Annotated in this window: 47 protein-coding genes, 6 tRNA genes and 1 pseudogene; 37 read left to right on the forward strand and 17 right to left on the reverse strand. The window is 46.3% G+C overall.

Features of this window, described 5'->3' with window-relative positions; all coding sequences use genetic code 11:
* Nucleotides 1-28: 28 nt before the first annotated feature.
* A tRNA-Asp gene (locus CSW98_RS16340) sits at nt 29-105 on the forward strand.
* A gap of 195 nt (nt 106-300) precedes the next feature.
* Here CSW98_RS16340 and ubiK read toward each other — a convergent pair.
* Nucleotides 301-573, reverse strand: coding sequence for a ubiquinone biosynthesis accessory factor UbiK (gene ubiK, locus CSW98_RS16345; RefSeq protein ID WP_100801554.1), 273 nt, complete (start codon nt 571-573; stop codon nt 301-303).
* A 211-nt stretch (nt 574-784) separates the two neighbouring features.
* Here ubiK and rep point away from each other — a divergent pair, with 211 nt between their 5' ends.
* From rep to CSW98_RS16405, 12 genes are all read left to right on the forward strand, one after another.
* Nucleotides 785-2,800, forward strand: a complete 2,016-nt coding sequence (gene rep / locus CSW98_RS16350; RefSeq protein ID WP_100801555.1) for a DNA helicase Rep — start codon at nt 785-787, stop codon at nt 2,798-2,800.
* A 102-nt stretch (nt 2,801-2,902) separates the two neighbouring features.
* Nucleotides 2,903-2,979: transfer RNA gene (locus CSW98_RS16355), tRNA-Arg, on the forward strand.
* Between the two features lie 40 nt (nt 2,980-3,019).
* A tRNA-His gene (locus CSW98_RS16360) sits at nt 3,020-3,095 on the forward strand.
* Between the two features lie 3 nt (nt 3,096-3,098).
* A tRNA-Pro gene (locus CSW98_RS16365) sits at nt 3,099-3,175 on the forward strand.
* 43 nt (nt 3,176-3,218) lie between these two features.
* A tRNA-His gene (locus CSW98_RS16370) sits at nt 3,219-3,294 on the forward strand.
* A 19-nt stretch (nt 3,295-3,313) separates the two neighbouring features.
* Nucleotides 3,314-3,390: transfer RNA gene (locus CSW98_RS16375), tRNA-Pro, on the forward strand.
* Nucleotides 3,391-4,083: 693 nt separating this feature from the next.
* Entirely contained in the window at nt 4,084-5,793 is a 1,710-nt protein-coding gene (locus tag CSW98_RS16380) for a dipeptide ABC transporter ATP-binding protein (protein WP_100801556.1), read from the forward strand.
* 75 nt (nt 5,794-5,868) lie between these two features.
* On the forward strand, nt 5,869-7,422 hold the full coding sequence (locus tag CSW98_RS16385; RefSeq protein WP_100801557.1) for an ABC transporter substrate-binding protein: 1,554 nt from the start codon (nt 5,869-5,871) through the stop codon (nt 7,420-7,422).
* A gap of 210 nt (nt 7,423-7,632) precedes the next feature.
* Entirely contained in the window at nt 7,633-8,610 is a 978-nt protein-coding gene (locus tag CSW98_RS16390) for an ABC transporter permease (protein WP_100801558.1), read from the forward strand.
* Between the two features lie 2 nt (nt 8,611-8,612).
* A complete protein-coding gene (locus CSW98_RS16395) occupies nt 8,613-9,551 on the forward strand; it encodes an ABC transporter permease (protein ID WP_100801559.1) in 939 nt (312 codons plus the stop codon).
* Nucleotides 9,552-9,710: 159 nt separating this feature from the next.
* Nucleotides 9,711-10,685: an SPOR domain-containing protein gene (locus tag CSW98_RS16400; protein ID WP_100801560.1), complete on the forward strand. Its 975-nt coding sequence runs from the start codon at nt 9,711-9,713 to the stop codon at nt 10,683-10,685.
* Nucleotides 10,686-10,718: 33 nt separating this feature from the next.
* A complete protein-coding gene (locus CSW98_RS16405) occupies nt 10,719-11,444 on the forward strand; it encodes a glycerophosphodiester phosphodiesterase family protein (RefSeq protein ID WP_100801561.1) in 726 nt (241 codons plus the stop codon).
* A gap of 6 nt (nt 11,445-11,450) precedes the next feature.
* Here CSW98_RS16405 and add read toward each other — a convergent pair whose 3' ends face one another.
* The 4 genes from add to glnA form a co-directional block, all read right to left on the reverse strand.
* Nucleotides 11,451-12,455, reverse strand: a complete 1,005-nt coding sequence (add, locus tag CSW98_RS16410) for an adenosine deaminase (RefSeq protein WP_100801562.1) — start codon at nt 12,453-12,455, stop codon at nt 11,451-11,453.
* 136 nt (nt 12,456-12,591) lie between these two features.
* Complete coding sequence (gene glnG / locus CSW98_RS16415) at nt 12,592-14,001, reverse strand: nitrogen regulation protein NR(I) (RefSeq protein ID WP_100801563.1); 1,410 nt, start codon at nt 13,999-14,001, stop codon at nt 12,592-12,594.
* A 38-nt stretch (nt 14,002-14,039) separates the two neighbouring features.
* Nucleotides 14,040-15,089, reverse strand: a complete 1,050-nt coding sequence (gene glnL, locus CSW98_RS16420) for a nitrogen regulation protein NR(II) (protein WP_100801564.1) — start codon at nt 15,087-15,089, stop codon at nt 14,040-14,042.
* A 410-nt stretch (nt 15,090-15,499) separates the two neighbouring features.
* Nucleotides 15,500-16,909 (reverse strand): glutamate--ammonia ligase, encoded by a 1,410-nt coding sequence (glnA, locus tag CSW98_RS16425; RefSeq protein ID WP_100801565.1) that lies wholly within the window; start codon nt 16,907-16,909, stop codon nt 15,500-15,502.
* A 460-nt stretch (nt 16,910-17,369) separates the two neighbouring features.
* Between glnA and typA the strand changes: the two genes are divergently transcribed.
* From typA to dtd, 3 genes are all read left to right on the forward strand, one after another.
* A complete protein-coding gene (typA, locus tag CSW98_RS16430) occupies nt 17,370-19,199 on the forward strand; it encodes a translational GTPase TypA (RefSeq protein WP_100801566.1) in 1,830 nt (609 codons plus the stop codon).
* 111 nt (nt 19,200-19,310) lie between these two features.
* Nucleotides 19,311-20,219: a virulence factor BrkB family protein gene (locus CSW98_RS16435; protein ID WP_100801567.1), complete on the forward strand. Its 909-nt coding sequence runs from the start codon at nt 19,311-19,313 to the stop codon at nt 20,217-20,219.
* Entirely contained in the window at nt 20,191-20,625 is a 435-nt protein-coding gene (gene dtd, locus CSW98_RS16440; protein ID WP_100801568.1) for a D-aminoacyl-tRNA deacylase, read from the forward strand. Before CSW98_RS16435 ends, dtd begins: the two co-directional genes overlap by 29 nt.
* A 25-nt stretch (nt 20,626-20,650) precedes the next feature.
* On the opposite strand, the gene CSW98_RS16445 is transcribed toward dtd, so the two are convergent.
* The 4 genes from CSW98_RS16445 to hslR all read right to left on the reverse strand — a co-directional run bounded on the left by CSW98_RS16445 (nt 20,651) and on the right by hslR (nt 25,914).
* The gene (locus CSW98_RS16445; protein ID WP_100801569.1) at nt 20,651-22,582 is read right to left on the reverse strand and encodes an AsmA family protein; all 1,932 of its coding nucleotides are present in this window, start codon (nt 22,580-22,582) and stop codon (nt 20,651-20,653) included.
* Between the two features lie 98 nt (nt 22,583-22,680).
* Nucleotides 22,681-24,309, reverse strand: coding sequence for a phosphoenolpyruvate carboxykinase (ATP) (gene pckA, locus CSW98_RS16450; RefSeq protein ID WP_100801570.1), 1,629 nt, complete (start codon nt 24,307-24,309; stop codon nt 22,681-22,683).
* A 320-nt stretch (nt 24,310-24,629) separates the two neighbouring features.
* Complete coding sequence (gene hslO / locus CSW98_RS16455) at nt 24,630-25,505, reverse strand: Hsp33 family molecular chaperone HslO (RefSeq protein WP_100801571.1); 876 nt, start codon at nt 25,503-25,505, stop codon at nt 24,630-24,632.
* Nucleotides 25,506-25,521: 16 nt separating this feature from the next.
* Complete coding sequence (gene hslR / locus CSW98_RS16460; RefSeq protein ID WP_100801597.1) at nt 25,522-25,914, reverse strand: ribosome-associated heat shock protein Hsp15; 393 nt, start codon at nt 25,912-25,914, stop codon at nt 25,522-25,524.
* 182 nt (nt 25,915-26,096) lie between these two features.
* Between hslR and gspC the strand changes: the two genes are divergently transcribed.
* The 14 genes from gspC to cysQ all read left to right on the forward strand — a co-directional run bounded on the left by gspC (nt 26,097) and on the right by cysQ (nt 38,893).
* Nucleotides 26,097-27,014 carry a type II secretion system protein GspC gene (gspC, locus tag CSW98_RS16465; RefSeq protein ID WP_100801572.1) on the forward strand — a complete coding sequence of 306 codons (918 nt, stop codon included), beginning with the start codon at nt 26,097-26,099 and terminating at the stop codon, nt 27,012-27,014.
* A gap of 39 nt (nt 27,015-27,053) precedes the next feature.
* A complete protein-coding gene (gene gspD / locus CSW98_RS16470; protein WP_100801573.1) occupies nt 27,054-29,081 on the forward strand; it encodes a type II secretion system secretin GspD in 2,028 nt (675 codons plus the stop codon).
* Nucleotides 29,081-30,568 carry a type II secretion system ATPase GspE gene (gene gspE, locus CSW98_RS16475; protein WP_100801574.1) on the forward strand — a complete coding sequence of 496 codons (1,488 nt, stop codon included), beginning with the start codon at nt 29,081-29,083 and terminating at the stop codon, nt 30,566-30,568. The genes gspD and gspE overlap by 1 nt, the downstream gene beginning before the upstream one ends.
* 10 nt (nt 30,569-30,578) lie before the next feature.
* Nucleotides 30,579-31,799 (forward strand): type II secretion system inner membrane protein GspF, encoded by a 1,221-nt coding sequence (gspF, locus tag CSW98_RS16480; protein WP_100801575.1) that lies wholly within the window; start codon nt 30,579-30,581, stop codon nt 31,797-31,799.
* Between the two features lie 74 nt (nt 31,800-31,873).
* Nucleotides 31,874-32,320, forward strand: coding sequence for a type II secretion system major pseudopilin GspG (gene gspG, locus CSW98_RS16485; protein ID WP_100801598.1), 447 nt, complete (start codon nt 31,874-31,876; stop codon nt 32,318-32,320).
* 21 nt (nt 32,321-32,341) lie between these two features.
* Nucleotides 32,342-32,944 carry a type II secretion system minor pseudopilin GspH gene (gspH, locus tag CSW98_RS16490; RefSeq protein ID WP_100801576.1) on the forward strand — a complete coding sequence of 201 codons (603 nt, stop codon included), beginning with the start codon at nt 32,342-32,344 and terminating at the stop codon, nt 32,942-32,944.
* Nucleotides 32,941-33,300, forward strand: a complete 360-nt coding sequence (gene gspI, locus CSW98_RS16495; RefSeq protein WP_100801577.1) for a type II secretion system minor pseudopilin GspI — start codon at nt 32,941-32,943, stop codon at nt 33,298-33,300. Before gspH ends, gspI begins: the two co-directional genes overlap by 4 nt.
* Nucleotides 33,287-33,958 (forward strand): type II secretion system minor pseudopilin GspJ, encoded by a 672-nt coding sequence (gene gspJ, locus CSW98_RS16500; protein ID WP_100801578.1) that lies wholly within the window; start codon nt 33,287-33,289, stop codon nt 33,956-33,958. The genes gspI and gspJ overlap by 14 nt, the downstream gene beginning before the upstream one ends.
* Nucleotides 33,951-34,994 carry a type II secretion system minor pseudopilin GspK gene (gene gspK, locus CSW98_RS16505; RefSeq protein WP_100801579.1) on the forward strand — a complete coding sequence of 348 codons (1,044 nt, stop codon included), beginning with the start codon at nt 33,951-33,953 and terminating at the stop codon, nt 34,992-34,994. Before gspJ ends, gspK begins: the two co-directional genes overlap by 8 nt.
* Nucleotides 34,951-36,168: a type II secretion system protein GspL gene (gene gspL / locus CSW98_RS16510; protein WP_100801580.1), complete on the forward strand. Its 1,218-nt coding sequence runs from the start codon at nt 34,951-34,953 to the stop codon at nt 36,166-36,168. The genes gspK and gspL overlap by 44 nt, the downstream gene beginning before the upstream one ends.
* On the forward strand, nt 36,165-36,659 hold the full coding sequence (locus CSW98_RS16515; protein ID WP_100801581.1) for a type II secretion system protein M: 495 nt from the start codon (nt 36,165-36,167) through the stop codon (nt 36,657-36,659). The genes gspL and CSW98_RS16515 overlap by 4 nt, the downstream gene beginning before the upstream one ends.
* 10 nt (nt 36,660-36,669) lie before the next feature.
* A complete protein-coding gene (locus CSW98_RS16520; RefSeq protein ID WP_157810402.1) occupies nt 36,670-37,419 on the forward strand; it encodes a type II secretion system protein N in 750 nt (249 codons plus the stop codon).
* A gap of 66 nt (nt 37,420-37,485) precedes the next feature.
* Complete coding sequence (gene nudE / locus CSW98_RS16525; RefSeq protein WP_100801583.1) at nt 37,486-38,043, forward strand: ADP compounds hydrolase NudE; 558 nt, start codon at nt 37,486-37,488, stop codon at nt 38,041-38,043.
* Between the two features lie 16 nt (nt 38,044-38,059).
* The gene (gene cysQ / locus CSW98_RS16530) at nt 38,060-38,893 is read left to right on the forward strand and encodes a 3'(2'),5'-bisphosphate nucleotidase CysQ (protein ID WP_100801584.1); all 834 of its coding nucleotides are present in this window, start codon (nt 38,060-38,062) and stop codon (nt 38,891-38,893) included.
* Here cysQ and CSW98_RS16535 read toward each other — a convergent pair.
* The 3 genes from CSW98_RS16535 to CSW98_RS16545 form a co-directional block, all read right to left on the reverse strand.
* On the reverse strand, nt 38,886-40,721 hold the full coding sequence (locus CSW98_RS16535; protein WP_100801585.1) for an EAL domain-containing protein: 1,836 nt from the start codon (nt 40,719-40,721) through the stop codon (nt 38,886-38,888). The two genes, cysQ and CSW98_RS16535, sit on opposite strands and share 8 nt — an antisense overlap.
* Nucleotides 40,722-41,273: 552 nt before the next feature.
* Nucleotides 41,274-42,626 (reverse strand): glutathione-disulfide reductase, encoded by a 1,353-nt coding sequence (gorA, locus tag CSW98_RS16540; RefSeq protein ID WP_100801586.1) that lies wholly within the window; start codon nt 42,624-42,626, stop codon nt 41,274-41,276.
* A gap of 17 nt (nt 42,627-42,643) precedes the next feature.
* Entirely contained in the window at nt 42,644-43,498 is an 855-nt protein-coding gene (locus tag CSW98_RS16545) for a 23S rRNA (adenine(2030)-N(6))-methyltransferase RlmJ (protein WP_100801587.1), read from the reverse strand.
* A gap of 188 nt (nt 43,499-43,686) precedes the next feature.
* Between CSW98_RS16545 and prlC the strand changes: the two genes are divergently transcribed.
* Entirely contained in the window at nt 43,687-45,735 is a 2,049-nt protein-coding gene (prlC, locus tag CSW98_RS16550) for an oligopeptidase A (protein WP_100801588.1), read from the forward strand.
* A 59-nt stretch (nt 45,736-45,794) separates the two neighbouring features.
* On the opposite strand, the gene asnC is transcribed toward prlC, so the two are convergent.
* Nucleotides 45,795-46,256: a transcriptional regulator AsnC gene (gene asnC / locus CSW98_RS16555; RefSeq protein WP_100801589.1), complete on the reverse strand. Its 462-nt coding sequence runs from the start codon at nt 46,254-46,256 to the stop codon at nt 45,795-45,797.
* A 254-nt stretch (nt 46,257-46,510) separates the two neighbouring features.
* On the opposite strand from asnC, the pseudogene CSW98_RS16560 reads away from it, so the two are divergent.
* The 3 genes and pseudogenes from CSW98_RS16560 to CSW98_RS16570 form a co-directional block, all read left to right on the forward strand.
* Nucleotides 46,511-48,655 (forward strand): annotated as a pseudogene (locus CSW98_RS16560) (putative bifunctional diguanylate cyclase/phosphodiesterase); the annotation flags it as partial.
* 124 nt (nt 48,656-48,779) lie between these two features.
* Nucleotides 48,780-49,559: a class I SAM-dependent methyltransferase gene (locus CSW98_RS16565; RefSeq protein WP_100801591.1), complete on the forward strand. Its 780-nt coding sequence runs from the start codon at nt 48,780-48,782 to the stop codon at nt 49,557-49,559.
* A gap of 144 nt (nt 49,560-49,703) precedes the next feature.
* Nucleotides 49,704-50,114: a hypothetical protein gene (locus tag CSW98_RS16570; RefSeq protein ID WP_198517356.1), complete on the forward strand. Its 411-nt coding sequence runs from the start codon at nt 49,704-49,706 to the stop codon at nt 50,112-50,114.
* Nucleotides 50,115-50,167: 53 nt separating this feature from the next.
* Here CSW98_RS16570 and CSW98_RS16575 read toward each other — a convergent pair whose 3' ends face one another.
* Both CSW98_RS16575 and CSW98_RS16580 read right to left on the reverse strand, forming a co-directional pair.
* Complete coding sequence (locus tag CSW98_RS16575) at nt 50,168-51,043, reverse strand: carboxylate/amino acid/amine transporter (RefSeq protein WP_100801592.1); 876 nt, start codon at nt 51,041-51,043, stop codon at nt 50,168-50,170.
* Nucleotides 51,044-51,143: 100 nt separating this feature from the next.
* Nucleotides 51,144-51,572: a universal stress protein gene (locus tag CSW98_RS16580; RefSeq protein ID WP_100801593.1), complete on the reverse strand. Its 429-nt coding sequence runs from the start codon at nt 51,570-51,572 to the stop codon at nt 51,144-51,146.
* Nucleotides 51,573-51,768: 196 nt separating this feature from the next.
* Here CSW98_RS16580 and ftnA point away from each other — a divergent pair, with 196 nt between their 5' ends.
* From ftnA to CSW98_RS16595, 3 genes are all read left to right on the forward strand, one after another.
* Nucleotides 51,769-52,296 carry a non-heme ferritin gene (gene ftnA / locus CSW98_RS16585; RefSeq protein WP_100801594.1) on the forward strand — a complete coding sequence of 176 codons (528 nt, stop codon included), beginning with the start codon at nt 51,769-51,771 and terminating at the stop codon, nt 52,294-52,296.
* A gap of 82 nt (nt 52,297-52,378) precedes the next feature.
* Complete coding sequence (gene uspB / locus CSW98_RS16590) at nt 52,379-52,702, forward strand: universal stress protein UspB (RefSeq protein WP_100801595.1); 324 nt, start codon at nt 52,379-52,381, stop codon at nt 52,700-52,702.
* Between the two features lie 231 nt (nt 52,703-52,933).
* Nucleotides 52,934-54,121: a BaiN/RdsA family NAD(P)/FAD-dependent oxidoreductase gene (locus CSW98_RS16595; RefSeq protein WP_100801599.1), complete on the forward strand. Its 1,188-nt coding sequence runs from the start codon at nt 52,934-52,936 to the stop codon at nt 54,119-54,121.
* A gap of 46 nt (nt 54,122-54,167) precedes the next feature.
* On the opposite strand, the gene CSW98_RS16600 is transcribed toward CSW98_RS16595, so the two are convergent.
* On the reverse strand, nt 54,168-55,823 hold the full coding sequence (locus CSW98_RS16600; protein WP_100801596.1) for a hypothetical protein: 1,656 nt from the start codon (nt 55,821-55,823) through the stop codon (nt 54,168-54,170).
* 153 nt (nt 55,824-55,976) lie between these two features.
* Nucleotides 55,977-56,327: glucose PTS transporter subunit EIIB (locus CSW98_RS16605; protein ID WP_198517357.1), on the reverse strand; the 351-nt coding region annotated here is incomplete at its 5' end.

Raw genomic sequence — 56,327 nt, forward strand, 5'->3', positions numbered from 1 at the left:
TAAGACTTTATTTGGTAAAAAGTTTAGTGGAGCGGTAGTTCAGTTGGTTAGAATACCGGCCTGTCACGCCGGGGGTCGCGGGTTCGAGTCCCGTCCGCTCCGCCACTATTTGAAGCCTCGTCAGAAGTGACGGGGCTTTTTTACGTTTGGGGTAAAGTGGCCAATGCGGAGCGGTCGTTCAGTTGGTTGCTTTGGGTTTAAAGAAAGCTGGCCTGCTACGTCAAGCAAGGAGATAGATAGTTCTGTCCACTCTGCCTGTAGTAAAAAACAGGCTCATCGGTATAAGCCTGTAGCGTGTCTTTATTGCTCTTTCTTTTTTTCTGCATCAGCAGCTAATTTCTCTTCGAGAGCAGCCAGTTTCTGTTCTATTTCTGAAAGCTTCTGGCGGGTTCTGAGTAACACTTGAGTCTGTACTTCAAACTCTTCCCGGCTGACAACATCCAGCTTATTTAACTGCCCCTGAATTACCTGACGTACTTTCAGTTCGACATCAGCACCGAGTTCTTTTACCGGCTCTGGCATGGAATCATGGATCTGCTTGGCTATCTGTTCTAATTTCTTGGGATCAAACATCTGATTATACTCCTGAAAATTTGTACCTATTTTAGGTAATTTAGGTGGAAAAGTCGTTATAGTGCAGAGAAAAAGTATAGATTGATAGTCTGATACTGCTCAATTACCTTTATAGAAATTTATGTTGTCTGGTGGATAATCTGAATAGCAATCAGTGCAAGGGACGATTACTATATAGCCCCCTTTGATGTTTGCTTTAAGGTATCGGATCATGAAGTTAAATCCGCAACAGAATGAAGCCGTAAAATTTGTTTCTGGGCCATGTCTGGTTCTTGCCGGAGCTGGTTCTGGTAAGACTCGTGTAATTACCAATAAGATAGCCTATCTGGTTCAGGAGTGCGGATATAAAGCGAGAAATATTGCAGCAGTAACTTTTACTAATAAAGCAGCCCGGGAGATGAAAGAACGTGTAGGGCAGACGTTAGGAAAAAAAGAGTCCCGAGGGTTGATGATCTCTACATTTCACACGCTGGGATTAAATATTATCCGACGTGAATATAAGGCATTGGGGCTTAAAGCTGGCTTTTCTTTGTTTGATGATCAGGATCAGATGGCTCTGTTGAAAGAATTAACGGAAAAGCAACTGGATGGTGATAAGGATCTTCTCCGGCAACTGCTGAGTTCCATTTCTAACTGGAAAAATGACATGCTGTCACCTGATCAGGTGAGGGGATATGCACGATCAGAGCAGGAACAGTTGTTTTCTTTCTGTTTTGAGCTATATCAGGCACAGATGAAAGCATATAACGCTCTTGATTTTGATGACCTGATACTGATGCCTGTACAGTTACTTAAGAGTAACTCTGATGTCCGACTGTATTGGCAGAACCGTATACGTTATCTTTTGGTGGATGAATACCAGGATACGAATACCAGTCAGTACGAACTGGTAAAGCTATTAGTGGGAGAGAGAGGTCGTCTGACGGTTGTAGGAGATGATGATCAATCCATTTATTCATGGCGGGGAGCGAAACCGCAGAACCTTGTACTGTTGAGCCAGGATTATTCCAATCTTAGAGTTATTAAGCTGGAACAGAATTATCGTTCAACCAGCCGTATTTTACGTGCAGCAAATATTCTGATAGCCAATAATCCCCATGTGTTTGAGAAAAACCTGTTTTCAGAGATCCCTGATGGGGAGAAACTGAAAGTGCTGACGGCTAAAAATGAAGACCATGAAGCCGAGCGGGTGACAGGAGAACTGATTGCTCACCGTTTTCTGAACCGGACTCATTACAAAGACTATGCGATCTTGTACCGGGGAAATCATCAGTCCCGTCTGATCGAGAAGGCTTTAATGCAAAACAGGATCCCTTACCGAATTTCTGGAGGCACGTCTTTTTTTTCCCGTGCGGAGATAAAAGATATTATGGCTTATCTACGGGTATTGGTGAATCCGGATGATGATAATGCTTTCTTGCGTATCATAAATACCCCCCGGCGAGAAATTGGGCCGGTTACACTGGAAAAGCTGGGAACTTATGCCAATATGCGTGGAAAGAGCTTGTTTGAAGCAAGCTTCGAGCTGGGGTTGGAGCAGCATCTGAGTGGTAGGGGATTGGATAATTTGCGTAAATTTACCCAGTGGATTGTCGCAATCTCTGATAATGCTGAGCGCGGCCATACGGTCGATGCTGTGCGTGCTCTGGTTCGTGATATTAACTATGAAGACTGGTTATATGAAACATCATCCAGTGCTAAGGCAGCAGAGATGCGAATGAAGAATGTTTCTGATCTCTATAGCTGGATAGTGGCCGATTTGGAAGGCGATAACAGTGATCAGGAGGAAAAGAGCCTGAAAGAAGTTGTCCAGCGCCTGACTCTAAGGGATATGATGGAACGTGGAGAAGATGATGAGAATGCGGATCAGGTACAGTTGATGACTTTGCATGCTTCTAAGGGGCTGGAGTTTCCGTTTGTGTATCTTATGGGGGCAGAAGAAGGCATTCTGCCTCATCAAACCAGTATTGATGAAGATAATGTAGAAGAAGAACGGCGTCTGGCTTATGTGGGCATTACCCGGGCACAAAAAGAGTTAACGTTTACGTTATGCCGTGAACGCAGGCAGTTTGGTGAATTGATTAAACCTCAGCAGAGCCGTTTTCTGGAGGAGCTGCCTTATGAAGACATTGAATGGGAAATAGAGAAAAAACCTCAGTCTCAGGAGGAAAGAATGGCTAAAGGCCAGGCTCACATTGCTAATTTACGTTCGATGTTTAACAAATAGGGCTTAAACTGCTGAAAAAGACAACAATTGATAAAAAAACTGCAAAAAATGGTGGACTCATTCCAGCGATATACGTATTATTCCACTCCGCCGATAGGGCATGCGCCCGTAGCTCAGCTGGATAGAGCGTTGGCCTCCGGAGCCAAAGGTCGAAGGTTCGAATCCTTTCGGGCGCGCCATTTCGGAGGGCTCTGGACATTTATCGGCAGAAATTTAGTGGTGGCTATAGCTCAGTTGGTAGAGCCCCGGATTGTGATTCCGGTTGTCGCGAGTTCAAGTCTCGTTAGCCACCCCATCTCGGTGAATAGCGCAGTTTGGTAGCGCATCTGGTTTGGGACCAGAGGGTCGGGGGTTCGAATCCCTCTTCACCGACCATATTTCAAACCCATCATGATTTGATGGGTTTTTTATCTCAGCGGTGGCTATAGCTCAGTTGGTAGAGCCCCGGATTGTGATTCCGGTTGTCGCGAGTTCAAGTCTCGTTAGCCACCCCATTTTATATATAAAGAGTTTCGGTGAATAGCGCAGTTTGGTAGCGCATCTGGTTTGGGACCAGAGGGTCGGGGGTTCGAATCCCTCTTCACCGACCACTTTTAAGAAGCCTGTCCTTAGTGACAGGCTTTTTTGTATGTATTCCGTAAGTTTTACGCACTGGATGTCCTGAATGGGTTATGACACCATATTCATTCAATTCAAAGATTCTCCTCTTCTCTCCTCCTTGGTATTAATTGAAATATTTAAGCTTGCCTTTTCACTGGTGTGGTAGCACAAGAATTCTCTATATTCATCTTGATTCTCTGTATTCATTCTCTGGTTTGGTAAAAATGAATAATATAATATATTTATTAGTGTCTCATTTCTGGTGTTATTAACTAATGAATTCGATTTCATTTGGTTTTTGTTTCTCATATTCTGGGGCTGTAATGGCATAATCATTCATTATTGTGGGCGTGCATAAAAATATCATTTGTGTGACTTGAGTCGGATTTTTTGGTTTTTTATCCTTATTTTGGTGCGTTATGCACGATAATGGTGCGTTTTTTGTGAATTATAATTCTATGTAATATGCATAATTATTGTGGTTTAATGCTTTAAAATTGTTTTTTCACCGTCTTTTATCCTTTATTTGTTGCATTAAACTGAGTTTTTTGACAAATTTAGCAGCTACTTAATTATCAGAGCATTATTCTGTTAATAAATGGATTTTATTTATGCCATAAAGCGTGTATTAAGCATGGTTAATAAATGTTTCAGGCATATAAAGACAAGACAGAGGACTGAAAATGTCACTTCTTGAGGTTAAAAACCTTCGAATTGAATACCCATCTCGCCATGGTGTACATGCAGCTGTAAAGTCGCTTTCTTTTTCTATTGAACGTGGTGAAATTGTTGGTGTTGTGGGTGAATCTGGTGCCGGTAAATCTACGGTCGGTAATGGTGTGATTGATTTGCTGAGTCCTCCGGGGTTGATTGCCGGAGGGGATGTATACCTGGATGGTACAAAAATTTCCGGTCTTAAGCCGGAGGAAATGCGTAAGGTTCGTGGTTCAAAGATTGGATTTATTTTTCAGGATCCGATGACTTCACTCAACCCTTTATTTACTGTTGAGCAACAACTGAAAGAAACGATTCACGCGAATATGAAGGTTTCTGATCAGGAAGCCTACCAGCGAGCATTATCTTTAATGAATCAGGTCGGAATTCCACAACCGGAAAACCGTCTCAAGCAGTATCCGCATCAGTTTTCTGGAGGTATGCGCCAGCGAGTGGTTATTGCTATTGCTTTGGCGGGAGAGCCGGATCTGATTATTGCGGATGAACCGACAACCGCACTGGATGTGTCTATCCAGGATCAAATATTGAATCTTATTCGTGAATTGTGCGTTAAAAATAATGTCGGTTGTATGCTCGTCACCCATGATATGGGGGTCGTGTCAAATGTTACAGATAAAGTTGCGGTTATGTACCGTGGTGATTTAGTTGAGTTTGGTAAAACTGAGAAGGTTTTGGGTAACCCTGATCATCCGTATACCCGCAGCCTGATTTCTGCTGTACCTCGTTCCGATGTCAAACTGGATCGCTTCCCACTGGTTAGTTATATCGAAGAAGCGACGGAAATGAAATCGCTGGATATTAAGAATCATTGGTTGGGGCAGAGTCAGGATCAGCGCTCTTACACTGGTCCACTGCTCAATGTTGAAAATGTAAACTTGCGTTTTGTGACGAAAGATTCGCTGTTCGAAAGTCGTCGGGAATATGTGCAGGCATCAAATAACGTCAGCTTTGAGGTTTTTGAAGGTGAAACCTTTGGTCTTGTGGGTGAATCTGGTTCTGGTAAATCAACGATTGCCCGTGTCATTGCTGGCTTGTATGAGCCAAATTCCGGCAGAGTAACCTTTGAAGGTATTGACCTGACGGCAATGAAGTCGGAAAAAGAGCGTCGTCCGGTGCGCCGCCAGATGCAGATGGTGTTCCAGAACCCATACACATCGATGAACCCGCGGATGAAAATTTTCGACATTATTGCAGAGCCTATTCGTTTTCATAAGCTGACCCGCAATGAAAATGAAACCCGACAGATTGTATATGATCTGCTGGATCATGTCGGTTTGGGCCGAATGGCTGGAGTGAAATATCCGCATGAATTTTCAGGTGGTCAGCGTCAGCGCATTTCTATTGCCCGGGCATTGGCAACTCGTCCGCGGCTTCTGATCTGTGATGAGCCGACTTCAGCATTGGATGTTTCAGTCCAGGCTCAGATTCTTAATTTGTTGAAAGATCTGCAGGATGAGCTGAACCTGACTATGCTTTTCATCAGTCACGACCTGCCGGTTATCCGTCAGATGTGTGACCGTATTGGTGTCATGAAAATGGGAACGCTGCTGGAGGTTGCTCCGACAGAGCAGTTATTTAATGACCCGCAACATGAATATAGTAAGCAATTGATTTCTCTGATGCCGGAATTTACCGGATTAAGAGAAGATGTTGCGTAATTCAGAAGTACTGTCAAAACAGAAGCACACACAACAAACAAAAGGGATACGGATTCCCGCATAAGGAGTTATGCTATGAAAACCATTAAGACAAAACTGGCTGTTGCGTTGATGGCGGCAGGCCTGAGCCTGAGCGCAGCGGCGGCAGATATCACTGTTGCTTATGATGCAGATCCTGTGTCACTGGATCCGCATGAACAGCTTTCCGGTGGTACGCTGCAGATGTCACATATGGTGTTTGATCCTCTGGTTCGTTATACACAGACGTTGGATTTTGAAGCTCGTCTGGCTGAAAGCTGGGAACGTGTTGATGATACCCGGTTCCGTTTTAAGCTGCGTAAAGGAGTGAAGTTCCACTCTGGTAATGAAATGACGGCAGATGACGTGGTATGGACATTTGAACGTCTTCAGGAGTCTCCTGATTTTAAGGCAATATTTGACCCGTTTGAAAAAATGGTCAAAGTGGATGACTATACAGTTGAGTTGGTATCAAAAGGCGCATTCCCACTGGTACTGCAGACGGCAACGTATATCTTCCCTATGGACAGCAAGTTTTACTCTGGTCAGACAGCAGAAGGTAAAGACAAAGCAGAAATCGTTAAGCATGGTAACTCTTTTGCCTCAACACACGTTTCTGGTACCGGACCATTTATCGTGACATCCCGCGAGCAGGGCGTAAAAGTTGAGTTTGAACGTTTTGCTGATTACTGGGACAAGGGTTCAAAAGGTAATGTGGATCACCTGACTCTGGTGCCGATCAAAGAAGATGCAACCCGTGTAGCGGCTCTGCTTTCCGGTGATGTAGATATGATCGCTCCGGTGGCACCGAATGACCATAATCGTGTTGAAACTGCCGAGAATGTGGATCTGGTTACATTACCGGGTACCCGTATTATCTCATTCCAGATGAACCAGAACAGTAACGAAGCACTAAAAGATGTTCGCGTACGTCAAGCTATCGTGTATGCCATCAATAATGACGGCATCGTGAAGAAAATCATGAAAGGTTTTGCAACCGCGGCTGGTCAGCAAAGTCCAGAAGGTTACGCAGGATACAATCCAGAGTTGAAACCACGTTATGATCTGAAAAAAGCCAAGCAATTGATGAAAGAAGCTGGTTATGAAAATGGCTTAACGTTGACCATGATTGCACCAAACAACCGTTATGTAAACGACGCCAAAGTTGCTCAGGCAGCAGCAGCCATGTTATCTAAGATCGGTATCAAGGTTGACCTTAAGACTATGCCAAAAGCACAGTACTGGCCTGAGTTTGATAAATGTGCTGCAGATATGCTGATGATCGGTTGGCATTCTGATACTGAAGATTCTGCAAACTTCTCTGAGTTTCTGACCATGACCCGTAACGAAGAAACTGGTCGCGGTCAGTATAACTGTGGTCATTATTCTAATGCAGACGTTGACCGTTTAGTGGAAGCGTCTAACGTAGAAACGGATCCGGCTAAACGTACCCAGATGCTGCAGCAGGTAGAAGCGACACTGTATAATGAAGCAGCGTTTGTTCCTCTACACTGGCAGAACTTGGCTTGGGGTGCTAAATCTAATGTGAATATTGCACCTATCGTGAATGCGATGAACTTCCCATACTTTGGTGATCTGGAAGTTAAATAAATCAACGGGCTAAGTCGTTCGGCATAACAAATCCCCGCTTCTGCGGGGTTTTGTCTGCTGATAAGCCTGTTTTTAGCCAGCCATTGACAGGGTAATTCTGTAAGAGTGTCTCTGTCTTTGATTTCAGGTTCTCATTCTTGTTTCAGTCGGATTGAGAGCTGTTTAAACTGATAGTTAAGACTGAATATTTGATGATTAAAGGGGCAAGAAATGTTTTCGTTTCTGGTCAAACGCCTGTATCAGGCACTGATTGTGATGTTTGTTATCAGCGTGGTGGCATTTTCCATTCAGGATAATTTGGGGGATCCGCTGCGTGAGCTGGTGGGGCAATCCGTTTCTGAAGCAGAACGTCAGGCTCTGCGTGACGAGCTGGGGTTGAATGATCCGTTTGTTACCAAGTACACCCGTTTTGTGACAAATGCAGTGCATGGTGATTTAGGAACATCCTATTTTTTCAAAAAACCGGCGACGGAAGTTATTCTGGATAAGCTGGTTGCAACACTGGAGCTCGTATTTGGTGCATCACTGATTATCGTTCTTTTATCGATTCCACTCGGTGTCTATTCTGCTATTCATCCTAAAAGTTTTTTCACTAAGGTGGTGATGGCATTCAGCAGTATCGGTATTTCCATCCCCGTTTTTCTTACGGCGATTATGCTGATGTATGTATTCTCTATCGAGCTGGGATGGTTGCCGTCTTACGGACGAGGTGAAACCTTTAATCTGCTGGGATGGGAGTCGGGTTACTTTACGCTGGATGGTCTGTCACACCTGATTCTGCCGTGTATTTCTCTGGCCTCTATCATGCTGCCACTGTTTATTCGGCTGGTTCGTTCGGAAATGCTGGAAGTGCTGAGTTCTGAATATATCAAGTTCGGTAAAGCAAAAGGCCTGGCGATGAATAAGATCTATTATCAACATGCTCTGAAAAATACCATGTTGCCGGTGCTTACCGTTGGTGGGGTACAGATCGGTACTATGGTGGCGTATACCATTTTGACCGAAACGGTATTTCAATGGCCGGGGACAGGTTTCTTGTTTCTGGAAGCTATTAATCGGGTGGATACTCCGCTGATCACTGCGTATGTTATTTTTGTTGGTTTGATTTTTGTGGTGACCAATACGATCGTTGACCTCCTGTACGGACTGATTAACCCAACGGTAAACCTGACAGGTAAAGGAGCCTGATTATGAGTAATACTGCAACTGCTCCTGGCCGCTGGGAGCGCTTTAAGCAATCGGATTTTCTTTATTATTTCCTGCGCGATAAAGTCGCGATGTTCAGTTTTTCGGTTTTCGTTCTGTTTGTGATGATTGCTCTGGCGTCACCGTTAATTGCTCCTACGGATCCTTATGATCTGACATCGATTGACATTATGGACTCTGAACTACCGCCATCCTGGATGGAAGATGGGGATTCCCGTTTTGTTCTGGGTACGGATGAACAGGGAAGGGATATCTTCTCGACAATTCTGTACGGTTCCCGTCTGTCGCTGACAATCGGCTTCCTGGCTGTGGGACTACAATTGTTTCTGGGTATTATTATCGGTCTGTCTGCCGGTTATTTTGGTGGTCGTATCGACAGTTTTCTGATGCGGTTTGCTGATGTTCAGTTGTCATTCTCTACCATGATGGTTGCGATCATTGTTTCAGCTATCTTCAAGGCAAGCTTCGGTAGCGAGTTTTACAGTCAGTATGCGGTTCTGATGCTGGTGGTGATTATCGGGGTTGCTGAATGGCCACAATATGCCCGAACTATCCGGGCTTCAGTACTGGCAGAGAAAAAGAAAGAGTATGTGGAAGCCGCTCGTGTTATGGGCTTTAAGGCTCCCCGTATTATGTTCCGGCATATTCTGCCTAACTGTCTGTCTCCTATTCTGGTTATCTCTACGGTTCAGGTGGCGAATGCTATTATGTCAGAAGCGGCTCTCTCTTTTCTTGGCCTCGGCTTGCCTGTCGACCAGCCGTCTCTAGGCTCATTGATCAGTATCGGTTTTAACTATATTTTCTCCGGTGCATGGTGGATCACGGCTTTTCCGGGTATTGTTTTGGTTACGTTGGTACTGGTTATTAACTTACTTGGTGACTGGCTGCGGGATGTGTTTAACCCTAAAATTTATAAAGGGTGATCCAAACCGATTGATCTTTAATCATAAACATCCCTAAACTAGAGAGCCGTCTTAATAAAAAGCGGCTCTTTTGCCATGTCAGCTTTATCGGATACTTTCAGTATAAGACGGGTCTACACTTAATCAGATAGAGCGACAAAACAGTTTAGAGAAGAATCTATGAATAATAATTTTTCGGGCAAACTGAAGACGGTTGTTTTCACTCTTTTGCTTGCTGCCTTTTCCGGCCTCACTCCTACAGTCGTCTATGCTGCTGATGGTTATGTTTGTGATGCGAAACAGAACTCCAGAGATGAACTGGCTGTGCTGGCGGAGTCTTGTCCCGTCGGTCAGGGATTATGGGGACGAAAACCTAAGCAGGACAGCGGTTTTTTCTGGATACAGTGTGGTGTTTTCCCTCAGCCACTTACTCTCGCTCAGGTAAAACCTATCTACGAAAAAATTTCTGCTGATGTATGGATGAAGCCTGAAGAGAACCACTTTCGTTGTCTTATTGGGCCATATAACAGTTTTAAGCTGGCAGAGAAAGAATCACGACAGATCAGAACGCTTTCTGCATATAAGGAATCCTTTGTTCGCCAGGTGGCAGAAAATGGTCATGCAGAAAAAGTATCCGCAGGTAATAAGCAGGCTACGGTTGTAAAAGCTAAACAGAAACAGCAGGCTCAGCCAACAGTGAAAGCAAGACCGGAAGTAGGTGCTAAGTCATCAGCAGAAAAAGCGAAGCCTTTAGCCAAAGAAACTCAGTCAGCAGCTATGCTTCCTAAAGCATCAACAGTGGTGAAATCTGCTGTGTCTGCTGCGGGTATTACGATGCGTCGCAGTATCGGTATGCAAGGGTATCAGTTTGTTATACCTTTCCTTGATGAAGGCAATGAGCAGTTCTATATGGAATATGGTATTGCCTGGAATCGTTTGGATTATGATAAAGCAGAGCAAGTATGCACATCGTTGGGAATGTATCTGGTCAGTGAGCCACAGTGGAAGCTGTTGCTGAGTTCCGGAGTGATGAGCCGGGAGGAATGGCCATTGCATTTGCCGTACTGGGGGCAGGGAAAATTAGGACTGTTCACTAGTGGTAAGGTTACTCACCTGACCGGTACGTCTTTACTGAATGTTGTATGCATGAAGTAATGGCTTTAATCGTGCCTGTATAGGGATATAAGGATGATTATTGCAGCTCATCGAGGCTTATCATCCAAAGCACCAGAGAACACTCTGAGTGCCTTTCTGGCTGCAATTAAGCTTGGGTGTTCTTGTATCGAGCTGGATACTCACCTTAGTGAGGATAATATTCCGGTCGTGATCCATGATCAGAGTGTCGATCGTTGTACTGACGGCTGTGGGAGTGTCAGAGATATGTCTCTGACGGAATTGAAAAAACTGGATGCCGGGCTATGGTTTGGAGAGGCTTTTCGTGGGGAGAGGATCCCTGCTCTGGATGAAGTCCTGAGACTGGGTGTTCAGTTTAATATTCAGTTGAATATTGAACTGAAATGTTATCATACTGCAGACGTTACCCTCACCTGTGAACAGGTTGCCCGAGTGATTTGTAGTCAGAACATTCCTTCGGAACTGTTACTGTTCTCCAGTTTTAATACGGACATGCTCCGGGTGATGCAGCTGTTGTTGCCTGATATACGGCGGGGGCACCTATGGGATCAAATACCTGAGAATGCTTTGGATATCCTGCATTTTCTGAATGCCAGCAGTGCCAATTGTGATTACCGTTTTCTGACAGAAAAACAAACCCGGCAACTGAAAGATGCCGGGTATCAGGTGTTCTGCTATACACCCAATGTCCCGAAGCTGGTGGCACCACTCCGGAAATGGGGGGTAGATATGTTGATTACCGACTACCCGGATCGTTATTTCTTTCCTGCTTCTAACTGAACAGAATCAGTTTCGTGTCCGGCATTTTTTCTGCAGATTAACTTTTTCGTTTGCAGATAAAAAGGCCATTTCCAGACCATTGTGTTGTGCCTGGCGAATTTGATGTTGAGATAGTCCAGCCATTGGGGCGGCAGTGTTATATTCATAAGGCAGCTCAATGCCTTCTACTGCCGGATCATCAGTGTTCAGACAGGCCAGAATACCATGTTCAAGAAAAATCTTTAGTGGGTGTACTGACAGCGACTCTACGGTACTGGTTTGAATATTCGATGTCAGGCAGGATTCGATACCGATACGCTTCTCGGCTAGATAATCCATAAGTTGTGGGTCAAAAATAGCTTTGACTCCATGGCCGATGCGTTCAGCTCCCAGTTCTTTAATGGCCTGCCACATGCTGTCTGGCCCGGCCGCTTCTCCGGCATGAACCGTTACTCTCAGACCGGCATCCCGAACCTGTTTAAAGTGAGACAGAAACTTTTCTCCTGGCTGACCCAGTTCGTCTCCGGCCAGATCAATGGCAACTAAATGTTCTTTGTGCACTAGCAGGCTATTGAGTTCCTGCTGGCAAGCATCGGTGCCGAAAGAACGGCTCATTATACCGATTAAATTAGTTTGGATACCCAGATCGCGGCTTCCTGCCTGTACACCATCAATAACGGCAGCAACAACGCCTTCTAGTGGCAACCGATGTTTCATCGCCATATAGTAAGGGGAGAAGCGTAGTTCTGCGTAGTCGATGCGGGCGTGCAGGGCATCTTCTACATTTTCATAGGCGACCCGGCGTACGGCATCGAGATCTCCCAGTACGGCTACCCCCCAGTCTAGTTTACTCAGAAAGGCAACCAGTGTCGGCTCTGTTTCCGTTACCTGCACATGAGGCCGGAGTGATTCTGTATCATTGGCCGGGAGACGTATACCAAACTGTTGACCGAGCTCCAGAATAGTCTGGATACGAATATTGCCGTCGAGATGGCGGTGAAGGTCGACAAGAGGAAGGTCGGGGGTAATCATGATAAGTGATCCTGAACGGTTATATGTACGTTCGGCTAAGTATAAGAATGTACGGTATGGTTTGTCAGCATGAAAAACGAGAAAAACAGCCTTTCTTTCAGGCTGTTTTTCTGTGGCTGATAACGAAACCTACGGCTCAGTGCATGTCGAGTTCTTTCAGCTTTCTGGTCAGAGTGTTGCGTCCCCAGCCCAGTACTTTTGCGGCTTCCTGTTTATGACCGTTGGTATGGTTTAATGCTGTTTTCAGCAGGATTCGCTCAAATTCCGGCAGGGCATAAGAAAGTAGTTCAGTTTCTCCTGAAGAAAGAGCGGCTTCTGCCCATGATTCGAGTTCAGACTGCCAGCTACCGCTGCCACCAGAAGTCGTTACGGATTTTTCTGTCATTAGCTCGGCAGGCAAATCTGATGGCAGAATTTCACTTCCACTGGCCATAACGGTCAGGCCGCGACAAATATTCTCCAGTTGACGAACGTTTCCTGGCCATGACAGGCGTTTCAGTACATCCAGAGTCGCTGGGTGCAGAGCCTTCATTTCTACGCCCAGCTCTTCGGATGCCCGGGCCAGAAAATGCATGGTCAGTTTTTCAATGTCCTGCTTTCTCTCTCTAAGAGCTGGAATCTGGATTCGGATAACGTTCAGGCGGTGGAATAAGTCTTCACGGAAATCACCTTCATGAGCCAATTTCTCCAGATTCTGATGTGTGGCAGCGATAATACGTACGTCAACCTTGATGGGTGAATGTCCACCAACCCGATAGAACTGACCATCAGCTAATACGCGCAGCAGCCGGGTCTGGATATCCAGTGGCATATCTCCGATCTCATCCAGAAATAGGGTTCCTCCGTTGGCCTGCTCAAAACGACCCTGACGAACATTGTTGGCACCGGTAAAGGCTCCTTTTTCATGTCCGAACAGCTCAGATTCAATCAGATCTTTGGGAATAGCAGCCATGTTCAGGGCAATAAAGGGATTTTTTGCCCGAGGACTATGGCGGTGCAGGGCATGGGCAACCAGTTCTTTACCTGTACCTGATTCACCATTGATTAAAACTGAAATCGAAGAGCGGGACAGTCTGCCGATGGCCCGGAATACCTCTTGCATAGCCGGAGCTTCACCGATGATCTCCGGCGCATTGGCTGATACGCTGTCTTCTGTAACCTGCTCTCTTTTTTGTTCGTGGCTGTGTGCGATGGCTTTTTCAACCAGAGTCAGGGTTTCATCAATATCAAATGGCTTAGGCAGGTATTCAAAAGCCCCTTTTTGATAAGCGTTCACTGCGGCATCCAGATCCGAGTGCGCCGTCATAATGATGACTGGAAGATTCGGGTATTTGCTGTGTACCTGATGCAACAGATCCAGCCCGTCAATGCCCGGCATCCGGATATCTGAAACCAGCACATCAGGAGTTTCCCGTTCCAGAGACATCAGTACGCTTTCTGCGTCAGCGAATGTTTCACACTGGATATTTGCGGATGACAGGGTTTTCTCCATTACCCAGCGAATGGAGCTATCATCATCAACAACCCAAACATATCCTCTACTCATACTCGATCATTCCTTCGCAGCAATATCTGCTTTATGGTTTAAATTGGCAGATAAATTGTAAATGTGGTTCTTCCCGGCCAGCTTTGTACATCTACTTTTCCGCTGTGCTGGTCTATCAGGTTCTGGGCAATCGATAGTCCCAGTCCGGTACCGCCTTCCCGTCCACTGACCATGGGATAAAATAAAGTATCCTGTAGATCAACAGGGATTCCCGGGCCGTTATCAATAATTTCTATGCGTGCGGCCAGCTTATATCTCTGACCATGAATGTTTGCCTGATGAATCGTTCTGGTTTTGAGAATAATCCGGGCATCATCCTGATGAGCAAGGATCTGAGCTGCATTACTGACAATATTCAGTAAGGCCTGCTCTATCTGATCCGGATCCATCAACAGTTCTGGAAGGCTGGGGTCGTAATCCCGTTCGATCAGAACATCAGAGCCGGTTTCCAGTTCAACCAGTTGCCGGACTTTTTCCAGTACGACGTGCAGATTTTCCGATTTCTTTTTCCCGGGCTTTTGCGGGCCGAGCAGCCGGTCAACCAGGGTGCGTAACCTGTCGGCTTGTTCAATAATAATTTGGGTGTACTCTGCCAGAGCTGCGTTTGGTAGCATTTTTTCCAGTAGTTGGGCAGCTCCCCGCAATCCACCCAGAGGGTTTTTGATTTCATGGGCCAGACTACGAACCAGTAATTTGGCAGCCTGTTGCTGAGCATGCTGGTTCAGTTCCTGACTTAATCGTCTTTGCTGATCGATTTTGCGCATTTCGATCAGCAGCATCAGTTCTTTATTCCAGGTCAGTGGACTGACGGTGACTTCCAGCATCAGTGGTTTTCCATCAACAACAAAAGTGACATCGCTATCAGTGATACTTTGTCCGCTCTGCAGTGGTTGTGTAAGCAGAGCTAAATCCATGGATGCGTGCTGAATCAATTGAGACAGTGGTGTAGAAATCAGGCGTTTGGTGCTTTGAGAGAACAACTGTTCGGCTGCCGGATTTGCATACTGAATGACCAGATTTTCATCCAGCATTAGGGTTGCGGTAACCACATTGTTTAAAATAGCACTAGAAAGTTCGTTATTAACCATACCTTTCCCTATTATTGCTCAGCAGATGCCCCGGAAATGCGCCTTGCACCAAAAATGTGCATTGATAAAATTAAGTATGAGCCAGGAAATAGAATATCAGAAGAGGCTATTTCATCTTCTGGTATAAAACTGGACAGAATTATTAAATTTCATTATAAAATTCTGACAATTTTTAAGATTTTTATATCTTACCCTGATAATTCTGTATTTTTTTGCCTTAACTCGCTGTAAGTACGCATTACACTAAAGGGAATGCAATAACCTTGCCGTAATGTAGGGAAATATGAGCTGGCGAATACACCAGTGCATAATGTGTTAAAAATCCGGTATGTTGAAATGAGTTCGTCACAGATAAAAAAAGCTCGCCGAATGGCGAGCCTGAAAATAAGAGTAATAAACGAGTAGGTCTATTACACAGAGTAGTATAGATCGAACTCAACTGGGTGAGTTGTCATGTTTACTTTTTCTACATCTTTAGCTTTAAGCTCGATGTAAGAATTGATGAAGTCATCAGAGAATACGCCACCAGCAGTTAGGAACTCTCGGTCTGCATCCAGACATTCCAGAGCATCTTTCAGTGAGTAAGCCACTGTTGGAATTGCCAGTGCTTCTTCAGCAGGCAGATCGTACAGGTCTTTATCCATCGCTTCCCCTGGGTGGATCTTGTTCTTGATACCGTCAAGACCAGCCATTAGCATTGCTGCGAATGCCAGATATGGGTTTGCTGCTGGATCACCGAAACGAACTTCGATACGACGCGCTTTAGGGCTTGGTACCACTGGGATACGGATAGAAGCTGAACGGTTACGTGCAGAGTATGCCAGCATAACAGGAGCTTCGAAACCAGGAACCAGACGCTTGTAAGAGTTCGTTGCTGGGTTAGCAAATGCGTTGATTGCACGTGCGTGCTTGATGATACCGCCGATGTAGAACAGAGCTGTTTCAGAAAGGCCGCCGTACTTGTCGCCAGCAAACAGGTTAACGCCGTCTTTAGCCAGAGACTGGTGAACGTGCATACCTGAACCGTTGTCGCCAACCAGTGGCTTAGGCATAAAGGTAGCTGTTTTGCCAAATGCGTGTGCAACATTGTGTACTACGTACTTGTAGATTTGGATTTCGTCAGCTTTTGTTGTCAGGGTGTTGAAGCGAGTTGCGATTTCGTTCTGACCAGCTGTTGCTACTTCGTGGTGGTGAGCTTCAACAACCAGACCCATTTCTTCCATGATTAGACACATGGCAGAACGGATATCCTGAGATGAGTCAACAGGAGCAACAGGGAAGTAACCACCTTTAACACCAGGACGGTGACCTTTGTTGCCTTCTTCGAAGTCAGTACCTGTGTTCCATGCTGCTTCAATATCGTCGATCTTGTAGAAAGAACCTGACATGTCAGTTGAGAATTTCACATCGTCAAACAGGAAGAATTCTGGTTCTGGACCAACAAGAACTGAGTCTGCGATACCTGTAGAACGCATGTAGTCTTCAGCACGTTTTGCGATAGAGCGAGGGTCGCGGTCATAACCCTGCATTGTTGCAGGTTCTAAGATGTCACAACGAATGTTCAGAGTTGCATCTTCAGTGAATGGGTCAAGTACAGCACTTGTTGCGTCAGGCATCATTACCATGTCTGATTCGTTGATACCTTTCCAGCCAGCAACAGAAGAACCATCGAACATTTTACCTTCTTCAAAGAAGTCTGCATCGACTTGGTGCGCAGGGATAGAGATGTGCTGTTCTTTACCTTTAGTATCGGTAAAGCGCAGGTCAACAAACTTAACTTCGTTTTCTTGGATCAGCGATAGAACGTTTTCTACTGACATCTTGGATAACCTCCAGTGTTAAAAAATTGGCACAGCACGATTAAGTTAATCGGCATTGATTAATTCCTGATACCGAATTAATCAATGCTGACTCTTCTGAGCGAAAAGCCGAAGCCAGAATCGTGCCATAAGTTTAGATCCATTAAATTCAAGATCTTACATAGATGATGTTTGGTTTTGGTGCATAGATTGCACCAAAATGATCCATATTTGCACTGATTTGGTGCTATGACTGGATCGTAAAACATCTCTGGCTATGTGTGATTATTCAGCATGCTAAACTGAAAATTGTCAATCGGATTTTCATGCCGGGCAACTATCTTTTTTTTGTGGTGAAAAAACATTCTCTGTTACAGATCACATTTCTTAGGTATTCGGCTAAAAATCTGGTACATTAACGCCGATTTTTAAACCAGGTCGCAGCGTCTTGCGCCTTTACTTACTGAGTGAATCAAATTCCATGACGACTCCACAGATCGATAAACTGAGAAATATCGCGATCATCGCACACGTTGACCACGGTAAAACCACACTGGTAGATAAACTGCTTCAGCAGTCGGGGACTCTTGAGTCTCGCGGTGAGCTAGAAGAGCGGGTCATGGACTCGAACGATATCGAGAAAGAACGTGGTATTACCATTCTGGCTAAGAATACAGCCATCAACTGGAATGACTATCGTATTAATATCGTAGATACTCCGGGACACGCCGATTTCGGTGGTGAAGTTGAGCGTATTATGTCGATGGTAGACTCTGTACTACTGATTGTTGATGCTGTCGATGGTCCGATGCCGCAGACTCGGTTTGTCACTCAAAAAGCATTTGCTCACGGCCTGAAACCTATTCTGGTTATTAACAAAATTGACCGCCCTGGAGCGCGTCCTGACTGGGTAATGGATCAGGTATTTGACCTGTTCGATAATCTGGGGGCAACGGACGAACAGCTGGATTTCAAAGTGGTATACGCTTCTGCTCTGAACGGCTGGGCAACGCTGGAAGAAGGTGAAACCGGTGAAAACATGGAACCGTTGTTCGAAGCGATTGTTGAGAATGTCAGTGCACCAGAAGTGGATCTTGATGGTTCCCTGCAAATGCAGATTTCTCAGTTAGATTACAGTTCTTACGTTGGTGTTATCGGCGTGGGCCGTGTGACCCGCGGTAAGGTTAAACCAAATCAGCAGGTAACGGTTGTTGGTGCCGACGGCAAAACCCGTAATGGTAAAGTCGGTACGGTTCTTGGTTACCTTGGTCTTGAGCGGCATGATGTTGAACAGGCGACTGCCGGTGACATTATTGCGATTACCGGCCTGGGCGAACTGAAGATCTCGGATACTATCTGTGATCTGGGCCAGGTTGAAGCACTGCCGGCACTGTCTGTTGATGAACCTACGGTTACCATGACATTCCAGGTAAACACATCGCCGTTTGCGGGTAAAGAAGGTAAGTTCGTGACCTCACGCAACATACTTGAGCGTCTGGAAAAAGAACTGGTACACAATGTAGCACTGCGAGTTGAACAGACTGATGATCCGGATAAATTCCGCGTATCTGGCCGTGGTGAACTGCACCTGTCTATCCTGATTGAAAACATGCGCCGTGAAGGCTTTGAATTGGCGGTGTCGCGTCCGGAAGTCATCCTGAAGCGTGAAGATGGCCAACTGATGGAACCGTATGAAACCGTGACTATCGACGTACTGGAAGAGCACCAGGGTGGTATCATGGAAAATATCGGTATGCGTAAAGGTGAACTAACGGATATGGCTCCGGATGGTAAAGGTCGTGTACGTATGGACTTTATGATGCCATCCCGTGGTCTTATCGGTTTTCAGACAGAGTTTATGACTCTGACCTCTGGTTCTGGTCTGCTGTATCATACTTTTGATCACTATGGTCCGCATAAAGGTGGTGAAATTGGTCAGCGTATTAACGGTGTGTTGATCTCTAACGCAACTGGTAAAGCTCTGACGTACGCACTGTTTAACCTGCAGGAGCGTGGTCGTCTGTTTACTGAGCATGCGGATGAAGTGTATGAAGGCCAGATTATCGGTATTCATAACCGTTCTAATGACCTGACAGTGAACTGTCTTAAAGGTAAGCAACTGACTAACGTGCGGGCTTCCGGTACAGATGATGCGCAGGTTCTGACGCCGGCAATCAAGTATACGCTGGAGCAGGCACTGGAATTTATCGATGACGATGAACTGGTTGAAGTTACTCCAGAAAGCATCCGTATTCGTAAGAAGCTACTGACCGAAGCGGATCGTAAACGTGCAGGACGTCCTGCTAAGTAATTTTCTGCTTTATCCGGCCCGGTTCCCGGGCTGGATACTTCCTCTATCCTCCTTTATGCTTTAGTTATCTTTACATTCCTTTGCTATCAGGCAGAAATTACCGGACTGCTTATGGAAAAGCTGAAATATATTTTAAATACTACGATTCACTATCTCTTTTATCTTAAAGAGCGGGCTTCTCATGACCGTCTGAAAGTCAATGCCGGTTATATGGCATACATTACCCTGCTTTCTCTGGTGCCGTTGTCTGCGGTGATTCTCTCTGCGATGGCTCGCTTTCCGGCTTTTGAAGGTGTGGGAGAACAGGTGCAGCAGTTTATTTTTAAAAATTTTGTTCCTGCTGCCGGAGATGCAATCAGTGATGCTCTTAATGCTTTTATTGCGAATACAGCCAAGATGACTACTTTTGGTGCTCTGTTTCTGTTTGTCACCGCATTACTGCTTATTTCTGCTATCGATAACAATCTGAATTTTATCTGGAGGGTAAAAAGGAAACGCCGCAGGGTATATTCTTTTTCCATGTACTGGATGGTGTTAACTCTGGGGCCTTTGCTGATTGGTTCGAGTATTGCGCTCAGCTCTCATGTCACTTCTCTGCTGTTGTTCAGTCCGGATGCGGTTAATTTTTTCTACCGGATTATGCCGTCGCTTTTGTCCTATTTTGCTTTTTTCGGTCTGTATCTGCTGGTGCCTAATAGTAAAGTTCGGGTCAGTCATGCACTGTTTGGAGCTTTTATCGCGGCTTTGCTGTTTGAATTGATAAAATGGGGTTTTGCAGTTTATATGCGTCAGTTTCCTAATTATCATTTGATCTATGGGGCATTGGCCGCTATCCCTATTCTGTTTGTCTGGGTATACCTGTGCTGGTTTATCGTACTGGTCGGAGCCGAAATAACAGCTAGTCTTGGAGAACGAGAGCGATGGCACAGCGAGGTCCCGCTGGATTTTCATGTGGTCAGATTAATTCAACATAAATTAAGAGGTACAGAAAGTGATAGCGCTGATTCAGAGGGTGAGTGAAGCTTCGGTTAAGGTAGATGGTGAAATCATCGGTGAAATCGGCCAGGGTTTGCTTGTGTTATTGGGTGTTGAAAGAGATGACGATGAAGCCAAAGCCAGGCGTCTTATGGAGCGGGTGACGACATATCGTGTCTTTGGTGATGAAGACGATAAAATGAACCTGAATGTGCAGCAGGTGGACGGAAGCGTTCTGGTCGTGTCTCAGTTTACTTTGCCAGCAGACACGAAAAAAGGAACCCGGGCTGGATTTTCCCGTGGTGCTCATCCCTCTGAAGCTGAACGTCTGTACGAACACTTTTCTGATCTTTGTGCCGAGATCTTGCCGACAGCCCGAGGGGCTTTCGCCGCAGATATGAAAGTTGCTCTCGTTAATGATGGGCCGGTGACATTCTGGCTTCAGGTCTGAGTCTCTGTTAATCACATAACTTTGTCTAATCACATAAACGGGTATGTTGTTCTGTCTTGTTGAGAAGATCAAATACTGACTTCTGACATCGTTCGTCGAGCCCTAGTTGTATGGATCCGGATTCAGGATGCAGCAGATCCAGGTGTCCGGTCAGTTCTCCTGTGAGCTGGTGATTTTTTCCGTTAACAGTATCCGTTAGGGTGACAGGTTGTATGTCCAGCCTGCCGCGGTTTGCGGTTATATTAATATCAGAGACTTCAACCGGTTGTATTGTTAGCGTGCTGGCTGATTTCCGGGTTGTCAGAATGGTGTCCCGGAGTGAAGCTGTTAACTCGCCGGTCAGGGAATGTTGCAACATCAGCTTATCACCGGCCAGTCCGCTGGCTTTAAGCTGAAATTCTGTGGTTGCCTGCATGTCTGCCGGTAACGAGAGCCAGAGGGAGAAAAAGTGCAGGGGCAGTCCGTCAGATGTGATTTCCAGTTCCCATGGCTGACTGGGCTGGGTGAAATTGTATTGTCCCTGAGCCTTTAGTAAGCCGTTTTCCAGCGGCATAACAGACCGGTTAAGTTGCCATTGACCATCTTTACTCTGCATGCTGAGCAGCGGCTGTTCTGTCAGTATGCTATTGATGCTGGCATTCGCTGCTCTTAACGTCAACTCACCATTCCACATTCCCGGTTGTCGGTTACGGATCAGTTCCAGTTGTTTTCCTTCGGCATGTAATCCAGAAATCTGCCAGTCAGGCTGTTGTGATAACTGAATAAACTGGCTGTAGCGGATGTTAAGCTGGTCGATAAGCAGTGTGTTCATTTTTTCCAGCACAGGACGCAGGAATGCCGTATCAGCTTCTATTTCTGCAAACCATTTGACTCTATCTATGTTCACTTCGCTAAGGTGGACAGAACCTTTGCTCAATTCGCCCCGGCATTGGATCTGACCTTCCCTGAACTCTGTACTGAAATCATCCAAAAGCCAGTGTTCGGGGGTAAAGTGCAGTTGCAGAGCTGGTTCCTGAAATTGTTGCTGCATGAAGTCTATACTTTCAGCATTCAGGGAAAGCGATCCTTCTGTCTGTGAGTCTGGTCTGAAAGGCCAATTGAGCTGTTCGGCTGACAGAGCCAGATTAGTCAGTGTGATGTTATTCAGAGCAAAGGAACTGTTCAGGATATCCAGGCTATTGATATGCGTAATACCGGACAGGAATGAGCCGGGCTGATAGAGTCGAGTTGTAAGCCACCCGGTAGTTTCTCTATCCAGATGCAGTGAGCGAATAGTCATATTGACCAGAGACCAGCCAGTATCTGACTGTTCTGCCTGTCCTGAAATTTCCCCTCCCCGCCACTGGAATGACAGACCATAGAGGGTGCTTTTCTGGGCGAGATAATCACCATCCAGTAGCAGATTATTTAGGGCTTCCCCCTGCCAGTATAATTGCTCTGCCGAGAATTGGATGGTGCCGAACGGGAGAAGCTGGTTGTCATGTGCAAACCGTGGTTCCCGGATCTGGATGCTGCCATCCCGGATGATGAGTTCGTTGTCGGCATAATCAAAACCGGCAATGGCTATCTGATGTAGCCTGACCTGTTTACGCAGTGATGTGATGATTTCCTCTAACGGTTCTGGCAAGCCGGATTGCAGGTTGAGTCCGTTGAGCAACAGGCTGTCGATAACCGGCTGTTTTTTTATCAGGGATACCGGGTTCACCCAGATGTCGGCGCTGTCTATTTCCAGCGGCTCTGACTGAGGAAGGTGAATCTGTACTCCGCGTAGTGACAGATGATTTGGTCGTGTTACGCAGGCTTCCCGTACGGAGACAAGCGAACCGGTATATTGTTCCAGAGTAAGGTTAATCAGCTTATTTGCATAAGGACTCTGTAAAACCCAGATCAACCCCGCGGCTGCAATAACAGAAAGCAGCAGGAGTATGGTCAGGAGGGAGAGGAGCAGCTTTTTCATAGAAGTCCTTAGTTGGATAATCTGTCCATTGTAACCCTATGAATCAATAAAAAAAGCCCCTCGTAAGAGGGGCAGGAATAAGGAAGTTATTTGTCGACTCAGTCGAGTTGAGGACCGGCAGCCACCAGAGCTTTACCTTCATCATTATCGGTATACTGATCAAAGTTTTTAATAAAGCGCTGTGCCAGATCTTCTGCCTTGCTTTCCCATTGCAGAGGATCAACATAGGTATCCCGTGGATCCAGAATCTCAGGATCAACCCCTGGTAGTGAGGTTGGTACTTCCAGATTGAAGATTGGGATCTGCTTGGTATCTGCATTCTCAATTGAGCCATCGAGAATCGCATCGATAATGCCGCGGGTATCCTGAATAGAGATCCGCTTACCTGAACCATTCCATCCGGTATTGACCAGATAGGCTTCGGCACCAGCCGCTTCCATACGCTTCACTAGTACTTCAGCATATTGGGTAGGATGCAGGGTTAGGAATGCAGCTCCAAAACAGGCAGAGAAGGTTGGAAGCGGTTCGGTAATACCTCGTTCTGTACCGGCCAGTTTTGCTGTAAAGCCAGACAGGAAGTGATATTTGGTTTGTTCCGGAGTCAGTTTAGCAACCGGAGGAAGTACGCCAAATGCATCGGCAGTCAGGAAGATTACCTTTTCGGCATGACCGGCTTTGGATACTGGCTTAACGATGTTGTCGATGTGGTAAATCGGATAAGAAACCCGTGAGTTTTCTGTTTTTGATGCATCATCAAAGTTAATAGAACCATCATTACGCAGTACGACATTTTCCAGCAGAGCGTCACGGCGGATTGCGTTATAGATATCCGGCTCGGCTTCTTTGGACAGACGAATAGTTTTTGCGTAGCAACCACCTTCGAAGTTGAATACGCCGTTATCATCCCAGCCGTGTTCATCATCACCGATCAGCTTACGTTTAGGGTCAGTGGACAGTGTTGTTTTACCGGTACCGGAAAGTCCGAAGAAAACAGCCACATCGCCCTGTTCTCCCACGTTGGCGGAACAGTGCATAGCCGCAACGCCTTTCAGAGGTAGGAAGTAGTTCATCATGGCAAAGATGCCTTTCTTCATCTCACCACCGTACCAGGTACCCCCGATAAGCTGCATTCTTTCCGTCAGATTGAATACCGTGTAGTTTTCAGAATTCAGTCCTTGTTCCTGCCAGTTAGGGTTGACGGTTTTTGCTGCATTCAGAATCACAAAATCCGGTTCAAAAGTGGCCAGTTCTTCTTCTGTCGGACGGATAAACATGTTTTTGATAAAGTGAGCCTGCCAGGCTACTTCAGTGATAAAACGAACACACATACGTGTATCCGGGTTTGTTCCGCAATAACCGTCAGTGACAAACAGGCGCTTACCGGATAATTGCTGAACCGTAGTCTGTTTCAGTTCATTCCAGACGTCTATGCTAATTGGTTTATTGTCATTTTTTACCCGTTCGGAAGTCCACCACATGGTATCTTGGGTAGTCTCATCCTTAACAATGTATTTATCTTTTGGTGAGCGACCGGTAAAGACTCCAGTATCAACAGCAACTGCGCCTAACTCAGTCACAACTCCTCTTTCGAATCCTTCCAGATCACTGCGGGTTTCTTCTTCGAACAACATTTCATAACTGGCGTTATGAACGATGTCCGTGACTCCGTCGATGCCATAGGCAGAAAGATTAAGTTGTGCAGCCTTATTGTGTTCTATAACAGTCATAGGTGCTCCTTATTGGATTTTTGTAGGGATTTTGTAAGAATACTGTGGTTCATGCTAGCAATGAAGATGAGGCAAAACAGGGAGAGAAGTCAAAAAATATTTACGATAAACGGGGGTTTTTTAATCGTCCATCACATTTTAGATTTATGTTTATTTTATTAATAAAAATCTTTTGTATTGATTAATACAGACTATGGTTATATATAATAAATTCCACTAACATCTCGTGTAACCTATTGATTTTTGTTTGTTTTGACCATTGAAAAAGCCGGACTTTCCGGCTTTTTTAATGGGTTTTAATGACGTCTATTAATTCAATCTCAGTGAATGGTTTTATTGGTCATACCGTTTTGTGTATACAGCTCAGCGATATCTCCTTCGTTAAACGTATAGTTCGTGCCACAGTAATCACAATGTAAAGAAATTGTTCCTTTTTCGGCTAAAATGTCATAAATCTCATTTTTCTCAATGGTCAGGATTGCACCGGCACTTCTTTCCCGGGAACAGCCGCAGTGGAACTCTACCGGCTGTGGGGTAAATAGCTGCACTTTCTCCTGATTATATAAGCGATAAAGTAGCTCATTGGCCTCCAGTGAGAAGAGTTCTTCATTCTTGATGGTGCTGGTCAGTTGTTCCAGATGTTCGAAATCTTCAGCTGTTCCGGTTCCATCCGGCATGACCTGTAATAGCATTCCAGCGGCACACGGTTTGCCATCATATTCACCAAGGCGGAACCAAAGACGGGTTTTTAGCTGTTCAGAACGGATAAAGTAGTTTTCCAGACAATCAGACAGGGTGTCACCTTCCAGTGCAACTACGCCCTGATAGCGCTCTCCCTGTTTTGGAATAATGGTGATTACCAGATGGCCTTTACCCATCAGCTCATGCAGATTGGCTGTATCAGCAATATCACCTTCCCAGCGAGCCACACCGCGCACTTTTTGATCATGGTCGCCGTTGATGACTGCCAGTGATACTGGACCGTCTCCCTGAAGCTGCAGAGTGATAGAGCCTTCAAACTTAAGGGTTGCGGTCAGCAGAGTCGTTGCGACCAGTAGCTCACCCAGCAGCTGTTGTACCGGCTGCGGATATTCCTTGCTGGAAATAATATGTTGGTAGGTCTCGTCCAGTTGTACCAACTCACCACGAACTGAAAGGTCTTCAAACAGGTAGCGGTTTAAAACATTGTTTGCCATTAGGGAAAGCTCCAGCTTATTGATGTTTAAATTTAATGAGATCCCGGCGCTGTTTTTTATCTGGTCTACGCTCGGGACTAGGGCTGTGCAGTGCGTTCAGTTTACGCTTCTGAGCATTTTCTTCACGTTTTTTGAGACTTTCTGTTGTCTCTGTATATAAAAGCTGTGCTTCCGGTGCCCCTCTGCGGCGATCTGAAAGCTGCTCAATGATGACGGTTCTCTCTTCATATCCCTGACGCAGAGTTATTAGTGCACCTAACTCGACAATTTTACTGGGTTTGGTTCGCTGTCCGTTATAATGAACCTTACCGCCGTCAACCATAGTGCGGGCGACTGAGCGGGTTTTGTAAAAGCGAGCAGCCCATAGCCATTTATCCAGCCGTACGGCATCGGAAGTTGTTTTTGTCATAGCGGGATCATCTTTCAGTGACATTTTATTGAACTAAAAAATGGTGACAGAACTCTATCTTTTCAAGGTCATTTCTCCGCTGGCTGGTAAAATCATCATTTTATATCGGTAAGGTTATGCTAACCTTACCGGCTGAATTCGTACTATGAATCCTGATAACTCATTATAGGATAAGTTTTTTCATGTCTTCTTTTCTGAGCCATTCGACGATGGCCGGTTTACAGCAATGGTTCGGTGTATATCAGACCCGGGTCAGTACGGGGCTGGCGTTGCTGATGTTTTCTGCTTCTGCATGGGTTGCCGGAGGCTTGATCTGGGTGTCTGCTGATGCCTCTCCGGAAGCGCCTGCGTGGCAGGCTGTATCAGTTTCTGCTGGGGGAAGCCGTAAGCATTCGGGAACCGATACATCATTATTGGAACATGCCAATCTGTTCGGGGTCTATAACGAGCAGGTATCTGGTTCGTCTTTGTCTCCAGTAGTGACAGATGCCCCCAAAACTAGACTGGATCTAATTCTCGTCGGGGTGGTTCGCAGCAGCGATGTTTCCGGCAGTCTGGCGGTTATTGCTAATCATGGCAGTCAGGCAACGTATGGAATTGATGAAGAGATTGAAGGCACTCATGCCCGTCTGAAAACCGTCTTGGTAGATCGGGTCATAATTGAGAATGCCGGAAGGCATGAAACCCTGATGCTGGAAGGCATAGAATATCAGCATGTATCCGCAGCACCTTCGGAACAGAAAATTAGTCGTGCAGCCTTACGAGGTGGGAACAATCCTTCCCCGGCAGATGAAACGGATATCGAAGAGATTAAACAGGCGATTACAGAAGACCCGCAGCAGATAATGCAGTATATCCGTATGTCACAGGTAAAAGAGGGTGAACAAATCACTGGTTATCGAGTGAGTCCCGGGAAAAAACGTGCCTTATTTGATGCTGTCGGACTGGAAGATGGCGATGTTGCTATTGCCCTGAATGGAGAGGATCTGACTGACCCGGACGTTGTGGGGCAAATCCTGCAATCGGTTACTGAACTGACGGAGCTGAATCTGACAGTGATTCGTGATGGTCAGCCTTATGACATTTATATCGTATTTTAAATCTGGTAAGGATAAGCCGGAATAGTTGGAGAGTATTGAGTGAAAACGTGGTTAAGCAAAAGCATCTGGCTGTTGGCGGGAAGCCTGTTACTGACACCGTCATTAACGACTGCCAGTGAGTTCAGTGCTAGCTTTAAAGGTACTGACATACAGGAATTCATTAATATTGTCGGGCGTAATTTGGAAAAAACCATCATTGTGGATCCGTCAGTTAAAGGCAAAATCGATGTCCGCAGTTACGATGTGTTAACTGAAGAGCAATACTATCAATTTTTCCTGAATGTGTTGGAAGTGTATGGTTTTGCCGTGGTTGAAATGGACAACGGGATTCTGAAAGTCGTTAAAGCGAAAGACGCTAAGACTTCCGCTATTCCTGTTGTCGGGGATGATGAACATATCAAAGGCGATGCAGTGATCACCCGGGTGGTGGCCGTAAAGAATGTTTCAGTGCGGGAACTTTCTCCGTTGCTGAGACAACTGAACAACAATGCGGGGGCGGGTAATGTTGTCCATTATGATCCGGCGAACATTATTTTAATCACTGGTCATGCAGCGGTGGTAAACCGGCTGGCGGAAATTATTGAACGAGTCGATCGTGCAGGAGATAAAGAAGTCGAGGTGGTGGAGCTGAAAAACGCCTCTGCGGCAGAAATGGTTCGTATTGTTGAAGCGCTAAATAAAACCAATGATGCGAAAAATACTCCGGCTTTTCTGGAACCCAAACTGGTGGCGGATGAGCGGACCAATGCGGTACTGATTTCCGGAGATCCTCAGGTGCGCAAGCGTCTGCGTAAGCTGATTTCCCAACTGGATGTGGAGATGGCGACCAAGGGTAATAACCGAGTGGTTTATCTGAAATATGCCAAGGCTGAAGACCTGGTGGGTGTCCTGCAGGGCGTATCGGACAATATTCAGGCAGAAAAGGAAGCCGGTGGAAAATCTAAGAGTGGAAAACGGGATTCCGTTATGATCAGTGCGCATAAGGATACCAATGCGCTGGTGATTACCGCTCCGACAGACATCATGAATCAGCTGACGGACGTCATTGCCCAACTGGATATTCGCCGGGCTCAGGTTCTTATCGAAGCTTTGATTGTGGAGATGGCGGAAAATGATGCGGCTAATCTGGGCGTACAGTGGGGGTCTCTGTCATCCGGCTCTGTGGTTCAGTATGGCAATACAGGCGCATCCATCGGTAGTGTGATGGTCGGGTTGGAAGAGGCGAAGGATACAACGACGACCAGCAGTTATTGGGATTCCAGTTCTAATAAATGGGTGAGTAATACCACGACAGAGTCCGGAGACTATTCCACTCTTTCTTCTGCTTTAAGTGGCGTAAATGGTGCGGCTGTCAGCATTATGATGGGTGATTGGACATCACTCATCACGGCGGTTTCTTCCGATTCCAGCTCCAATATCCTGTCTTCTCCGAGTATTACAGTGATGGATAACGGAGAAGCCTCATTTGTGGTGGGAGAAGAGGTGCCGGTGATCACCGGCTCGACGGCCAGTTCATCCAACAGCAACCCATTCCAGACGGTGGAGCGTAAAGAAGTTGGTATCAAGCTGAAAGTGGTTCCGCAGATTAACGAAGGTGATTCGGTACAGCTGAATATCGAGCAGGAAGTGTCTAATGTACTCGGAGCCAGTGGTGCCGTGGATGTGCGGTTTGGTAAGCGTCAGTTGAACACTTCTGTGATGGTGGAAGATGGTCAGATGCTGGTACTGGGCGGTCTGATTGATGAACAGGCTGTAGAAAGTGAATCCAAGGTGCCTCTGTTGGGTGATATTCCCGGATTGGGGTATCTGTTTCGCTCAACCAGTAGCCAGAAAGAAAAGCGTAATCTGATGATTTTCATTAAGCCAACCATTATTCGTGATGGCGTGACGGCTGACGGTATAACCCAACGTAAATATAACTATATCCGTGCGGAGCAGCTCTATAAAGCGGAAGAAGGTTTCAGCCTGATGTCTGGTGATGATATGCCAGTATTGCCGGAGTACGGCAGTGGTTTTATGCATCCGGCAGAGATTCAGGCCTTTACCATGCAGTTGGAGGCAGAATAATGTTACCGGTACGACTGCCGTTCAGTTTTGCCAAAAGACACCGGGTGGTGCTGGATTATGATGACGGCCGTTGTGTGACAGAAAGTTCCCCGGTTTTATTCTATGTAGCTCCTTTGGCAATGCAGACTCTGACAGAGGTTAACCGGGTGCTGGATGGTACGTTTATTCCTGTGGAAACGGATCTGGATACTTTTGAAAATAAATTAACACGAGCCTATCAGCGAGATTCATCAGAAGCTCGGCAACTGATGGAAGATATCGGTGCCGATGACGATTTCTTTTCTCTGGCAGAAGAGCTGCCGCATAATGAAGATCTGCTGGACTCGGAAGATGATGCACCGATCATCAAACTCATTAATGCAATGCTGGCAGAAGCGATCAAAGAAGGGGCTTCCGATATTCATATCGAAACCTTCGAACAAACCCTGTCTATCCGTTTCCGTGTGGATGGTATGTTGCGGGAAGTGTTGGCTCCGGGGCGAAAACTGGCACCGCTTCTGGTCTCCCGAGTTAAGGTCATGGCTCGGCTGGATATCGCCGAAAAGCGTATCCCGCAGGATGGCCGGATTTCTTTGCGTATCGGTGGCCGGGCCGTCGATGTCCGGGTATCGACGATGCCGTCTTCTCATGGTGAACGAGTAGTTATGCGTCTGCTGGATAAAAATGCCACGCAGTTGGATCTGCACAGTCTTGGTATGACTGAGGATACCCATAATAGATTTCGTAAGCTTATTGCTCGTCCGCACGGTATTATTCTTGTTACCGGCCCGACCGGTTCCGGTAAATCGACGACTTTGTATGCCGGGCTTCAGGAACTGAACAGTGCAGAACGTAATATTCTGACGGTAGAGGATCCGATTGAGTTTGATATTGACGGCATAGGGCAGACTCAGGTGAATCCGAAAGTGGATATGACTTTTGCCCGAGGGCTGCGTGCGATTCTGCGTCAGGATCCGGACGTGGTTATGGTTGGGGAAATCCGGGATTTGGAAACGGCACAGATAGCCGTTCAGGCTTCACTGACCGGTCATCTGGTTATGTCTACTCTGCATACTAATACTGCCGTCGGGGCGATTACTCGCCTTCGGGATATGGGTATTGAACCTTTCCTTATTTCTTCTTCTCTGCTCGGGGTTCTGGCTCAGAGACTGGTACGTACTCTGTGTCCTGATTGTAAACAGGCTTATATCGCGGATAAACAGCAGAAAAAACTACTGGGACTGGATAAGAAAACTTCGCTGACCCTGTATAAACCTTGTGGTTGTGAAGCCTGTAATTTTAAAGGCTATCGCGGCCGGACCGGCATTTATGAACTCTTATTGGTGACGGATGAAGTACAGGAACTGATCCATGCTGAAAAAGGCGAACAGGTCATAGAAAGAGCCATTCGGGAATCAACGGCCAGTATCCGTGATGATGGTTTCCAGAAAGTGATTCAGGGTATTACGACGTTGGAAGAAGTGTTGCGGGTAACCCGAGAAGGATGAGGCATATCTGATGGCTGCATTTGAATACAAGGCTCTGGATGCCCGTGGAAAGCAGAAAAAGGGGGTTCTGGAAGGTGATCATGCCCGGCAGATCCGCCAACGTCTGAAAGAGCAGGGGTTGATACCGGTTGAAGTCGTAGAGACCCGCCAGAAGGGTGAGTATAAGTCGGGCTCCGGAATAGAGTTTCGTCGCGGGATTAGCTCAAAAGATTTGTCACTGATCACCCGTCAACTGGCCACTCTGGTACAGGCTGGGATGCCGCTGGAAGAGTGTCTCAGAGCGGTGGCAGAACAGTCAGAAAAGTCCAGAATCCGGACCATGATCGTTGCCGTTCGTTCCCGTGTGATGGAGGGGTATACCTTGTCAGAAGGACTGGCTGGATATCCTCAGGTATTTAATGAGCTTTTTTGTGCCATGGTGGCTGCAGGAGAACGATCCGGTCATCTGGATATGGTACTGAATCGTCTGGCTGATTATGCAGAGCACCAGCAGCAGATGCGATCTAAGCTGCAGCAAGCCTTGATTTATCCTGCGGTATTAACTGTTTTTGCTATCGGTATCGTTGCTTTTCTGCTCGCCAGTGTGGTTCCCACGATTGTTGAGCAGTTTGTACAAATGGGGCAGGTTCTCCCTCTGTCGACCCGTATTCTGTTGACTTGCAGTGAATTTGTGCAGAGCTGGGGGCTGATTATCCTGCTGAGTATGCTGGTGCTGTTCTGGTTCATCAAATGGGTACTGAAAAAGCCATCTAACCGGCTGGCCTGGGATAGGATAATGCTGAAGCTTCCCATTATCGGTAAGGTGGTTCGGGGGCTGAATACCGCACGTTTTGCTCGGACTCTTGCGATTTGTACTTCGAGTGCAATACCGCTGCTGGAAGGGATGAAGGTTGCGGTTGATGTGATGGCAAACCGTTATGTACAGGCGCAGGTATTATTGGCTGCAGAGAAAGTCCGGGAAGGTGTCAGTTTGAGGAAATCGCTGGAGCAGACCCGCCTGTTTCCGCCGATGATGCTGCATATGATTGCCAGTGGTGAGCAGAGTGGTGAACTGGAGCCCATGTTGACCCGGGCTGCCGATAATCAGGATAAGGATTTTTCTGCAGCGGTAAATATTGCACTGGATCTGTTTACCCCCTTACTGATTGCTGCTATGGCTGGTGTGGTGCTATTTATCGTTACAGCAACCATGATGCCGATTCTGGAAATGAATAATTTGATCACAGGTTAATAATAAGTTTCTGAAAGGCAGGTTTGTATGTCTTTACCGGAACCATGATGAGCATTTCGATCTTTGGAGGAAATATGTATAACCACAAGAATAAGCAAACAGGATTTACCCTGCTGGAAGTGATGGTAGTGATCGTGATTCTGGGGATTCTGGCTACCATGGTAGTTCCTAATCTGCTGGGAAATAAGGAAAAAGCAGATCAGCAAAAGGCGATTTCTGATATTGCAGCACTGGAACAGGCTCTGGATATGTACAAGCTGGATAACAGTGTTTATCCGTCGACGGATCAGGGGCTGGAGGCTTTGGTCACTGAACCGGGTGGCACTCCTGAACCAAGAAACTATCGTGATGATGGCTATATTAAACGCTTGCCGAAGGACGCCTGGGGCAATGAGTATCAGTACTTGAATCCGGGCGATCATGGTGCGGTTGATATCTTATCTCTGGGGGCTGATCGTCAGGAAGGCGGTGAAGGTATCAATGCCGATATAGGTAACTGGAATATGCAGGACTTCCGTTAATTACGGCGCTTATCTTTGCAGATGAACAGACAAACCGGGTTTACCCTGATCGAAGTTATGCTGGTGGTGACTCTGCTGGCATTAACAACGGCAACTGTCGTATTTAACTTGCCGGACAGCCGGCAGGATATGGCTCAGGAACAGGCCCGGCGTTTGTATCATAAGCTGCAATTGCTGAATGAAGACGCCATTCTGAACGGGCAGGATTATGGGATCCGTCTGGAGGAAAAGCATCTTTCCTACCACGTATTGGTCTTAAAAGTATCGGGCTGGCAGGAATATCACTCCCGTTTTTACGTTGAAACTCAGTTGGAAGACTCGCTGCAGTGGGTGTTTACGCCGGGTGGTGGGATCTGGGAACACAATGACGGCTTATTTAAACCGGAGAGTCTGTTTGATGACGATATGTTTGCTGATCCAGAGCAGAAGGAAAAACGTCAGCCACCGCAGATTCTGGTGTTGTCCAGTGGTGAGGTGACGCCTTTTCGTCTGACGATTTTTCCGCAGGGAGAGAAGCAGACACAAGGCTGGCAAGTTGTGGCTAGTGAGTCGGGAGAGATCCTGTTACTGGCTCCCGGAGAAACGGATAAATCGGCAACGGGTAGGAAAGGCAGACAGAAATGAAGCGGCTTAATTGCGGAATGACTCTGTTGGAAGTGATGATTGCGCTGGCGATTTTTGCTACGGCTGCGATTAGTGTGATGCGCGCGGTTTCCCAGCATATCCATACGCTCGCCTATCTTGAAGAGAAGACTTTCGCTACCGTCGTGGCGGATAATCAAATGGCTCTGACAATGCTGAGCAGTGCGCCGCAACACTCCCGCTCAGGCAGTACGCAACTGGCTGGGCGTGAATGGTATTGGACAGTGGTGCCGGTTGCCACGACGGCTGGGATGATTCAGGCTTTCGACGTGAGTGTATCAGCGGATAAGAATCAGAAAACCCCGACAGTAACGGTGCGTAGCTATGGCGCAAAGTAAACAGATACTGAATGGTAAAAGGGCCGTACAGGGTTTTACTCTGATTGAAATATTAGTCGCGATCGCTATTTTTGCTGCGCTCAGCATATCTGCTTATCAGGTACTGAATCAGATGCAACGGAGTAACCAGCAGTCTATTGAGCGTACACAACGGCTGAAAGCGATTCAGAGGGCATTGGTGCTGATGGATAATGACTTTCAGCAGATGGCATTAAGACAGTTCCGTCATCATGGTGAAGAGCCTTCTGCTCTGTTATTGCTGGCGGAGAATGGGCTGCTGGAATCGGACAGTCAGGGTATTCTGTTTACCCGGCTTGGCTGGCAGAATCCGCAGCAGATGTTTCCCCGAGGTGAAGTCAGCAAGGTTGGTTACCGCATCCGCAATGAAATGCTGGAAAGGGTCTGGTGGCGTTATCCGGATACTCCAGCCGGACAGGAAGGGGACGTAACCCCGCTTCTGGAGGATACAGAAGCCCTGGAATTGCGTTTTTATGCTGCAGGTTCGTGGAGTGAACAGTGGAATACGGAGTTAGCATTGCCACAGGCGGTCGGGATTACGCTGACACTCAAAGATTTCGGCCGGATAGAAAAAATCTATCTGACCGCGGGTTCGGTTCTGCAAAATAGCACAGTTTCTCAGGATCACACGAATGGGTAGAGTTTCCTCTATCATCTCCGCCCGCTCGCAGAAAGGAGCGGCACTGATTGTGGTTCTTTTGCTGTTGGCTGTGATGGTGTCTATTGCGGCAAGTATGTCGGATCGGTTGTTTATTAATGTCCGGCGGGCAGAAAGTCAGCTCAGCCATCAGCAGGCATACTGGTACAGTCTTGGTGTTGAAGCGCTGGCACAGTATGCGATAGAGGAAAGTTATAAAGATAATGAGACTGTCAACCTGAGTCAGGCATGGGCATTGAAAGAACAGAGATATCCACTGGATTATGGTACAGCGGTCGGGCATATTCGGGACATGCAGTCCTGTTTTAATCTGAACGTGCTTGCCAGTGTCCGTGCGGGCAGTGGCAGCAGTCGTCCTTATCTGGTGACTGTGTGGCAGAACCTTTTACTGGAGCAGGGAGTTGATAACTATCAGGCCGAAGTGATAGCGGATTCTGTGTGGGAGTTTGTCGATGCGGATAGTCGTATAACCTCTTCGTCCGGTGTGGAGGAGAGCAGTTATGCTGCCCTCCAGCCTTCATATCTGACGCCGAATGGTCTGATGGCGGATGCTTCTGAACTCAGGGCGGTTTATCAGGTGGATAACCGGGTGATGCAACAGCTTCTGCCGCTGGTCTGTGCTCTGCCTTATGATGACTGGCGACTGAATATCAATACGCTGGATGAACAGGGGGCCGCGATTCTGGTAGCTTTATTTTCTCCGCATTTGAGCTTGAGTGATGCACAAACGTTGATCCGGAACCGGCCTTTTGATGGCTGGGCGAGTGTGAATGACTTTCTTGCAGAAGGTGTACTTACCGGTATAGACCAGTCTGTTGAAGATCAAGCAAAAGGGTATCTGACGGTAGATAGTCGTTATTTTGAGCTGGACGCCCAGATAGAAGTTAATGAATCCAGAGTAAGAGTGAGAAGCTTGCTCTATAGTGAAAACAGAGAGGACGTAACTGTGGTACGTCGTCGTTTTGGAGGGATCGGTGAGCGAGTTTCTGACCGTACGGCTCAGCAGAGCAGCAAATAGCCCGATTAGGTGGCTGGTCTGGTCTGCAGGTCAAGATGAAATTATTGCCAGTGGTGAACTGGGGAGCCGGGAGCAGTTATCTGAACTGACACCCTATGCCGGTGAACGTTCGGTGATTGTACTGCTGAACAGCAGTGATTTGTTGCTGAATAAGGCAGAAATCCCGCCGGGATCTTCGCGTCAGCTTGAGAGTATGCTGCCTTATTTACTGGAGGATGATGTTGCACAAGATGTGGATGATCTACATTTCTCTGTACTGGAAAAATCAGCCGGTGTTGCGCATGTGGCAGCGGTAGACAGAGCATATCTGGCGGCGTTGCTGGACGATTTTTCTCTGGCCGGTATTTCTGTCAGAAGAGTTATGCCGGATGTATATGCTTTGCCGGTACAAGCCGAGGGAATTTCAGCTCTGCAGATGGATACTCAGTGGTTGTTCCGTAAGGCAGACTATACTGCTGTGGTGATTGAACAGCAGTGGCTGCCATTGTTGCTGGATTCTGACTGGGTGAAGCAGGAAGGTTTACCGGTGATGATCAATAGCTATACACCGCTTCCAGAGCTGAGTGATGCACATAACGCATATTGGCAGCAGCAGGCTCCTGAACTGGTGATGGCGTTGCTGACGAAAGGTGCGCTGAATTCGCCGCTGAATATGCTGACAGGAAACTTTAAACCGCAATCCTCACTGCTTAGATATGTTCGGGTATGGCGTAAAGTTGCTGTGTCGGCTTGTGTGCTGCTTTTATTACTGCTGGCGCAGAGCCTGATCCATATACACCAGGAAGAATCACAGGCAATGGCTTATCGGGAAGAAAGCGAGCGTATTTTTCGTACACTTTTTCCGGGCAGAAGTAAGATCCCGACGGTCAGCTATCTGAAACGACAGATCAATGATGAAGAAGTCAGACTGGCGGGCGGAGCTGCGGAAGATTCCGTGCTGATTTGGTTATCCGAACTGGCGGTATCAATAGAACCGGGGCGGAGTATGGTATTTAACAGTCTGAAATATGATGCTGGCCGTAGAGAAATGCGATTAGAAGTGACGATGTCCGATTTTCAGTCGTTTGAGACGATCCGAAGCCGGTTGGCTGAACACTTTTCTGTTGAGCAAGGTCCTCTGGATCGGGATGGTGATAAGGTGACGGGCAGCTATATTCTCAGGAGTAAGTCATGATCAAAGTAAGCATTCAGGTTCTTCACTGGTGGGGGGGAATATCTGTCCGGGAACAACGTTTGATGTTGATGTGCGGTGCTGTTCTGCTGGCCGGTGGTATTTACTGGGGAATCATCCAGCCTTTAACAGAGCGTTCTGAACAGGCTCGCCAGCAATTGCAGGATGAGACCCAGTTGCTGAACTGGGTGACGGATAAAGCAGACCGGATCACCGCTTTGCGTCGCGGTGGCACCAATGTACCATCTGTCCGTCCACTGAATCAGTTGGTTTCTTCCGCAGCCGGCAGTTACGGTATTGAGCTGATCCGTATGCAGCCGAGAGACGGGATGCTACAGGTCTGGATTAAACCGGTAGCTTTTAATCGTTTGATTCGCTGGCTGGCGCAGATGAAAGATCAACAGGGAATTGATGTTGTCTTTATGGATATTTCTGCAACGAACAGAGATGGTGTCGTTGAGATCAAACGCCTGCAACTGAAACGAGGCAGTTAAGGTGAAAGGTATGATACGTACAGTATGGGTTTTAATGCTGGTGTTTTTCATTAGTGTGATTGCCCATATTCCGGCTTCGTTTCTGTTACACAATATGCCTGAAGTGCGCGGACTGGTTGCAGAAGGGGTTCAGGGTAGCCTGTGGCATGGTTCTCTGCAGAATCTGAGCTGGCAGGGTGAGCGTTTTGGTCAGGTTCAGTGGGATTTTCAGCCGGGTCAGTTATGGCTGGGAAAGGTGGAATTTGCAGTGCAATTTGGTCGGAATAGTGAGCTGAAACTGCAGGGTAAGGGACGGTTGGGAACCGATCTGAAAGGATTCTATTCAAGACAGGTGCAGGTGTCTGCGCCGGCAACCCATGTGCTGCAGAAAGCTGAGTGGTTGTTCCCTGTGGACGTTTCCGGGCAACTGGAACTGACAATGGCTGAATATCGTTACGATCGACCATGGTGTGAATCTGCAACCGGCATGCTGATCTGGAGTGACAGTGAACTGGTATCGCCGCTTGGCACCCTTACTCCGGGAACTTTCATTGCTGATATGACGTGTCAGCAAAACCAGATTGAGCTTTCCGGCAGTCAGAATAATCGTCAGCTTTCGGCTGCATTTACGGCTATTCTGAATCCGGATCGTAAGTACACACTGGAAGCCTGGTTTAAGCCGGGAGGTGCGTTTCCTTCATCGTTGCTGGCTCAGTTAACCAGACTGGGAACACCGGATCATCAGGGACGCTACCCGCTGGTGTACTCAGGACGGCTGTAAGCATGCTAGTCTCTGATCTTTTTATCCATTACACTTAATCAGATTGTAAGACGCGGGGAATGATATATGGGGCAAAAGCAAAAACCGGAAATACTGTCAGTGGATACCATTGCCCAATCCAGACTGTTTACGATCGAATCTCTGGCACTTAAATTTTCCAACGGGGTTGAGCGGATCTATGAACGGATGAAGTCCAGTGGACGTCATGCGGTCTTGATAGTTCCGGTCACAGAGCAGGGGGACTTACTGCTGGTGCGGGAATATGCCGCCGGAACAGATCGCTATGAACTGGGTTTTCCCAAGGGGCTGATTGATCCCGGAGAGTCCCCTGATGCAGCGGCAAATCGCGAGCTCAAAGAAGAGGTTGGTTTTGGGGCATCAACGTTGATACCACTGAAGGAAGTCGTGCTGGCTCCGACCTATTTTTCCAGTCGTATGACCTTGTTTATTGCCAGAGGACTGTATCCGGAAAGACTGAAAGGTGATGAGCCGGAGCCGCTGGAAGTGGTTCGCTGGCCTTTGCAGCAGGCCGATGAGCTGTTGACCCATCTGGATTTTTCTGAGGCAAGAAGTATTGCGGCACTGATGCTGGCGCAGCGTTTTCTGGCTCAGTCTCAAGAGTAAAGAGTCAGGAGGCATAATGGAATCCAACCCGTCTGAGTTATCCCGTTTATTAACGGCGGCTGTGGATATTGCTCATACGGCCGGGCAACGGATTCTGGATATTTATCAGAACCGGCAATATGATGCTTTTACCAAAAGCGATAATACGCCGGTTACCAGCGCTGATTTGGCTGCGCATCATCTGATCCATGAGCGCCTGACGCAATTGGCACCCGAGATCCCTGTGTTGTCGGAAGAAGCTGCAGATATACCACTGAAAGAGAGAGTTGGCTGGTCGCGATACTGGCTAGTGGATCCTCTGGACGGCACGCAGGAGTTTATTGCCCGTAGTGGTGACTTTGCCACAATTATTGCGCTGGTGGAGAATAACCGGCCAGTGATGGGGGTTGTTTATGCTCCGGTTTCTGGTGTGACTTACTATGCCTGTTCCGGACTGGGTGCGTGGAAAAGTCGGCCACAGCAGGATAAGGTTCGGCTGCTCTGCCGCAGACATAGGCAGGACGAGCAACCACTCAGGGTTACCATCAGTCGCAGACAGAATATTTCCAGGCTTACCCAGCAATTGTCACCGGCATGGCAGTATGAAATGTTACCGTTAGGCTCGGCTGCATTGAAAGCGTGTCTGGTTGCAGAAGGTAAGGCTGATTGCTATCTGCGTCTGGGGCCAACCGGGGAGTGGGATACTGCTGCAACTCAGTGTATTGTCGAAGAAGCTGGGGGCGAAATCATGACGACCAGCCTTATTCCTCTTTCCTACAATCAGAGAGAAACCCTGATTAATCCGGATTTTATCGTTATTGGTGATACTTCTTTGCCGTGGCAGATGATTTTAACGCCGGAGACTAAATGACCGGATAGGCGTCTTCGGTTTTGGAACTGTCTTCGGCTATCTTACGATTTCCTGATGACGCTGACTTACCTGAGCTATTCAGTCCGCTTTTCTTCAGCAGATAACGTGTCAAATCTCGTTCGGTGACAATACCCCGGAATATTGTTCCTTCAACCAGAATCACCGGAAGCTGATATCCCTGTTCCTGAATCATATAGATGAGTTCACTGATCTGGGACTGGGCATCCAGACGAGGAAACTTCACGCTCATCAGGCTGTTTACCGGTTTTTGCCAGATGGCGGCTTCCCGGGTGGTTTCATGCTCTGTTCCCATTGCTGGGGTGAAGTGCAGGTTCAGCAGTTCACGAGTCACAATACCCACACACTGTTTATTGTCGATTACTGGTAATACAGAAATGGCACTAGAGCCGAAATATTCATGTGCCAGCAGTAGTGAGTCTCCGGGATCCAGCCGTGGCAGATATTTATTGGCAATCGTAATCACTGTTGGACCATCATTTTCTTCTTCGTCGTTACTGCCTGCACTCAGTCCATTAACATGCAGTCTTTTCAGGATACTCTGAACCTCTTTTTCCACTTCAAGCAGCTTTTTCACCGGTACCGGAGGAGAGAAAAGATAGCCCTGCATAAAATCCACACCCAGATAAGCTAGTAGCTGGGCTTCTTCCAGAGTTTCGATACCTTCTGCTATCACTTTAACTTTAAACCGGTGACATAAACCGACCAGTAATTTGACAATCTGATAGTATTCACTCTGTTCGGTAAAGTTACGGATATATTTCCGGCTGACCCGCAGGTAATCATAGTTACCGGACGCCAGATGCCGGGCGAGTGAAAAGCCCATACTCAGATCATCCAAAGCGATACGGGTTCCTTTGCTGCGAACATCTGCTAACTGGGTTTCGTAATTTGAACGTTGGGATGTATTACGAACCTCATTAACGTCAATAATCAACTGTTCGGGAGAAATGTTTTCCTGATCAGCCAGCAGTTCGACATACTGGAACAGTTTATCAATGTTGGTTTTGGTATTGGGAGACAGATTGATATTGATAAACTGATTTTTTTTCTTCAATGTTGAATGAAGTTCTTTGAATGCCTTCTGATAAACCAGCAGATCCAGTTCTGATACCATATCTAAATCTTCGGCAATACCGATCAGCTCTTTGGTATTGGTCTGTAGTACTTCATTCGCATTAAAGCGACATAAGGCTTCATAGCCGTCTATACTCCAACTGTGACAATTAATGACTGGCTGGTAGACGATATTAAGGTCATTGTTATTGATTTCAGTCGCAACTAAGTCTTCAAGGATCCGGTATCGCTTCAGTTCGGAACTCAGATTTGAATCATAGATGCTGACTCGGTGTTTTGCTGTGGTTCCCTGTTCCATGGTTGCCTGAGACGCGTGAATAGTGGCTCCCTTGATTGATGTGGCATCGTAGCCTAGCACAGAGACACCGATTTTACCGGAAATTGCAAAATGATGGGCACTAGGGTTCAGCATTTTCAGCTCGGAAAAGAAACTATAGATAGTGCTGTGGATTGCACGAACCTGATTTTGTCGTTCACATACAGCCTGAGAAATAAAGATAATAAACAGCTCGTTACTGATCTGACCGAATGTTTTTATGGATTTGGATAACGCCATTGCATCAATGAAGTTATCTATTTGAGACTGTTTGGTGGTAGCCGGACGTAAAGCAAGCACCAACCCGATATTGTGATAGCGGATTGAATCATAGAATTGTTGAGCATCAGTCACAAATGCCTGCTGGTTCAGAGGCTTAAAGCGGCTGGATGGACTCGAATTGATGACAGTTTGCATAGCAACCCCCACTCATCTGAAACTCAATCAACAGACGCAGATAAATTTCTTCAATGATAATCTTTAGCAAAATCCGAGCCGGATCCGTAAGAACAACCTGTATCATTGCAGTTGTTAGTCGTTCGTAACGGCTGAATCTGATCCTGTTGTCCTAACGAGACTCCGGCACACGACATTATTGCCGTAATCATCTCAAAAGGTGAACATCAAAAGATGAGACTGGTCATAAACTCTTCAGCATACCAACATCCCTGAGATCGTACGAAAACCTAACTTATTATTATTGATTATTTTAATTCTTATAACAGTAGTTTAACCCAGAGAATACAATTGTGAATCTGAAATCATATTATGCATGATAATGCTCACAAGTATAATGTATGGTTGTGCAAAAATTATACGTTTTTGTGATGTGAAATTAAATGTGACAGATAAGACCTTGATTAGAGTTTTTAGCCGAAAAAATGTCGGAATAGCTGACCTTATACTGAAAGATAATAAGGTCAGCTATTAATAGATATCAATAAAACTGCTGGTCTGTCGGTTACCAGACTACATGGTCACCCACTCTTCAGAGCCGGTCGGGTGTATTGCTACCACTGCGTCGAAGTCCGCTTTGGTTGCTCCCATTTTCATGGCCACAGCAAAGCCCTGAATCATTTCATCGACAGCAAAGCCGATACCGTGCAGACCGATGACTTTTTCTTCTTCACCCAGACAGACCAGCTTCATTTTGCATGGCTGACGATGTTGGGTAACAGCGGTATACATGGCGGTAAAGGCAGAAGTATAAACCTTGATATTCTCTTCGCCGTATTTCTCTTTTGCTGCTGGTTCGGTCAGGCCGATGGTGCCGATTGGTGGATGACTGAATACCACTGTCGGTACCAATTCATAATCCATCTTTGCATCAGGCTTGTTATTGAACAGGCGTTCAGACAGCAGGCGGCCTGCTTTTACTGCGACTGGAGTCAGTTCTATGCCTCCTTGCATAATATCGCCAACACAGTACACGCCTTCTGCTGTAGTTTGTTGGTATTCGTCGACTTTCACGTAGCCGCGAGCATCAGTATCAACTCCTGCTGCTTCAAGGTTCAGGGCATCGGTCGCCGGGTTACGGCCAATGGCCCAGATAATGGTATCCACGTTATGCGAAGTGCCGTTTTCGTGGTACAGGGTCAGAGAGCCGTCGTTTTCTTTTTCGACTTTTTTAGGTATTGAATGGGTATGTACTTTGGGGCCTTCTGCATCCATCACTTCATGCAGAGTCTGGATAATCATCGGGTCAAAGCTGCGTAGTTTCGACCCCTTACGCACGAACAGATGGGTTTCACAGCCAAGGGCATTGAGCACGCCTGCAATCTCTACGGCGATATAACCCGCGCCGACAACAGCAACCCGTCCTGGCTGTTCATTCAGCTCAAAGAATCCGTTGGAGTCGATACCATATTCTGCTCCCGGAATATCAGGAATTGCTGGCTGGCCACCGGTGGCAATCAGGATATGTTCTGCTGTGTACTGTTCGCCGTTAACTTCGACAGTCCTATTGTCAATAAACTTAGCAAAGCCTTTGATAACGTGGATTTTATTGTTTCCTAGCACCCGGTTATACGATTCATGGATGCGTTTAATATAGGCTTCACGGTTTTCAACCAGTTTGTGCCAGTTGAAGGATTTTAGATCGACATCAAAGCCGTAATCATCGGCATACAGTTTGATGGCTTCAGCAATCTGTGCTCCATGCCACATTACTTTTTTCGGGACACAACCCACGTTGACGCAGGTGCCTCCAAGCTCTCTGGCTTCGATCAAAGCAACTTTAGCACCACGTATGGCCGCTCGGTTGGCTGAGGCAATGCCGCCGCTGCCACCTCCGATACAGATATAATCAAAATGTGTTGTCATTACTTTCTCCGTTATTGTTATTCAGGCACTACCCACTCCACTTTATAGTGTCCGGTTGCCGGTGCAATCGTTTCTTTAAGAAAAGGCAGTACGGTTTGCATCTGACTTTCCAGTTTCCATGGCGGATTGATAACGATCATACCGGATGCTGTCATGCCTCGTTCTCGGGTATCTGGAGACACGCCCAGCTCAACCTGCAGGATCTTACGGATGCCCAGAGAGGCCAGACCATCCAGCATATCGTCGATATCACAGCGGTTGACAACCGGATACCAGATTGCATAGATACCGGTAGCCCAGCGTTTATGACCGTTAGCGATTGCCGTCACTACATCGCGGTATTCTTTTGCCAGCTCATAAGGCGGGTCGATCAGTACCAGTCCCCGGCGTTCTTTTGGAGGCAGGCTGGCTTTCAGTCGCCGGAAGCCGTCTTCCTTATATATCTGCACCTGACGATCCCGGTGGAATTCCTGTTCCAGTAAAGGATAATCGCTTGGGTGCAGTTCGGTCAGTACCATGCGATCCTGAGGACGAATCTGTGCCCGGGCAACGCAGGGTGAACCCGGATAATAGCGCAGTGTTGTATCCGGGTTCAGGCTGCGAACCGCATCCAGATAACTGCTTAGCTCTTCAGGAACGGGGGTTTCTTCTGATGCCGCTTTTTCCCAGATTTTTGCAATGCCCAGCTTATATTCACTGGTCTTTTCTGACCACTCGTGGGTGAGGTCATAACGGCCTACACCTGAGTGAGTGTCATGATACACAAAGGGTTTATCTTTTTGTTTCAGGGCATCCAGAATCAGGCTCTGAACGATATGTTTAACCACGTCTGCGTGGTTTCCTGCATGAAAACTGTGTCGGTAACTTAACAAGGTGATTCTCTCGGGATGTGTAAAAGATAAATTTGAGTTAAGGTGATTATAAGTCAGACTACCTGACTATTGAAATTCTGATATTCAGCCTACATTTATATCCGTATATGGGCATAGAGTATAGGGTGGCAACACCGCTTGAATATCAGCATGCCCTGACAATAATGAATCGATAAAGGAACCATGCTATGACCAACCCTCTTCTGACATTTACTGATTTGCCCCCTTTCTCGCATATCAGGCCGGAGCATGTAAAACCGGCGGTTGAGCAGGCGATTGCAGACTGCCGGGTTGAAGTGGAAAAGGTACTGCATGGCAATGATGCGCCTGGCTGGGAAAATATCTGTGTACCGCTGGCAGAAGTGGATGACCGGTTGGGGCAGATCTGGTCGCCGATCAGCCATATGAATTCGGTTGTGAATTCACCGGAACTGCGCGAAGCGTATGAAAGTTGTCTTCCGCTGTTATCTGAGTATGCGACCTGGGTTGGTCAGCATAAAGGGTTGTATGAAGCGTATAAAGTAATCAAAGCGAGTAATGCATTTTCAGATCTGACACCGGCGCAGCAGAAGAGCATTACCGATGCATTGCGTGACTTTGAACTGTCCGGTATCGGTCTGCCAGCAGACGAACAGCATCGTTATGGTGAAATCAGCAAACGGATGTCTGAGCTTGGGTCTCAGTTTTCTAATAATGTACTTGATGCAACGATGGGCTGGAGCAGACAGATCCTTGATGAAACGGAATTGGCTGGAATGCCGGACAGTGCAAAAGCCGCTGCGAAAGCTGCTGCAGAAGCGAAAGAACAGGATGGCTGGCTGCTGACGTTGGATATGCCGTCCTATCTGCCGGTTCTCACTTACTGTGATAATCAGGAATTGCGCCGGGAGATGTATGAAGCCTATGTTACCCGGGCGTCAGATCGCGGGCCGAATGCCGGTCAGTGGGATAACAGTGAAATCATGGTCGAGCAACTGAAGCTGCGTCATGAAATTGCCCGTATGCTGGGCTTCAATAGCTTCAGTGAAAAATCACTGGCAACCAAGATGGCGGAAGAACCGGCTCAGGTACTGCATTTCCTGAATGATCTGGCGGTTAAGGCTAAGCCTCAGGGGGAACGGGAGGTGCAGGCGCTGCGGACATTTGTACAGGAAACGTATGGAGTGACAGAGCTGAATCTGTGGGATGTTGCTTATTACAGTGAAAAACAGAAGCAGCATTTGTTTAAAATTTCAGCAGAGGAGCTGCGCCCGTATTTCCCGGAAGAAAAAGTGGTCAGTGGCCTGTTTGAGGTTCTGAAGCGTGTGTTTAATATGCGGGTGGCAGAGCGAAGAGAGGGGGTGGATGTTTGGCATGAGTCGGTGCGTTTTTTCGACATCTTTGATGAAAAAGATGAACTTCGTGGCAGCTTTTATCTTGATTTGTATGCCCGTGAGCATAAACGGGGTGGGGCGTGGATGGATGAATGCCGTGTGCGTCGTGTGACTCAGTCTGGTGAACTGCAGACGCCGGTGGCATACCTGACCTGTAACTTCAACAAACCGATTGGTGATAAGCCTGCGTTGTTTACCCATGATGAAGTGACGACGCTGTTTCATGAATTTGGTCACGGTATTCACCATATGCTGACTCAGGTGGATGTGTCGGCTGTTTCTGGTATTAACGGTGTGCCGTGGGATGCGGTTGAGCTACCAAGCCAGTTTCTGGAGAACTGGTGCTGGGAAGAAGAGGCGCTGCAATTTATTTCCGGTCATTATGAAACCGGAGAGCCTCTGCCCTCGGAAATGCTGGATAAGATGCTGGCAGCGAAGAATTTTCAGTCTGCGATGTTTATTCTGCGTCAGTTGGAATTTGGTCTGTTCGACTTTACTCTGCATACGGAATATGACCCGGATGTGGGTGCCCGGATTCTGGAAACGCTGGCAGACGTGAAGAAAAAGGTCGCTGTGCTACCAAGTGTGGAATGGAACCGTTTTTCTCATTCTTTCAGTCATATTTTTGCCGGTGGTTACAGTGCCGGTTACTACAGTTATCTGTGGGCGGAAGTGTTATCGTCAGATGCATTTTCCCGCTTTGAGGAAGAAGGTATTTTTAATGCGGAAACCGGGCAGAGTTTCCTGAATCATATTCTGGAAATGGGTGGCAGTGAAGAACCGATGGAACTGTTCAAACGCTTCCGTGGTCGTGAGCCGGAAATCGATGCTCTATTGAGACATTCAGGTATCGAAATTCAGTAAAGTTTGCATAAAACCAGAGCAGAAAGGGCGCATAAGCCCCTTTCTGCTGTTTTAACCGCTTAGGGTTCCACATTCCGACTGATCGGATTTTGCAGTGAGATCAAAGTCTCGGTAGACTGAACCTCATCAATCGCCTGCAGTTTGTCAATCAGCACATATTGCAGTTCTTCAATATTTTTACACATCAGCTTAACGAAAATATTATAGGCACCAGTGGTATAATATGCTTCAACCACTTCATCTAACGCATTGAGTTTTTCCAGCGCCGAATGGTAATCACGGGCGGCATTCAGATTGATACCGATAAAACAGCAGACATCGTAACCGAGTTTTTTTGGGTTAACGATGACTTCTGTACCTTCAATAATGTCTGCGGCTTTCATTTTTTCAATACGAACATGGATGGTGGCCGGGCTGACATCAAACTGTTTGGCCATTTCAGCATAAGGACGGCGGGCATCCGCCATTAAGGTCTTTAAAATGGCGCGGTCGAGGTCATCCAGGCGGGTGGATGCGTGCATAATCAGAGTCCTGTCTCTAACAAGGTTATATAATTAGTATATTTAAATAGTATGAATGATACTATTAGAACCCTTTTTATAGCCTTTTTCCCTGCGAGACGTTTGCTGTGCGAATACTGATAGGTATGTTCATTCTTTGCTGGAGTATGCTGACCGTAGCGGAGACTAGTGAAGATGTATTCGTTGTACACTCTTATCATAGTGGTTTTGAATGGACCGATACATTTCAGGAGAGTCTGGCTCATACATTCAGTCTGATACTTCTGATGCTGCTGGTCATCATTGTGCTGGGCTACTATTTACGACGGCTTCACAATAGTGAACGTAAAGCTCACCAGAATAAAGTGCTGCTGGAATCTATGCTGGTACAGAGCCACCAGTTTATCGGTATTTTAGATCAATCCGGTCGTCTTCTTTTTTCTAATCCCCGTTTACAGGCTTTATTGTCGTCCCGACGCTTTGATTTGCAGCAATCTCTATGGTATCACCCGGCTCTCGAAGATAGCGGAGCGCAACGCCTTCAGCATTATTTTGCTTCAACGGATAAGTTGTTATCCAGTCGTTTTGAAATGGAAGTCATGTCTCCGGAGCAGGGAAGTTATCTGCTGGATGTCGTTGTGAATCCCCTTCCTCCCGAAGCGGGCAATGAACAGCAATATATGCTGGAAGCCAGTGATATTACCGCAAGAAAACTGACTCAGCACAAACTGGTTGAACGGGAAGCAACACTGCGTACCTATTATGAACAGCAGCCGGTGATGATGCTGACTCTGGATGAAAATAACCGAATTCAGGTAGTGAATAAGTTTGCTGAGGAATTACTGGGCTATACGGAGATGGAGCTGCTGGGGCATTGCCTGCAGGATTTTTATGCTGACGAAAAAGCGTTCCCCGTAAGGCTGCTGTTAATACAACCACAGCAGAGTACGCAGCGGGTATGGCGGCGGGAGATCCGTTATCGACATAAACAGGGGCAGGAGCTCTGGATCCGGGAAAATGTGCGCCCTATCGGTGATGAAGGACAACTGCTGATTGTGGGTGAAGATATCACTGAGATTCATATATTGACCGAGCAACTGGAGTATCAGGCCAGATATGATCAACTGACAGAAGCCTTTAACCGTAACCACTTTGAGCTTGAGCTGGAAAAATCACTACGGGAAGTTGAAGGGCATATGCGTACACATGCAATGCTGTATCTGGATCTTGATCAGCTTAAGGTACTGAATGATACCGCCGGTCATGAAGCGGGAGATGCGGCGATTAAATTTGCCTCGGTTGTTGTGGAGCAGGAGCTTCCATACAGTTCAACTCTGGCACGCATGGGGGGAGATGAATTTGCGGTTTTGCTGCGTGATAGCAATGAAATTACCGCACAGAAGATAGCACAGGCCATTATTTATGCTCTGAGTAACAATGCCTTTACCTGGGGTAATATTACACTGAATATTACTTGTTCTATCGGCATCCGAATGATTGACCATACGGCTGATTCGCCTCAGATGGTTCATGCGCAGGCGGATACAGCCTGTCACGCGGCTAAAGATGAAGGGCGTAACCGTTACCACTTGTATCACTTTGAAGATGCAGAGCTGCGTCAGCGACAACAGGAAATGGAAAGTGTCAGTCTGGTGCACGAAGCTCTGGCGCACGACCGTTTGGAATTGTTTGCCCAGCGCATTCTGGATCTGAATGACGATGAAGGCAGAAGAAAACTGCATTTTGAAATTTTGGTGCGTATCCGTCACCCGGATGGGGGATACATTTCTCCGGGGATCTTTATGCCAGCCTCAGAGAAATACAATGTGGCTCATCTGATAGACAGAGCGGTTGTGACCAAAACTCTCGCTTGGCTGGAAGCGCACCCCGTGGTGGTCGAGCAGCTTTCTGTCTGTGCGATAAACCTGTCCGGTCAAACTATCGGTAACCGGGATTTTGTCCGTTTTCTTCTGGAGGCGATTGAGCAGAGTTCGATACCGAATGAGAAATTGTGTATTGAAGTGACGGAAACGGCAGCAATGGGGAACATGAATCAGGCGATCGAATTGTTTACCCGTATTAAAGAGAAAGGTTGTCTGATTGCTCTGGATGATTTTGGCTCCGGGCTTTCCTCGTTCGGCTATCTGAAAAAACTTCCGGTTGATATTGTAAAAATAGACGGTATGTTTGTCCGGGATATGGATACCAATCAGACCGATTACCTTATGGTTCGGTCAATCAATGATCTGGCTAAAGAAATGGGTAAGCGTACGGTTGCCGAGTTTGTTGAGAATGTCCGGATTATTGATAACCTTCTTACACTTGGCGTTGACTACGCACAGGGATATGTGATTAGTAAACCTAAGCCGCTGGCAGAGCTGGTTGATGATATTCTTCGGGAAGAACCGTTTTCCGGATAATACCATTTTGATAAAGTTTCTGGTTATGCAGATTAAAGACTTTTCCCGTTTTATATAATGTTACCTTGGGCAATGTTCAGTGAATATTGCCCTCCGTTGACTCATAACTATGATGGAGTTCAGTGTGCAGCTACAGTTATTGTGCGAAGAGAGCAGCCTACGGCCAGAATTAGAAGATATAGCGTCATCATGGCATCTTTGCCATGATGAAGAGAGTGTATTTGCTTTGGTACTGACAGCACAAAGGCTGGAGTTGCGTAAACTGGATGAACCCCGGATGGGTGCAATCTATGTGGATTTAGTTGGAGGAGCGGCAGGCCACCGGCGTAAATTCGGCGGAGGAAAAGGTCAGGCGATTGCCAAAGCAGCTGGGCTGAATAAAGGGGTAACACCTAGCATTCTGGATGCTACCGCTGGACTGGGGCGAGATGCTTTCGTGCTAGCATCGCTGGGATGCCGGGTACAGATGGTTGAGCGTAATCCGGTAGTAGCGGCTCTGCTGGAAGACGGTCTGAAACGGGCAATGCAGGATCCTGATATCGGAGACTGGGTATCTGAGCGGATGTCACTTCTGCATGCTTCCAGTCATGATGCTCTGGAAACACTGGCTGAGCAAAAAAGCTTTATCTATCCGGACGTGGTTTATCTGGATCCTATGTATCCTCATCCGGAGAATAAAAAGAAAACAGCGTTGGTAAAAAAAGAAATGCGGGTTTTTCAGTCTCTGGTCGGAGCCGATGCTGATGCGGACGCTTTGCTGGAACCCGCGCTGAGACTGGCAGAAAAAAGGGTTGTCGTAAAACGCCCGGATTATGCCCCCTGGCTGGCAGAAAAAAAACCGAGCATGGTGATCGAAACCAAAAAAAATCGTTTTGACGTATATGTAAAAGCATCAATGAGTTAATCATATATGCACTTTTGGGCTGGTATTTCCTGCTTGAAAATCCCGGTTGTTATCGTATTATCTGCTTAATAATGATTCTTAATTGCACTTATGCGTTTCCTGTTATTGTGTACCGCAGCGGTGCATTTTTAGCTGGAGTCGTATATGGCTAAACGATTATGTAAATTCAACCGTCGGGATATCGCGGATAATCTCGGTATTATCCATTCTCTGGTCAAAGAACCACGTTATCTTTGTCAGACCTGTGCCCGGACTTCGGCTGATAAGGCTGTTCTCTGTAGGCCGGCTTCTATTCCTGCCATTCTGCCAGTCGGGCATGCTGATCATACTGGGGATAAATGTAATAAAAAGGCAACGAAAATACCGCTGAAAAAGATTAAAAAGGCGGTAAAAAAGCAGAAGAAATTAGAGAAAAAGCTGGGAAAAGTTGATAAAAACCAGAGAAAGCTATCGGAACGACAGGAGAAAATTGAACATCAGCTGATGAAGATTCATCAGGTAACCGGTATTGTTACTCATAAGCTGTCTGTAAAGGATGCCGCATCATTACATTAATGCTTTCTGAAGGGAGGTAGCGTTTCCTTCATGAAAACGCTACCGATATCCTGTCAGGCACCGTACTGCTGGTGCACTTTCCGTTTTACAATGGTTTCGTTTATCCACAGAGATAATAGGATAATCGCTCCGCCAGACAGCAGGCGCAGCATATCCACATCGCGGTTCCAGATCAAAATGTTGACAACGAGTCCTGCCGGAACCAGTGCATTATTCATCACAGCCAGAGCACCGGCATTGACCATACAGGCCCCTTTGTTCCACAGGAAGTATCCTACCCCGGAAGCAATCAGACCAAGGTAAATCAGAATACCCCACTGCAGGCCGGTAGTCGGTAGTTTTTCCGGGTTACCTAGCAGGGCAAAAGCCACAACGGCAACACACAATGCCCCCAGATAGAAGTAGCCAAATATCGTATGTGGCGGTAGCTTCATTTCTTCCTGTTCCATGATGTATTTATAACCAACCTGACCGATGGCAAAGCAGAGGTTTGCTCCCTGAACGACCAGAAAACCGGTCAGAAAGTCAGAATTTATTCCGGCAAACTTAATTACAGCAGCACCCGCAACAGCAATCGCTGCTGTGAGCAGGTACCAGGGAGAAAAGTGCCCTTTGAGCAGGTCATACACCAGAGTGACATAGATAGGGGTAAAGACAGTAAATAGCAGTACTTCCGGGACAGATAGCAACAGGAAGGACTGGTAATAGAAGCAGTACATCAGACCAAGCTGTATGCCGCCAACAGCCATCAGTTTCAGGATCAGTGAACGGGGAACCTGACGGAATTTCAGAAAAGGAATAAATACCAGCCCAGCGAGAGCGATACGCATCAGCACAGCAAACCAGGAATCAACCTGACCGGCAAGATAAACGCCGATCAGGCTAAAGGAAAACGCCCATAACAGGGTGACAGCAGAAAGGTAGAACATTATTGGTAACCAAATAAATAAAAATGGATTGACTAATGAGTAAAAAACAATCGCATTTTACCTGTTTATTTAAAATTAGCTACCGGTTTCTTTGGGGTTATCAGCCGGCATCCAGCGGTACGACCAGCATATCTACCGGCATATTGTTCAGTAGCTGTTTGGTTGATGAAAGTAATTTACTCCAGAAATCCTGATGGTGTCCGCAAATCACCAGATCGACCTCCTTCTGTTTGATGGCATCTTTCAGCTCATAACCTAGATCTCCGGCTCCGACCAGAGTGTGCTTGATTGGGTAATCAGCAAATTTGGCCAGCTCCTGTAGCTGTTGTTTAGACGATTCCATCGCCTGATTCTGTGTTGCAGCCAGATTGATATCGATCAGCCCTGTATATACCTCTGCATAGTTTACGTCGATATGAATAAAAGAGATCTCCGCCTCAATTGGTTTGGCAAGAGCAACGGCTTTTTGAATAAGGATTTTACTTTCTTCGGTAAGATCTACGGCAACCAGAATATGTTTGTAACACATAGAATTAACTCCTTTTCGAGGTATCTGTACTAAGATTAGCAGTAAATTCTGAAGTTTTTTGCAGATATGATCTCAGAAAAGATGCGGTTTTTTCTGGCAGCCAGTGTGGGTGTGATCGTACTATTATTCTTATTGATAAAAGTCTTATAAAACGGTCACCTAAGTGGAAGTAACTCAGTCTTAACAAGGAGAAAAGATGCTCTCTCAAACAATGATTGATCAACTAAATGATCAAATTAACCTCGAATTTTATTCATCCAATCTATACTTACAAATGAGTGCATGGTGTGAGGATAAGGGTTTTGAAGGTGCCGCTGCATTTTTACGGGCACATGCCGCAGAAGAAATGCAGCACATGCAGCGCCTTTTCACCTATGTGAGTGAAACAGGAGCACTACCGATTATCGGTACTATCTCAGCGCCAAGACACAGTTTTGACAGTCTTGGTGAAGTGTTTCAGGAAACCTATGAGCATGAAGTGATGATTACGGAGAAAATCAATAAGCTGGCTCATGGTGCTTTCACTGCGCAGGATTACTCAACCTTCAATTTCTTACAGTGGTATGTTGCGGAGCAGCATGAAGAAGAGAAATTGTTTAAAGGAATTTTAGATAAGCTGGATCTGATTGGTGAAGATGGTAAGTCACTGTTTCTTCTTGATAAAGATCTGGCAACAATGGCAAAAGAAGGTTCATCTTCAATAATGGATGCTGACGGGGCTTAAGAGCCAGCAGATAAGACGAAGATAGTTTTTGTTCTGTCCATCTCTATTCTGCATGCATCTCTGAAGGTGTGAGGAGGAAAAGATGATCAGTGCAGATATTGTTTTGTTCACATTGATGGTTGTGGTGAGTGTTAATCTGGCGCGTGCGCTTACTGCATTGCGTTCGCTGCTTTATGTTATGCGTGAAGCGCATCCTTTGTTGTATCAGCAAGTGGATGGCCGTGGATTTTTTACCACTCACGGCAACATGACTAAACAGGTTCGTCTTTTCTATTACATCCGGAGTCGTGAATACATGCATCATCACGATCCTGTATTTATCAAAAAATGCGATAAGGTCAGAGGACTGTTTATCCTGTTTATGAACTTGCTGGGGGTAACCCTGCTGGCCGGATTTATTATCTGAGAGGGATGAAAGTAGTAAGAAGTTTGTGTGTAGGGTGTGCCTGTGTTGGCAATGGTAAGCTGAATGGTTAAAATACCATTCAATTAGCGGGGATGTGCGTAGTTAGCACATCCTTTTTATTTGTATCTGATTTGGCTGTTCCGGTCTTAATAACTGAAAGGAGCAAGCCGGTTTATTACTTGTGTAATAGAAGTATTTGCTAACTTTTTCTTTATGACTGGATGGAAAACTGTGACAACAAAAGTTGATGTTGTTGTGATTGGTGCCGGTGCTGCAGGTATGATGTGTGCTGCGCAGGCTGGTAAACGGGGCCGTAAGGTACTGGTGGTGGATCACGCTAAGAAACCGGGACGCAAGATCCTGATTTCTGGTGGAGGGAAGTGTAATTTTACCAACTACGATGTCTCTGCCAGTAACTATTTGTGTCAGAATCCTCATTTTGTTAAGTCGGCATTATCTCAGTACACAAACTGGGATTTTATCGGACTGGTTTCGGAATATGGTATCGGGTATGAAGAGCGGGAACACGGCCAGTTGTTCTGTCTCGATTCAGCCAAAGAGATTGTACAAATGTTGCTGCAAGAGTGTGATTCGCAGCTGGTTGAATTCGGCTATCAGGCAGATATCCATTCCATCGAACACACCGGTTCTGGTTTCCGGTTATGTGTCAATACACAGCAGATCGAATGTAATTCACTGGTGATTGCTACTGGTGGACTTTCTATGCCGAAACTGGGAGCGACACCATTTGGTTATAAAGTGGCAGAGCAGTTTGGTCTGCCCATCGTACCGACGACGGCGGGACTGGTGCCATTTACTCTGCATAAAAAAGATAAAGAACATCTGGAAGAGTTGTCTGGTATTGCAATTCCTGCTGAAATTACGACAGAAGGCGGAAAAGTATTTAAGGAAGCGCTTCTTTTTACCCATCGTGGTATTTCCGGGCCGGCGGTATTGCAGATATCCTCTTATTGGACGCCTGGGCAGGCTGTCTGCATCAATCTTGTGCCGGAAACTGATATTATAGAACTGCTTATCCGTTCCCGGGAAAAGCATCCGAACCAGAGCCTAAAAAATACTCTGGCAAGAGTATTGCCCAAACGGTTGGTCGAGGTGTTGATTGAGCGAAAGGAACTGGCTGACAAGCCTCTGAAGCAACTGAACCCGGGAGATATACAGGCTATCGAACAGTTGCTGCAACACTGGCAAATTATCCCCAACGGAACGGAAGGTTACCGAACGGCTGAAGTGACACTCGGTGGCATCAATACTGATTATATTTCATCTAAGACAATGGAAGCTAAGATGGTTCCTGGTCTCTATTTTATCGGTGAAGTATTGGACGTCACCGGTTGGCTGGGGGGGTACAATTTTCAGTGGTGTTGGAGTAGTGGCTACGTTGCGGGACAGTGGGTGTAGATTAGACACACTAAGCAGACAGTCAACGCTGTCTGCTTACTATGATCTATTCAATAGGCTTCTCTTGAAGAATAGTCATCATGTCATTATAAAAATCTATGTCATTAGAGACATATCTTTCCTCAAGCCCAATGACCAGAGGTAGTCCTAAAAAGAAGACTTCCATAATGTCTTGGCTATTTGATTCATTTTCAGGGCCGGAACATAAGTTTGAGAATAGCCCCTGTTGGTATAGATTAATTTTTGCCAGAAGTTTCTGTCCGCTCACTTTTTCTTTGGATTTGTCAGATAACTTATTGTATTTCTTAGATAACTCTTTGTAGTGTTCATGAGTGCCTTTTCGCAAATAAAAGCAGTAACCTTTATTTGTTCGGTTGTTAATCTCCGTAGATTTTGCGAATTCAACTAAGGTGTAGTTGACTGGGCTGTATTTCTTATCAGAGATAAAATATTCCGGGTCGACTATTATTTTGATTTTTGAGTTTTGTTTTAGCCCTGGATTAATTTTGTCAAAACCGGCTGTTACATATACATCTTCACCTTTTTTGATGCCGGTGTAGTTATCATTGTATGGTGTTCCTATGACTGCGGTCGATTGGGCTCCTGTCTTAAAATAATCACTAAGTTTTGAGGATCGTATGGAGTTACCTAATCTGAACACGGTTTTACTGCCTGAATCGGACTGGGAAATATTACTCCATTCCATCATCTTTGGCAGAACATCATAAATTACAGCCATAGAGTTAGGGGAGAAGTCATTTAGCTTATTACACGCTTTAGCCTTTACCTCTTTATTGCCAGTTGACTTGCAATCTAAAGTATTTTGATAGTTTTTCACGACATGTTCATCATATAACCCTTTGACGCTTCCATTAGAAAATGGCTGCTTTTGGTTAATGCCGCATTTACCAGATTTAGGACAGTAACTCATAAGTGTCCGGACATAGTCATTATTACCTTGATCAACCAGTAAACCTACGCCGCCATCGTTTAAATCTAAGGTAGTCTTGTCATAGTAGTGCTGTGTATCTAGGTCATGTTTCAATGTCATTGTATGCCCAAACTCATGAGCAGCGACGGCCTTCATTTCATTTGAGTTATCATGTCTGGTAATTATTGTTGGTGGTCTGGAAGGGCGTTTTTCCGTGATGGAAGATTGTCGATCAGCAAAACCAAGTTCGTCTGTATTATCGGCATTCAGGCATTTGGTGGTAATCCATATTATATCTGCATCTAGCCATTTCTGATATGACCGGACATATCCACTGTCTATGACTTCATTAACCAGTCCTTTGTATGACACTTTATAAATCAGATTATCTTTACCGTCTTTCTGTATTGATTCTGTTTTGACGGGAGAGTGGAACACAAACGGAATGACTTCTGTTGTTGTTATCTGGAAATTTGTGAGTTGGTGGTTATAGTCGGACTGATGAATATACTTTTCAACAGCATTACCAAAATATGTTGTTATTGACTCATCCAGAGTCGATAACTTGATGTTTTCTGTTTTACCATAGGGCTGTGTAGAACCGATATGTCTTTGATCTCCGCTAGAAACACTAAAATGGTAACTGTGTTCATTTTCACACGGTGTTCCCTTGTAATAGGGTTCAATCTGCAACACAGAAACAGTATTGTCGCTTGCTATGCTGCTAAATGAGAATGCAGCCCCAAAAATGATCAGTGCCTTGCTATACATGTTCAATATTCCGGATTTCTGATAAACCATTATGGTTTCTATCTTGGTGTAGATATAAATTTTTTCTTTACTATACAGAAACCTGTATCCATGTATATAAAAAGCCCGGACCTGAGTCCGGGCTGAATCTGAGGGTTTCAGGGAGAGGAATACTTAAGCGAGTGTTTCCATCTGACCCTTGATGATTTCAGAGTGAGTACCGAATACTGCCTGGAAGTTATCACCCTTAGCAAATACACCGGCTGCACCCAGCTCTTTCAGACGGTTTGTATCTACTTTACTGCCATCGTTTACAGTAACACGCAGACGAGTGATACAAGCGTCTAGGTCTTTGATGTTTTCTTTGCCGCCGAACGCCATAGTGATGTTCTTAGCCAGTTCATCATTGCTGGTGTTAGCCACAACTTTTGCTTCAGATTCATCTTCACGACCAGGAGTTTTCAGATCCAGAGCCTTAATCAGAGCAGTGAATACGAAGAAGTACAGAGCCGCATAACACAGACC

It is taken from the genome of Vibrio sp. HA2012, from assembly GCF_002812955.1.
Classification (GTDB): Bacteria; Pseudomonadota; Gammaproteobacteria; order Enterobacterales; family Vibrionaceae; genus Vibrio.

Coding starts and splice junctions, on each gene's coding strand:
- CSW98_RS16380 (WP_100801556.1), top strand. CDS start 4,084: ATGTCACTTCTTGAGGTTAAAAACCTTCGAATTGAATACCCATCTCGC.
- CSW98_RS16535 (WP_100801585.1), bottom strand. CDS start 40,721: ATGCAAACTGTCATCAATTCGAGTCCATCCAGCCGCTTTAAGCCTCTG.
- gspJ (WP_100801578.1), top strand. CDS start 33,287: ATGGCGCAAAGTAAACAGATACTGAATGGTAAAAGGGCCGTACAGGGT.
- hslO (WP_100801571.1), bottom strand. CDS start 25,505: ATGGCAAACAATGTTTTAAACCGCTACCTGTTTGAAGACCTTTCAGTT.
- hslR (WP_100801597.1), bottom strand. CDS start 25,914: ATGACAAAAACAACTTCCGATGCCGTACGGCTGGATAAATGGCTATGG.
- CSW98_RS16520 (WP_157810402.1), top strand. CDS start 36,670: ATGATACGTACAGTATGGGTTTTAATGCTGGTGTTTTTCATTAGTGTG.
- gspF (WP_100801575.1), top strand. CDS start 30,579: ATGGCTGCATTTGAATACAAGGCTCTGGATGCCCGTGGAAAGCAGAAA.
- CSW98_RS16405 (WP_100801561.1), top strand. CDS start 10,719: ATGATTATTGCAGCTCATCGAGGCTTATCATCCAAAGCACCAGAGAAC.
- glnG (WP_100801563.1), bottom strand. CDS start 14,001: ATGAGTAGAGGATATGTTTGGGTTGTTGATGATGATAGCTCCATTCGC.
- gspE (WP_100801574.1), top strand. CDS start 29,081: ATGTTACCGGTACGACTGCCGTTCAGTTTTGCCAAAAGACACCGGGTG.
- ftnA (WP_100801594.1), top strand. CDS start 51,769: ATGCTCTCTCAAACAATGATTGATCAACTAAATGATCAAATTAACCTC.
- CSW98_RS16435 (WP_100801567.1), top strand. CDS start 19,311: ATGGAAAAGCTGAAATATATTTTAAATACTACGATTCACTATCTCTTT.
- CSW98_RS16395 (WP_100801559.1), top strand. CDS start 8,613: ATGAGTAATACTGCAACTGCTCCTGGCCGCTGGGAGCGCTTTAAGCAA.
- rep (WP_100801555.1), top strand. CDS start 785: ATGAAGTTAAATCCGCAACAGAATGAAGCCGTAAAATTTGTTTCTGGG.
- glnA (WP_100801565.1), bottom strand. CDS start 16,909: ATGTCAGTAGAAAACGTTCTATCGCTGATCCAAGAAAACGAAGTTAAG.
- glnL (WP_100801564.1), bottom strand. CDS start 15,089: ATGGTTAATAACGAACTTTCTAGTGCTATTTTAAACAATGTGGTTACC.
- CSW98_RS16580 (WP_100801593.1), bottom strand. CDS start 51,572: ATGTGTTACAAACATATTCTGGTTGCCGTAGATCTTACCGAAGAAAGT.
- gspI (WP_100801577.1), top strand. CDS start 32,941: ATGAAGCGGCTTAATTGCGGAATGACTCTGTTGGAAGTGATGATTGCG.
- gorA (WP_100801586.1), bottom strand. CDS start 42,626: ATGACAACACATTTTGATTATATCTGTATCGGAGGTGGCAGCGGCGGC.
- asnC (WP_100801589.1), bottom strand. CDS start 46,256: ATGCACGCATCCACCCGCCTGGATGACCTCGACCGCGCCATTTTAAAG.
- CSW98_RS16600 (WP_100801596.1), bottom strand. CDS start 55,823: ATGTATAGCAAGGCACTGATCATTTTTGGGGCTGCATTCTCATTTAGC.
- CSW98_RS16515 (WP_100801581.1), top strand. CDS start 36,165: ATGATCAAAGTAAGCATTCAGGTTCTTCACTGGTGGGGGGGAATATCT.
- add (WP_100801562.1), bottom strand. CDS start 12,455: ATGATTACCCCCGACCTTCCTCTTGTCGACCTTCACCGCCATCTCGAC.
- CSW98_RS16570 (WP_198517356.1), top strand. CDS start 49,704: ATGGCTAAACGATTATGTAAATTCAACCGTCGGGATATCGCGGATAAT.
- gspK (WP_100801579.1), top strand. CDS start 33,951: ATGGGTAGAGTTTCCTCTATCATCTCCGCCCGCTCGCAGAAAGGAGCG.
- gspC (WP_100801572.1), top strand. CDS start 26,097: ATGTCTTCTTTTCTGAGCCATTCGACGATGGCCGGTTTACAGCAATGG.
- typA (WP_100801566.1), top strand. CDS start 17,370: ATGACGACTCCACAGATCGATAAACTGAGAAATATCGCGATCATCGCA.
- cysQ (WP_100801584.1), top strand. CDS start 38,060: ATGGAATCCAACCCGTCTGAGTTATCCCGTTTATTAACGGCGGCTGTG.
- CSW98_RS16400 (WP_100801560.1), top strand. CDS start 9,711: ATGAATAATAATTTTTCGGGCAAACTGAAGACGGTTGTTTTCACTCTT.
- CSW98_RS16385 (WP_100801557.1), top strand. CDS start 5,869: ATGAAAACCATTAAGACAAAACTGGCTGTTGCGTTGATGGCGGCAGGC.
- CSW98_RS16575 (WP_100801592.1), bottom strand. CDS start 51,043: ATGTTCTACCTTTCTGCTGTCACCCTGTTATGGGCGTTTTCCTTTAGC.
- gspH (WP_100801576.1), top strand. CDS start 32,342: ATGAACAGACAAACCGGGTTTACCCTGATCGAAGTTATGCTGGTGGTG.
- ubiK (WP_100801554.1), bottom strand. CDS start 573: ATGTTTGATCCCAAGAAATTAGAACAGATAGCCAAGCAGATCCATGAT.
- gspG (WP_100801598.1), top strand. CDS start 31,874: ATGTATAACCACAAGAATAAGCAAACAGGATTTACCCTGCTGGAAGTG.
- pckA (WP_100801570.1), bottom strand. CDS start 24,309: ATGACTGTTATAGAACACAATAAGGCTGCACAACTTAATCTTTCTGCC.
- CSW98_RS16390 (WP_100801558.1), top strand. CDS start 7,633: ATGTTTTCGTTTCTGGTCAAACGCCTGTATCAGGCACTGATTGTGATG.
- prlC (WP_100801588.1), top strand. CDS start 43,687: ATGACCAACCCTCTTCTGACATTTACTGATTTGCCCCCTTTCTCGCAT.
- CSW98_RS16445 (WP_100801569.1), bottom strand. CDS start 22,582: ATGAAAAAGCTGCTCCTCTCCCTCCTGACCATACTCCTGCTGCTTTCT.
- uspB (WP_100801595.1), top strand. CDS start 52,379: ATGATCAGTGCAGATATTGTTTTGTTCACATTGATGGTTGTGGTGAGT.
- nudE (WP_100801583.1), top strand. CDS start 37,486: ATGGGGCAAAAGCAAAAACCGGAAATACTGTCAGTGGATACCATTGCC.